Below are 57671 nucleotides of genomic sequence, written 5' to 3' on the forward strand. Positions count from 1 at the left end.
ATCGCGGGCAGCCAGTTTAACGTTTTCTCTTCCGGATCGTCTTCCAGCATATCAATTTCTAAACGATCGGTTATTTGAGTTCCACCTAATTCCTGTAAGCGTTTATCACAATGTCGACCGGCTTCACAGAAGGTGTCATAGCAGGATTCACCAACAGCCACCACGGCATAGTTCAGTCCGGCTAAATCAGGACTTTGGGGATCATTTATTTCGTCGTAGAAATCGAGCATGGAGTCGGCATAATCACCTGCACCATGGCTGGCAAGAAAAATTAACCAGGGTTGATCGCTGGGCAGCTTCTCAAACTCCGGTTCGTAATGGAGTTCGGTTTCAATGCCCTGCTGATTTAACTTTTCGCTGACAGTATCGGCTAAAAACTCGGTATTTCCGGAGGTTGTACCCACTAAAAGATGTAAAACGGTCATAAAATTTCTAACTCATTTGCTACTATTAAAAACACGAGAATCATACAGGAGAACCCAAATGGTAAAAGCTCTGGTTAATGTATTAGTCGCTTTTAGTGTAGCAATAGTTTCAACGAATGTTTTTGCAGGCATTGAGTCACCGAAACAGGTGTCGGATAAGTTATGGGTGATGGGCACACCATCAAACGAGCAATTGACTGACTTTGCTGATGAAGGTGGTGATGTGGTGATTAATCTGCTGTCGCAGAAAGAAATGACCGACAGTGAGGAAGCCGCAGTGGTTACCCTTAATGGTATGGCGTATTACCATGTTCCGGTAAATGGAGCTGATGGAGTAACGCTTGCTAACGCACGCCTGGTTGATCGTATTTTATTAGAGAACAGCGATAAAACCGTGCTGGTTCATTGTGCTTCCAGTAACCGCGTTGGGGCGTTAATGGCATTGCGTGCCGGCTGGTTAGATGGCATGTCAGTAGAAAACGCGTTGGAAGTTGGACGCGAGCATGGAATGACGTCTCTGGAAGATAGAGTGAAGTCGATGCTTTCAGAACAGTAAAATGAATTGCAAAGGTACTACAGAAGAGAAAAAGGCCAGCTCATGCGGATGAACTGGCCTTTTTTCACGGTACCATCGTTATTTTAAGTGCTCTTTCAGCAATTCCGGTTGGCGATCCGGTGTGAATATTTCAATCCAGTAGCCATCCGGGTCTTTAATAAAGGCAATGCCTTTCATTTTACCGTCGTTCGGGCGTTTTTGAAATTCTACGCCCATTTTTTCGAAGCGCTCACAAGCGGCATCAATATCTGGTACGGCGAAACCTATGTGACCAAAGCCTTTAGGCTCTTCATTACCACTGTGATAAGACACTGAGTCGTCGTTCTCGTCACCCCAGTTGTGAGTCAGTTCCAGCATGGCCGGTCGACCAAAGGTCTGTTCAATGCGCTTGTCGTGGTCGGTTGACCAGCCTTTACGTTGTTCAGGCGACATGGCAGCCATGAAATACAGCGTAAACTCCATTTCCGGGAAGTCGAAGCGCTTAACTAATGTCATGCCCAGAACTTCACTGTAGAATTTTAAGGTGCGCTCGGGGTCTTTAATACGGAACATAGTCTGGTTAAACACAAAGTCGTGTGTTGCGGGGTCATGTTGTTCAGACAGACCCTTGGCTTCATCAAAATGTCTGCTCATAATGTCATCCTTAGTCGGTTCATTGAGTAACTGTTGTTACACTATGTATTGGGTTTAGCTGGAGAGAGTTCAAGTCGTGAGCTGGGCGGTTTATCTAATTAAATGTGCAGACAATACGTTTTATACCGGTGTCACAACTGACATTGAACGGCGTGTGAATGAGCATAATACGGACGATAAAAAAGGAGCTAAGTACACCAGGGCGCGTCGTCCGGTGGCACTTGTCTGGAGTGAAGAGCACCCGAACCGAACTAAAGCATGCCAGCGTGAATATGAAATTAAACGTTGGCCGCGCGCTAAAAAGGTTGAGTTAACCGGTGGAATTTAACCGCTTTTGGCCGGTTAAAAGGTGCCCGAGAATGGCGTTTTTGTCTTTCATTCCCAGTTTGTCGCTAATTTGGGTGAGCTTGATTACGCGATGGTAGAAACGTGCTTTACGTCGATTGTACTGGCTTTCGGTGAGTTTTGTTTTATTCAGCTGGTCAATTTCTTCGGTCAGAGTTTGCAGTAAGCTTTGATAACGCGCTTTTAAATTGGTTGGATAAATAAGCCGATAAGCAATTAACGAAAGTAGGGGGGCGGCAACGACTGCCAGAGCAATACTCGCTGAATGACCAAGATGGAACGAATAACCTATAGAGGGCTGCATTAACAGTAGAAAGACCAGGTTGAAATCCATACTGCCGTTCGCCGTTTTTTGATGAGCCATAGGGAAACCCGCCAGCAAAATAACCGGCATTAAAGCAACCAGCATCCATAAAATGGAATCCTGATATTGCCAGACCGTTGCCTGAATAAGTACTGCTGTTAGCGCGCCGGCACACTGCCCGAAAAACACATATCTCATGGTTAATGCCGGATTGTCTGCGGTGGAGAATAGCGTCAACATAACTGAAGCACCCAGCATTAAATAAGCGAATTGAAATAATTCGGTATACCACCAGCTTGCGCCAATGAGCCCCATAATAACTAAAGTGCGTATGGCGGCCTGGCGTGCACCCAACCAGTCGCGATGCAAAATGGTTTTGCTGAGTAAGGTGGAAGTGGCTGTTTTGCCTGAATCACGAAAAGATAACCGGTCGTTGGTTGCTTCAACAAATTCATGAAAGCGTTTTTTCAATGCGGCGTTTTTAATGGATTCTAGAGCATTTTTTAGAGGTTCTACAATTTCGGAACGTTTAGCGGAAGCATTTAATTTATTTGACGCTTCGAGTAAGTAATCGCTTACTTTTTGGTTTTTTTCTGGCTCCTGAATATTCAGTTCAGCCAGAAACCCCAATTGGCTGTTAATAACTACGCGTAACGTTTTGGCCGATTCATGAGCACTAACAGAGCCGGTACCGTGATCGAGTAACTGGGCTTCCAGGGTCGCCAGTTTTGATAACTTATCGGCAAGGTTTAAATCGTTATTGTCCGGTTCGGCGAAGTAGCGGCTAATATCGTGTAAATTAACTGCAGTTTGGCGACGAAGCTGGTTAATTAAGCTTTGTTCGGCTCGTTTATAAGTAAAAGCCCAGCCAATAACGAGCGATGTCATAATGCCGACAAAAACCGTAAGTAAACGGTCAACCCCCAGAGGCATGAGTGCGTCTGAGCTTTGTGTTAATAACACCACCATGGACGCTGAATACCCCGCAAGTATGGTGCCGTAAGAAATAAGACCATGCAGCAAATTACCTGTGTAGACACAAAGCGATACCCACAGAGTTAAGCCTGCCACCAGCCAAATGATCTCGCCACCGGCAGAAACCACCAGCACCATACCGAACATAGTCCCTAAAAGAGTGCCTAACGCCCGGTATGCGGCTTTTTCTATAAGAAGACCACGAGTTGGCTGGGAAACAGCCCAAACCGTCATAGCAGACCATTGAGGATGCTCTAGGCCCATAGCCCAGGCAATAATAAGAGATAAGCAGGCAGCAACGCCGGTTCGAAAGCCAAACCGCAGGCGAACGTAGTCAAACCCCCATTGCGCTAACTTGTCTTTCACTGGTGCTCCTTAGTTGTATGACTAAGAAAAAGCTTTATTTACCGATACAAAACGAACCAAAAATTTGGCCAAGGAGATCATCAGAAGTGAACTCGCCGGTAATTTCATTGAGGTGCTGCTGAGTTAGGCGCAGTTCTTCGGCCAGTATTTCACCTGCCATATTGGCTTCTAGTTGTTCCTGACCTTGCAGTAGATGTACTTTCGCTTTCGCCAGAGCCTCTAAATGGCGGCGTCTTGCCATGAAACTGCCTTCGGAGGTTGCACTGTAACCAACACAATGTTTTAAGTGTTCACGCAGTAGCTCTATGCCATGTCCGGTTTTGGCGGAGAGATGAATAACCGGAATGTTGTTGTGTTCATCTATACCCGTGGGCTCTTCCGATAAATCGACTTTATTGCGAATAACGGTGTAGGGCATGTCCTCGGGTAGTTGTGCGAAAAATTCTGGCCAAATATCGTCGGGATGAATGGCAGAGGTTTCCTGACTATCAACCATAAACAGCACGCGATCAGCCTGGCGTATTTCATCCCAGGCGCGCTCAATACCTATTTTTTCAACGTGATCGGGGCTTTCGCGTAAACCTGCGGTGTCGATAATATGCAGCGGCATGCCGTCTATTTGAATGTGCTCACGCAGAACATCGCGGGTGGTTCCGGCTATTTCCGTCACAATAGCTGACTCACGACCCGCCAGCGCATTAAGCAAGCTGGACTTACCCGCATTAGGGCGTCCGGCAATAACAATGCGCATGCCCTCGCGCATAAGCGTGCCTTGTTTGGCTTTCTGTTCTATGTGGAACAGCTGGTCGATAATCTCAGCTAAATCGCCGGATACTTTGCCATCGGAAAGAAAATCGATTTCTTCGTCAGGAAAGTCGATAGCCGCCTCAACGTATATTCTCAGGTGAATAACGGCGTCTACCAACTGATCAATTTTGTGAGAAAACTCACCTTTTAGGCTTTGTAAGGCGGCTTTTGCGGCCTGCTCTGAATTAGTATCAATTAAGTCGGCAATGGCTTCCGCCTGGGTGAGATCGAGTTTGTCGTTTAAGAATGCACGTTCGCTAAATTCACCGGGACGAGCAGGGCGAATGCCTGGAATTTCCAGAATGGCCTTAATGATCATATCGATAATAATCGGCCCGCCGTGGCCTTGCAGTTCTAAGACATCTTCTCCGGTAAAGGAGTTTGGACCCGGGAAAAAGAGCGCTATGCCTTCGTCCAACAGTTGTTCCTGTAAGTCATAAAAAGGCAAGTACTCTGCTTTACGAGGCTTGGGGCAGTGACCTAACAGCTTTTCTGCAACCTCTTTACAGGCTTTTCCGCTCACACGAACAATACCAACACCGCCGCGTCCGGGAGGTGTTGCCTGAGCTACTATGGTGTCGTCAAAATCTGTTTCAGTTTGCATTTTTGCTGCTCCCAAAAGGACTAAAGCCCGGCATTAGCCGGGCCTTAATGCTGGATTACTTCTTGTTTCGAACGTTAATCCCTTTCTTTTCTAACCCACGGTAAATGATCAGCATTTGCGCAATGGTAATCAAGTTACTGACCAGCCAGTACAGTACCAGACCCGATGGGAACCATAGGAAGAATACGGTAAAGATAACCGGCATATACTGGAACAGTTTCTGCTGCATCGGGTCAGCTGTCGGTGTCGGCTGCAGTCGTTGCATCAGGAACATACTAGCACCCATTAAAATAGGCAGGATGTAGTATGGGTCTTTGGTTGATAGATCCTGTATCCAGAACACAAAAGCGGAATGACGCAGTTCAACACTTTCCAGCAGAACCCAGTACAGAGCCAGGAATATTGGAAGCTGTAAAAGCATAGGCAGACAGCCGCCCAGAGGATTCACTTTTTCCTCTTTGTAGAGCTTCATCATGGCGCCTGACATCTTCTGTCGGTCGTCACCATAACGCTCACGCAGAGCCGTCATTTTTGGCTGTAACATGCGCATCTTAGCCATTGAAACGTATTGTGCCTTAGTTAGCGGGAACAATAGCGCTTTAACAATAACGGTGGTCAGAATAATAGCCAGACCCCAGTTAATAACAATGCTTTGTAAAAACTGCAGCAGTTTGAATATCGGTTGGGCTAACCACCAAAGAAAACCATAATCGACGGTTAAGTCCAAATGCTCAACAATTTTGGCCATGGCGTCCTGATCTTTTGGACCTAAGTAAAGCTGTGACTCAATAGTCTCTGAACTGCCAGCCTGAACTTCTGTTATTGGATAAATAACGCCAATAATAGCCTGGCTGTTATTCGCGACGCGGGAAAATAGACGATTCTGTTGACCCTGCTTCGGAATCCATGCAGAAGCAAAATAATGTTCAAGCATACTGACCCAACCGGCCTGCGAGGTGATGTTGAGATTTCTATCCTGCATTTTTTCAAAATTGTATTTCTCGAACTTATCGTCTTCGTAGGAATAAGCTGCACCGAAGTAGGTGGGCATCATCATATTGCCGCTTTCACCAGAACCTACGGAGCGTTTTAGCTGTCCGTAAAACTGAGTGCTCAGTGTTTTATCAGTATTGTTCTCTACTTCAAAACGGACGTCGACATTGTATTTGCCCGGAGTGAAAGTGAATATTTTACGATAAACAGCGCCGTTCTCAGCCGTATAGGTTAAAGGAACTTCAATAACCTCGGTTGTAGACTCGTAACTTTCTTGTTCGTAGTTATATGAAGCGCGACCTTCTTTTCCGTCGATTCCGTCTGGGCCAATTAGGCCTGACTGAGCGACGTAAACGTTGTTTGAACTGTTTTGCAGAAGCTGGAAGCGTTCTTCAGAACCCTGAGTTTTCGCAAACTTGAGTAAGTGAGTCGAAACAACATCACCACCGCGGGTATCTATCTCAACATCTAGCACGTCGGTGCGAACGCGAATTGTGGTTTCAGACCGCTGGTTTACAACCGGTTGATCACTTTCCGGAACGTCTGCCGAAACGGCTGAATTGCCTGAGGGCACATCGCTGTTTTCAGCGTTATTGCTCGATTGTGTTGAGGTAACGTTTTCGGGTGCTTTTGTTCCGGGTGCGGTTTCCACCATCCAATTCTGGTATAGGAAGAAAGACACCACTAAAAAGGCAATAAATAATATCGTGCGTGGCGAATTCATAGTGATTTCGTCTCTGTTGGCTGATTTAGTAAAGATTCGGATTCGCTGTTATTTTCTGGCTTGGCGTCTTGCTTAGCAAGTGGAACCGGGTCGTAGCCGCCCTCATGAGCAGGGTGACATTTACTGATTCGAACAGCAGCAAGGCCAATGCCACGGATTGTACCGTGTTTTTGTATGGCCTCACAGGCATAATGTGAGCAAGATGGATAAAAACGACAACGCGGGCCCAGCAGTGGACTAATAAACCACTGATAAACCTTTATGAACGCGATTGGTATTGTTCGCAACGCTTTGCTAATTTTCGCCATAAATAATTCAACGTATCCCGTAATGCGGCGTTATCCTGCTCGACAATACCCTGCTTAGCAATAATTACAATGTCAAAAGCGGGAATTTTATGTTGCCTTAAACGGAAGGTTTCACGTATTTGTCGTTTTATGCGGTTTCGGTCAACTGCGCGCTTAGCTCTCTTTTTGCTGACGGTAACACCAATACGTGGATGGCCTAACTCATTGGGGGTTGCCAACATAGTGACATGAGCAGTAACGGCTTTTACAGGAGGGTTTGAGAATACAGTCTGGAAATGAGAGGGAGTTAACAGACGTAACTCCCTTCCGTATGAGATACTTTTATGCACTCAGTACTTTACGACCACGTGCACGGCGACGAGCCAGTACTTTGCGGCCATTTTTTGTTGCCATGCGAGCACGGAAACCGTGTGAACGCTTGCGCTTTAATACGCTTGGTTGAAATGTTCTTTTCATAACTAATATTCCATCGGTCAGTTTGCTATTTCCCACGCTGGCCGAATAAGTTGAAACCAAACGTGAACGGAATTTTTTAGAGCGCGGATCTTACCGATCTTTTCTCGTTGAGTCAATGACCAGAGGCTTTTTTAGGCAATAAATCCTAAAATAATATCATCCACAATCTGTTGAGATTATAACATTAATAATGTGGATAAAATAACAGTTATTCACTATTTGCTTTGTTTTCCTGTTTTAGGGGAATATGGGCTTTTAAGCAATTTATGCGCCAGTTTTGGTTTGAATGGCTATTTTTTAACTCCTTTATTGACGCTGTTTTCAGGCAGTTTATGCTAGCGAATATTAGCTGAGTGAAGTACAATATTTGGTTATGTTTATAAAGAAACGATCCAGGAGAAGAGTGTGAATAATTCGCTTTGGCAACAATGTGCAGAGCGACTGCAATCGGAGTTACCGTTACAGCAGTTCAACACGTGGATCAGACCCCTACAAGCCAAACTAAATGGCGAAACATTAACCTTGTTTGCTCCGAATATTTATTCGGTAGACTGGGTGCGTGATAAATACCTTAAAACCATTAATACCTATTTAGAAGCTTTGTGTGACGACAAAGTACCTAACGTGGTTTTAAAAGTTGGGGAAGCTTCGCCAACACAACGTGATAGCGGCTCACCGCAACGCGCGGCTGCAACCCGCAGAAAAACACCTAACTTCTCATCAGGTAACACCGATGTGGAAGTGCCTTTTGAAAGCAATATTCATCCGGAATACACCTTCGATAACTTTGTTGAGGGTAAATCAAACCAGTTGGCGCGTGCGGCGGCTATTCAGGTCGCAGAGAATCCGGGCGGCGTTTATAACCCACTGTTTGTTTATGGTGGTACCGGTTTAGGTAAAACTCACCTTTTGCATGCGGTTGGTAATGGCATTATGGCGCACAAAAAGGACGCTAAGGTGTTTTACATTCGGGCCGAACGCTTTGTGCAGGACATGGTGAACTCCATACGTAACAGTTCAACCAATGAATTTAAGCGCTACTATCGTTCGGTCGATGCGTTATTGATTGATGATATTCACTTCTTTGCGAATAAAAAGGGCTCGCAGGAAGAGTTTTTCCATACCTTTAATGCGTTGTTGGAAGGTAACCAGCAAATTATTATGACCAGCGATCTCTACCCCAAGGAAATAGACGGAGTAGAAGATCGGTTGAAGTCACGTTTTGGCTGGGGCCTTACCATTGCCATTGAACCCCCGGAATTAGAAACCCGGGTGGCTATTTTAATGCGCAAAGCTGATGAACGTGGTTTGAATATGCCTCACGAAGTGGCTTTTTTCATTGCCAAACGTTTACGTTCAAACGTTCGTGAGCTAGAAGGGGCATTGAACCGGGTTGTCGCAAACGTGCAACTCACAGGCCGGCCTATAACTATTGATTTTGTACGTGAAGCTTTGCGTGACTTAATTGCCGCCCAGGAAAAATTAGTTACTATTGATAATATTCAGAAGACGGTAGCGGAATATTACAATATTAAACTAGCCGATATTTTATCGAAACGCCGTAGCCGCTCTGTAGCGCGCCCGCGCCAGTTAGCAATGGCGTTAGCTAAGGAATTGACCAATCATAGCTTACCGGAAATAGGCGACGCATTCGGCGGTCGTGATCACACAACGGTTTTGCATGCTTGTCGGAAGATACAAGAATTAAAAGATGCGCAGCACGACATTAAAGAAGATTATCGAAATCTTATTCGCACATTGTCGTCATAAAAGTATGTCGTTATAAACAGGGGACTCAGTCATGAAATTTTCAATTAACCGCGATGCTTTTTTAAAGCCGCTGCAGGTTGTAAGTGGCGCTGTTGAACGGCGGCATACCTTACCAATTTTGTCGAATTTGTTGCTTCAGGTCGATAATGGCCAGCTAAAACTAACCGGAACAGACCTTGAGGTTGAACTGGTTTCGGCTGTACCGCTTGAGTCAGCCGATATGGATGCGGCCGTTACTGTACCAGCGAAGAAGTTGCTGGATATTGTGCGCAGTTTACCTGAGGGCTCGACTATTGAGTTTACCTCTCAGGAAGACAGTGCCACGGTCAAGTCTGGTCGCAGTAAATTTAAATTGAGTACCTTGTCTTCAGATGACTTTCCAAATATCGACGACTGGAAAAGCGACATCCATCTGGTAACAGAGCAGGCGGTGTTAAAAGATTTAATGTTGAAAACGCATTTCTCCATGGCGAATCAGGACGTGCGTTATTATCTAAACGGCATGTTGTTCGAAACCGATAACGGCATGTTGCGTTCCGTAGCGACCGATGGCCACCGTTTAGCCATGAGCACTTGTGCTATTGATCAGCCAGGTTTGGCTCAACGCCAGGTTATTGTTCCGCGTAAAGGTGTGGTCGAGTTACTTCGGTTGTTAGGTGACGACGATCAGGAAGTGTCAGTTTCGATAGGAAACAACCATATTCGTGTGGAAACACCAGAGCTAGTTTTTACAAGTAAGCTGGTAGATGGTCGTTTCCCTGATTATCGTCGTGTCTTACCGAGCGGTGGAGACAAAGTTATTGTTGCCCATCGCGATGCGTTGCGGCAGTCCTTTGGGCGAGCATCCATTCTCTCTAATGAAAAGTTTCGCGGTGTGCGTTTGAACTTGAGTAGTGGTGAACTTTGCATTACGGCAACGAACCCCGAGCAGGAACAAGCGGAAGAAGTAATAGAAGTGGATTATCAAGGTGATGATCTGGAAATTGGCTTCAACGTTAGCTATTTGCTAGATGTCTTAAATAACATTGATGACGAACAAGTTTCTTTTACTCTGTCTGACTCAAATAGTAGTGCATTAATTGAACCTCAGCATGACGAGTCTTGCTGTTACGTTATTATGCCAATGCGCCTGTAACTCTGCCTCATAAATGTTCATTGAGACGTTGAATTTAAGCCACTTTCGAAACTTCTCGGAAGTGGCTCTATCTCCCAGCCCCAAAATTAATATCATAACCGGCGATAATGGTTCCGGAAAAACCAGTCTGCTTGAAGCTATCTATTTACTCGGTTTTGGTCGTTCTTTTCGGCCGGGTGGTTTTCGTCAGTTGATTAAGGAAGGGAAACCGGGCTTTACTGTATTTTGCCGTTCCCAAGATTACGCTATAGGTGTAAGACGCAGTACCGATGGTGAACAGTCGCTTAGGTTGAATGGCGCGAATGTTCAGCGCATGTCTGATGTTGCGCGTTTGGTGCCGGTACAACTATTAACGCCTGAATCCGTCGATATATTGTTGGAAGGTCCAGGACAGAGAAGACAGTTTATAGATTGGGGAGTGTTCCACGTGGAACACTCCTTTTATTCTGACTGGGTTGCGTACACTCAGCTCCTAAAACAAAGAAACAGTTTACTCAAGCAGCGCTCGCTTCCTGTAAGAGAAGATCGATATTGGAAAGAGCAGTTAGCCTATTATGGCGAGCGCATTAGTAAAAGTCGCGAAAAATACCTAGAAGAACTGAATGATTATATACAAGAACTAGCGAAATCTTTTCTCTCCGATGTTACAATGGAGGTTCGATTAAAATCGGGCTGGGATACTAGCCAAAGCTTATTTGACGCCTTAGAAAGCCATACAGAGAAAGATAAGAAATACGGCTTTACCTCAGTTGGGGCACATAAGGCAGATATAAAAGTGATAGCGGATGGGGTGGAAGTAAAACATCGCCTGTCTCGCGGACAATTAAAGACCGCGATAACCGCTTTAAAGTTAGCGCAAGGGAAGCATTACCAAAAAATAAAAAGGCAACCCTGCATTTATTTAGTCGATGATTTAACGTCAGAGCTTGATTCAAGAAACCAAGCGTTACTCTGTCGTGAGTTAGAAAATCTAGACGCACAAGTGTTTATCACCGCAATTACTGGAAAGCAGTTGTCGGATAAATTTCAAAAATCACCCCGAATGTTCCACGTGGAACATGGGGTAATAAACGAATGATATCGAGATAATACTATGGAAGAAAATAATTACGGTTCATCGAGTATCAAGGTTCTGAAAGGGTTGGATGCGGTTCGTAAACGCCCAGGCATGTACATTGGTGACACGGATGATGGAACTGGTCTGCACCACATGGTTTTTGAAGTTGTCGATAACTCTATTGACGAGGCCTTAGCGGGTCACTGTTCAGAAATTATGGTTATCATTCACTCTGACGGTTCTGTTAGTGTGAAAGATGATGGTCGTGGAATTCCAGTTGATATACATGAAGAAGAAGGTGTTTCAGCTGCTCAGGTTATTATGACCGTACTGCACGCCGGCGGTAAATTCGACGACAACTCTTATAAAGTATCCGGTGGTTTGCACGGGGTTGGTATCTCTGTTGTAAATGCGCTATCTGAAAAGCTGCAGTTGACCATTCGTCGACAAGGTCAGGTTTATGAGCAGACTTATCATATGGGTGAGCCTGACAGCGATGTAAAACCTGTTGGCGATACCGAAACAACAGGTACAGAACTGCGTTTTTGGCCAAGCCACGAAACTTTTACCAATACTGAATTCCACTACGATATTCTGGCTAAGCGCCTGCGCGAACTCTCGTTCCTGAATTCAGGTGTTGGTATACGGTTGCGCGATGAGCGTGACGACCGCGAAGATTTATTTAAATACGAGGGCGGTATTGCTGCCTTTGTTAATTACTTGAATAAGAATAAAACGCCAATTCACCAGAAAGCTTTTTACTTCACAGTACAAAGAGAAGACGGTATTGGTGTTGAAGTCAGCATGCAGTGGAACGATTCATTCCAGGAAAACATCTATTGTTTTACCAATAATATTCCACAGCGTGACGGTGGTACACACTTAGCCGGCTTCCGTGCCGCTTTAACACGTACATTGAACACCTATATGGAAAAAGGGGGTTATAATAAAAAATCAAAAACCTCTGCAACGGGTGACGACGCGCGTGAAGGTCTAACCGCCATTATTTCTGTTAAAGTTCCTGATCCTAAGTTTTCCTCTCAAACAAAAGACAAGCTGGTTTCTTCAGAAGTGAAATCTGCTGTTGAGCAGACAATGAACGAGCAGTTAGCGGACTATTTATTAGAAAATCCGGGCGAAGCGAAACTTATCATCAATAAAATTATTGATGCAGCAAGAGCTCGTGAAGCCGCTCGTAAAGCGCGTGAAATGACACGCCGTAAAGGTGCTCTGGATATTGCCGGTTTACCCGGTAAATTGGCAGATTGTCAGGAAAAAGACCCGGCACTGTCTGAACTTTATATTGTGGAGGGTGACTCTGCAGGCGGCTCCGCTAAACAGGGTCGTAACCGTAAAAACCAGGCGATTTTGCCACTTAAAGGTAAAATTCTTAACGTAGAGAAGGCGCGGTTTGACAAAATGCTGTCTTCCGTCGAGGTTGGTACATTAATTACTGCTATGGGCTGTGGTATTGGCCGTGATGAGTACAACCCGGATAAAACACGTTATCACCGTATTATTATTATGACGGATGCGGACGTTGATGGATCACACATTCGTACTTTGTTGTTGACGTTCTTCTATCGTCAAATGCCTGAAATTATCGAGCGCGGATACATTTATATTGCTCAGCCACCTTTGTATAAGGTGAAGAAAGGTAAGCAGGAAGTTTACATTAAAGATGACCCTGCATTGATCCGCTATCTAACCAGTCTGGCTCTGGATAATGCGTCTTTACATGTTAATGAAACCGCACCGGGCATTGCGGGCGATAAGCTCGAAACTTTGGTTAATGGCTATCAGATGGCTCAGGAAAATATTAAACGTTTGAGCCGTCGTATGCCTGAGCGTTTCTTACAGCGTTTGTTTTATGCGCCTCGTTTAACTGACGACCGTTTAAAAGACAAAGACTACATGGATAATTGGGTTAAAACATTAAACGATGATTTAACCGCCCGTGAAATTAACTCGGCAACTTATACCGTTTCTTTGCATGAAGATACTGAGCGTAAAATGTGGCTGCCGACAACGACCATTCGCCAACATGGTGTCGATACAGATTACCCATTGAACTATGAGTTCTTAATGTCTAAAGACTACGAGCAAATAGTGACTCTTGGTGAAGAGATTGACTCTCTGGTTGAACCGGGTGGCTACGTGCTTCGCGGTGAGAAGAAGCAGCCAGTAGCACACTTCGTTGAAGCGGTGGAGTGGCTTATCAGTGAGTCTAAACGTGGTTTATATGTACAGCGATACAAAGGTCTGGGCGAAATGAACCCTGACCAGCTGTGGGAAACTACGATGGATCCTGACTCTCGTCGTATGCTTCAGGTAACGGTTGAAGACGCTATTGGCGCTGATCAACTGTTCACCACGTTAATGGGTGACGAAGTTGAACCGCGTAGAGCCTTTATTGAATCAAACGCTCTTAAGGTTGCTAATTTGGACGTCTAGGCTTAACAGCGACATTAGCAAGCAACAGGCAACAAAAAAGCCGGCTCATGAAAATGAAGCCGGCTTTTTATTTATTAAAAATCAAAGCGTTAGTTACTGAAGCAAAGAAATATCCGCTATTTCTAAGAACAGCTGACGCAAGCGGAACAGCAAGTTGAGGCGGTTAATACGGACTTTATCGTCATCGGCATTGACCATGACATGCTCAAAAAACGCATCCACAGGCTCTTTAAGCTCTGATAAATGCGTGAGAGCGTCGTTGTATTTACCATCAGCAATAAGTGGCTTAATGGCGCCTTCTGTCTGTTTAACCAAACGATAAAGTGTTGTTTCAGACTCTTCCTGTAGAAGAGTCTCATCCACGTTACCGGATATCTCTTCGTTTGATTTTGCCAGGATATTACCAACCCGCTTATTGGCTGCGGCAAGGCTGGCAGCAGAATCCATAGACTTAAATGACTGAACAGCCTTTACCCTTTGGTCGAAGTCCGTTGGCTTAGAGGGTGAACGGGCAAGTACCGACTGAATAACATCGACGGAAATGCCTTGATCCTGATACCAGGGACGAAAACGACCAAGTAGAAAATCGAAAACATCAGTAGCGACGGTGTTATTCGATAGCTTGTCACCAAAGCCTTTGACGGATGCCGCTAACAGTTCATGTAAGTCTAATGAAAGCTCTCGTTCTACCAGAGTACGCAACAAACCTAGAGCTGCACGGCGCAGAGCAAATGGGTCACGGTCACCTTTAGGTACCTGACCAATACCGAATATACCAACCAGCGTATCTAGCTTGTCAGCTAAAGCGACGGCACAAGCCTCTCGTGTCAAAGGCAACTCGTCGCCAGAAAAACGAGGCCAGTAGTGCTGTTCTATTGCTTCGGCTACTACCGGGCTTTCGCCGTCGTTCAACGCATAGTGTTTACCCATAACGCCCTGGGTTTCAGGGAACTCAGAAACCATATCGGAAACCAGGTCAGCCTTGCATAGCAGACCGGCTCGTTCAGATGCTTTTACGTCGGCAGTTAACTGGTTTGCAATTTTACCGGCTAACACCGATATGCGGCGAGCTTTGTCACCAATACTGCCCAGTTGTTTTTGGAACAGAACAGAGTCCAGCGCAGCAACTCGCGATTCTAAAGCCGTTTTCTTATCGGACTCAAAGAAAAACTGTGCATCCGCCAAGCGAGGGCGAACGACTTTTTCGTTACCCTTAATGATCTGCTGAGGGTCACGGCTTTCAATATTGGTAATGAAAATAAACTGTGGCAGTAAGTTACCTTTGCCATCTTCTACCGGAAAGTAACGTTGGTCGTCTTTCATGGTAACGATAAGCGGCTCTTTTGGTACAGCGAGGAAACCTTGATCGAAACTGGCTGTTAAAGCAACGGGCCATTCCACCAGGGCTGCAACTTCCTCAACTAACTCGTCATCCTGAATAACCTGGCCGCCGAGTTCTGAGGCAAGACGTGATACTTCCGACTGAATGGTTTCAATACGCTCTTCGAAGTTAGCGATCACTTTCGCTTCACGCAGCTTAGATAAGTAGTTGTCGACATGATCGAGCTCAAAACCTTGGGGCGAATGGAAGCGATGACCTTGAATAAAACGGGCACTCTTAGTTTCCAGGATTTCAGCTTCAATAAGTTCGCTGCCCAGCATGACTGTTAGCGTGTGCACAGGGCGAATAAATTGCGCGGTGCTGTCGCCCCAACGCATCGGTTTCGGAATAGGGAGGGCTTTAATTGCTGCCTCCAAAATACCCTGAACTAAGTTAACCAGCGCCTGACCCTTTACTGTCGCCTTATGCAGTAACCATTCGCCTTTGTCTGTTTTAAGGCGGTCAGCCTGCTCTACAGTAATGCCGTTTGAACGGGCCCAGCCTTCAGCAGCCTTAGTCGGTTTACCAGAGTCGTCAAAAGCCACATTCACTGCTGGCCCGCGCTTTTCGACTTCCTTGTCCTGCTGTTCGGTTTCAACTTGTTTCACCAGCACGGCAAGTCGGCGAGGGGTTGCATACGCCTCAATGCTATCAAAACTCAGCTCTGCACTTTTTAAACCTGACTCAATACCCGACTTTAAGCTGTCACGCAGCGACTTTAAGGCTTTTGGAGGAAGCTCTTCAGTACCTAACTCAATTAATAAGTTTTCTTTTTGCACGGCTCGCTCTCCTTAGTTCGCTGCTGGTTTGTTTTTATTGTCGGCTAAAGGGAAGCCAAGAGCTTCGCGCGCCTGATAATAGACTTCGGCAACGGCTTTTGCCATGGTTCTGACTCGAAGTATGTAGCGCTGTCTTTCGGTTACAGAGATAGCGTGTCGGGCATCAAGCAAGTTAAAGGCGTGAGATGCGCGCATAACCTGCTCGTACGCGGGTAAAGCCAGAGACTTTTCAATTAACAGTTCGCATTCTTTTTCGCAGTCGTCAAAGCGACGGAAAAGCACATCAACATCGGCGTACTCAAAGTTGTAAGTCGACTGTTCAACTTCGTTCTGATGGAAAACATCGCGGTACAAGATCTTACCGCGTGGGCCGTCAGTCCAGACCAGGTCGTAGATGCTGTCCACACCCTGAATGTACATAGCCAAACGCTCCAGGCCGTAGGTGATTTCTCCGGCCACAGGACGACACTCTAAACCACCGACTTGTTGGAAGTAGGTAAACTGAGTGACTTCCATACCGTTAAGCCAGACTTCCCAGCCCAGACCCCAGGCGCCCAGAGTAGGTGATTCCCAGTTGTCTTCTACAAAGCGTATGTCGTGAGTTAGTGTATCAAAGCCCAGCATTTCTAAAGATCCCAGATAAAGTTCCTGAATGTCTTTAGGCGATGGTTTCATAATGACCTGAAACTGATAATAGTGCTGCAGGCGGTTCGGGTTTTCACCATACCGGCCATCGGTCGGGCGGCGGCAGGGTTGCACATAGGCAAAACTGGCTGGCTCCGGACCTAATGAGCGCAGAAAGGTCATTGGATGAAAGGTACCCGCACCAACCTCCATATCCAGTGGTTGAACCACGGCACAGCCTTGCTGAGCCCAGTAATCCTGAAGAGCAAGAATAAGCCCCTGAAAGGTTTTCACATCGTACGTCGACATACGCATTCTCTGCTTTGTTATTTGTGGTTGACCGAAGGTCGAAAAATATGCGTAGATTATACCCTCTGAATCGCCTTGGTTATAGGGGAAGGCATGACAAATAATCAGCCAGAACGGTGTTCCTGGTGTGAATCTGCTGACGACTACCGCGCTTATCATGACAATGTTTGGGGGCGTCCGGTAAGCGACCCGATAGAACTTTTTGCTAAATTGTGTCTGGACGGGCAGCAGGCGGGACTCAGTTGGTTAACTATTCTGCGCAAACAGAGAGGTTACGAGAAAGCCTTTTTAGGTTTTGATCCACAAGCTATTGTGGCTATGAGTGACGCTGATCGTGAATTGTTGTACAGCAACCGTGATATTATCCGTAGCAAGGCCAAAATTGATGCCATTTTTACTAACGCTGAAGCGTATATAAGGTTAGAAGAAAAGGGCGTTAAGTTTGAGCAGTGGCTGTGGGAGTTTGTAGGTGGCTCACCGATTATTAATGCGTACTCGACGCAAAGTGAGATCCCAACAGAAACAGAAGCTTCCCAAAGCATGGCAAAAGCGTTAAAAAAGGAAGGCTTTAAGTTTGTCGGACCGACCATTTGCTATGCTTTTATGGAAGCAGTTGGTATGGTGAACGACCATGTTACTAGCTGTCATTGCTATCAGCCTGTTGCTGACCAAATGAAACAGTTTACGTTGTAAAATGAGCGAAGGAAGAATGATAGAAATTACTCTTGCGGACTATAGCAACCCCAAACACCGTAATGCCGTTATTGCTATGTTAGACGCTTATGCCAAAGACCCAATGGGTGGCGGTGAGGGCATATCTGATGACGTTAAGGAAAGCTTGATAGACGAAATGGCAAAACGAGACCATGTGTTTTCTTTGCTGGCCTACGATGGCGACACTCCGATTGGCGTTGCAAACTGTGTAGAAGGCTTTTCAACCTTCGCAGCAAAACCGTTAATGAATATTCATGACATAGCCGTCATTCCAGAGTACCGGGGACAGGGTGTTGCGCGTAAACTTCTTGAAGAAGTGAAAACGCTGGCGGAATTTCGCGGTTGCGTGAAGCTGACACTGGAAGTGCTTGAGAACAATGACCGGGCGAAAAAAGCCTATGAGAACTTCGGCTTTGCACCTTATGAATTAGGTGACGTAGGTCAGGCCGAGTTTTGGGAAATGTACTTGAATAAAGACAAAGCCTGACATCTAAGCATCAGGCTATTAATGAGATTTTCTAACCCAGTAGCGGTAGGGGATTTCTTCGGTTTCAGAACCAACCAATTCATGCTCCATAAACTCGCAAAAGCCCGGAATATCCCGGGTTGTTGCGGGGTCATCCGCAATAATCATTAAAACCTGACCAACATCCATTTTACGAATAGCCGCACGCACCAGCATAACGGGCTCCGGGCATTTAAGGCCTAAGGTATCGAGTTCTTTGTCGCAGGTAATTTGAGTCATTATGTTCAAGTAGAGATTAATGGGGCAGCTGGGTAGTTTAACACTTTGCTCGCGGAAGAGTGAGGAGCGGCAGGACGGCTCGCCCCTTTTATTTGACGCCGGATGCTCAGAAACACGCCGTAAACCCATCCCTGGGGGCTTGGCTGCAGCCATCCATGGCTGCAGACAGTTTCTGAGCATCCGGCGCCAATTAACAGCGGGTCAATCCACCCAACCGCTCTTCACTTGCTGATCCGGCCAGTAAAATTACTCAGCTGCCTCAGTTTCTCCTTATGCGCGCTCGAACACAGTCGCAATACCCTGACCTAAACCGATACACATAGTGGCTAGGCCAAGCTTCGCATCTTTCTCTTCCATTAAGTTGATTAGCGTCGTTGAGATACGAGCGCCAGAACAGCCTAATGGGTGACCTAAAGCGATAGCACCTCCGTTCAGGTTCACTTTCTCTTCCATCTTGTCGAACAGTTTTAAACCTTTAAGTACAGGCAGTGACTGTGCGGCAAAGGCTTCGTTCAGTTCAACAACGTCGATGTCGTCAATAGACACACCAGCACGCTTCAGCGCTTTTTCTGTTGCCGGAACCGGACCGTAACCCATAATGGACGGATCGCAACCTGCAACGGCCATTGAACGGATTTTAACACGTGGCGTCAGACCCAGCTCTTTGGCTTTGTCAGCAGACATAACCAACATGGCAGCGGCGCCGTCAGACAAGGCTGACGAAGTACCTGCGGTTACCGTACCGTTGGCCGGGTCAAACACTGGGCGAAGCTGTGAGAGGCCTTCTGAAGTTGTTTCCGGACGTATTGTTTCGTCTTCTGTGACACGAACCAGTTCGCCGTCGGCATTGTGGCCGTTAATTGGATAAATTTCTTTAGCAAAGCGGCCTTCAACGGTCGCTTCATGCGCCTTCTTATGCGAGCGTGCGCCAAAGGCATCTTGTTGCTCACGAGTAATACCGAACTTACGAGACAATAGTTCAGCGGTCATGCCCATACTGCCTGAGGCTTTTGCAACAGACTTGTTCATGCCCGGGTGAAAGTCGATTCCGTGAGTCATTGGTACGTGACCCATGTGCTCAACACCTCCGGCCATAAAGATATCGCCGTCGCCATTCATAATAGCGCGCGTAGCGTCGTGCAATGCCTGCATTGAAGAGCCACACAAACGGTTAACCGTTACACCGGCCACTTTATGCGGAATACCAGCAATAAGCGCCGAGTTACGCGCAATGTTAAAGCCTTGCTCTAAGGTTTGCTGTACGCAACCCCAGTAAATGTCTTCCAGTTCTTCCGGGTCAACTTCCGGGTTACGCTCAAGTAAGCCCTTCATCAGCGCAGCTGAGAGGTCTTCGGCACGAGTATGGCGGAAAACACCATTTTTTGAACGCCCCATTGGCGTACGAATACAATCTACTATGACGATGTCTTTCATTTTAATAACCTCCTCAAGCCTTACTTCGCGCTGGTTGTGTCAAAGTAAGATTTACCGGCTTTAGCCATTTCGCGCATGCCGTCGGTAACCTGATAAATTTCACCCAGGTGCGCGTACTTGTCTGCCAGTTGAATAAAGTTGTCCATGCCAAGCGTTTCCAAATAACGGAAAGGACCGCCACGGAATGGAGGGAAGCCTAAGCCATAAAGCAGCGCTATGTCTGCCTCGGCAGCAGAGCCAACAATGTCTTCTTCCAGACAGCGAACTACTTCGTTCACCATAGGGATCATACAACGTGCGATGACTTCATCAGCATCCAGTTTCTTGCCTTGCTCACAGCCTAATAGCTCGTAAGTGGCTGGATCTGCCTCTTTGGTTGGCTTACCTTTTTTGTCGGTGCCGTAAACATAGAAGCCTTTGCCGTTTTTCTGACCGTAACGCTCAGCAGCTGCCAGTTTAGCAATGGCGCTGGACTCGTCGCGCTTCATGCGGGTCGGGAAGCCCGCTTCCATAACAACGGTACAATGATCAGCTGTGTCGATACCGACCACATCGCTCAAATAAGCAGGGCCCATTGGCCAACCGAATTGCTTCTCCATAACCTTGTCGATCCCGACGAAATCAACGCCTTCATCAACCATGCCGGCAAAGCCTGCCAGGTAAGGGAACAATACGCGGTTAACTAAGAAGCCAGGGCAGTCGTTAACAACGATAGGGGTTTTGCCAAGTTTAAGCGCATAGGCGACTACCGCATTAACGGTGTCATCTGAGGTTTTCTCGCCACGGATAATTTCAACCAATGGCATTTTGTGTACCGGGTTGAAAAAGTGCATACCGCAAAATTTTTCAGGGCGCTTCAGGTTCTTAGCGAGTTCAGTAATAGATATCGTCGAAGTATTTGAAGTCAAAATGGCGTCATCGCCAATTACGCCTTCAATTTCAGCCAGCACCGAGCCTTTAACTTTCGGGTTTTCAACAACGGCTTCTACGACAATATCGACGTCTTTGACTGCGTCATTCAGCAATGTAGGCGTAATAGAAGACAAGATTTTAATCATCTTCTCGCTGTTAACTTTACCGCGCTCGACACCTTTCTTCAGGATCTTGCCGGCTTCTTTCATGCCTAAGTCTAAAGCGTCTTGCTTAATGTCTTTCATAACAGCCGGTACGCCTTTAAGCGCTGACTGGTAAGCGATACCGCCGCCCATAATGCCGGCACCTAAAACACCTGCTGTCTTAATTTCTTTGGTTGCTGCTTTAGCGTATTTTTTCGACTTACTTTTAACTGCCTGATCCGCCAGGAAGATACCGACCTGTGCCTGGCATGCCTCGGTTTGGGTAAGGTCGAAAAACGCGTTGTTTTCAGCTGTTAGTGCGCCTTCACGATGCTCGCGGGCACCGTTTTCAATGGCTTCTAACGCTTTGTGCGGTGCCGGATAGTGCTTGCCTGCTTTCGCTGCAATTAAGCCTTTAGCGGTCACCAGAGTCATCATCAACTCAGTGTCGTTAGCTTTTAATGGTTCAAGTTTTGGCTGACGCTTCGCTTTCCAGTCTTGTTGACCGGCGGCTGCATCTTTTGCCAAGTTAAGAGCGGCTTTAGTCAGGTTTTCTGGTTCAACAACTGCATCTACAGCGCCGACTTTTAGTGCATCAAGGGCTTTGTTGTTTTTACCTGTGGTTATCCACTCAAGCGCGTTGTCCGGACCAATCACGCGAGGTAAACGCATGGTGCCGCCAAAGCCCGGGATAAGGCCCAGTTTAACTTCTGGCAGGCCGATAGTTGCTGTGGTGTCCGCAACACGGTAGTCACAGGCTAACAATGCTTCACAACCGCCGCCTAATGCGAAACCTTTTACCGCACCAACCGTTGGTACAGGCAGGTCTTCCAATTGGTCAAATACGCGAGATGCTTTTGCCACCCAGCTGCGGGTTTTTTCCTGATCAGAGAACAGTGTCAGGAACTCGGTAATATCAGCGCCGACAATAAAGGTCGACTTGCTGCTGGTAACAATGACGCCGCGCAGGTCGTTAGTGTTTTGTAATTTTGTCAGTGCTTCACTGAATTCTTCTAATGTAGCCTGGTCGAATTTATTAACCGAGCCTTTCGCATCAAATTGTAATTCTGCGAAACCAGGTTCGATAAAATCGACCCGAATGCTTTCACCTTGATAGATCATCTTGGGTCTCCCACGACTTCCATTAATTTGTTGCTATAAAGAAACTGATTCTGATATAGCTTTGGGTTAAGGTAGACAGAGTTTGGCGCGAATACGCCAATTTTTCAACGGTTATTTAAACATGCGTTTGAATTAATGAAAAAGCAGTCGTTTATCATACGTTACAGTGCGCCATTGTTTTTCGTGTTGTCCCTGTTAAGCATTGGTGCGGTTCAGTCTGAACCTGTTGATACAAAACAACGGGAGCAGCAGCGTGAGCTATTCAAAAAAGCAGAGTACGCGGCTAAACGTGGTCGCCTGGGTGAGTACCGGCTATTACTTAAAAAGCTGAAAGATTACCCTTTGGTGCCATATTTGGAACTGGCTCGACTTGAGCAAATTGGATACCTGGCCAATGAAGACCGCGTTCTGGCTTTTCTCGAAAAGTATGAAAAGACCCCCCTCGACTGGCAGCTAAGACAACCCTGGCTTACTTATTTGGCAGGGCAGAAAGAATATTCACGCTTTATCCGGGACTTCCGGCATCCGGGAACCTTAACTCATCGCTGTCAATTTATAGAGTCGCAGCGTGAAAAAGGTCTGGAAGACGGGCCTTTTCGACGCCAAGTGGACGCTATCTGGAAGCATGGGTTTTCGCTTCCGTCTGCCTGTGACCCAATTCTGGACGAATGGCAAGAGTTGGGTGGGCGCACTGAAGACAAAGTGTGGGAAAGACTGGAATTGGCTGCTGAGCACGGTAACCCGACTCTGCTTCCGTATTTAACCGGTTTATTGCCTGAGTTACAGCAGTATCTGGGTGAGTTTTATCACAAGGTGAGGTATTCACCCGCTGCTATAGAAGACGACACATGGTACAAGGGACGCTATCCTGGAAAAGAGGCACAAATAGTCACCTATGCTTTAACTAAGCTGGTTTGGCGTGATGAAAACATTGCTTTGCGAAGCTATAAAAAGCTGAATTCAAAACTGTCCTTTACCGAACAGCAAGAGGGCCGCATTGCTGAAGAATTTGCTGTTGCATTAAGCTTAAACTCTCATCCTGAAGCTCGTGTCTGGCATGACCGCGTTCCGGTCAACGCGTTAAATGAACGAGTTTTACAGTGGCGCCTGGCGAGTTATCTTAAAGATAAGGATTACGAAGGCCTGAGAGACGCAATTCAAAGCCTGCCCGTTGCCATTCGGCAGGGTAATCAATGGCGTTACTGGCTGGCTCGCTCACAGGAGGTAACCGGCAATGCCTTGGCCGCACAAGCGCTGTATGAAGATTTATCAGATGAGCGACATTACTACGGTTTTCTAGCGGCTGCGCGGTTGCAAAAGCCTGTGAGTCTCGAGCAGGAAAAACTCGAAGTCAGTGTTGTTCAGCTTGAGCAAATTCGTAATCATCCTAGCGTGCAACGTGCATACGAACTGATTCAATTGGAGCGGTGGGTCGACGCCCGGCGTGAATGGAACCATCTATTAACACAGCTTGATGGCGAAGAGCAGAAAGTTGCGGCATATCTCGCCAGCGAATGGGGATGGCACGATCAGGCGATATGGACATTAGCGCAAATAGGGCACTTTGACGCTGTAGGCATTCGTTTCCCTTTAGCCTACAAAGATATACTAGGGCGGGCGTCACAAGCCGCCGGAATTGATGAAAACTGGGCTTTAGCTATTACGCGCCGGGAAAGTAATTTTCGACACGATGCGTATTCAAGTGCCGGTGCAAGGGGACTAATGCAGATTCTGCCTGGTACCGCAAAGCAACTGGACACTAAAAATAATAGTTGGCGGCGGTTGAACGACCCCGCTGTTAATGTGCGCCTGGGCACTGACTACTTAAGTCGACTGAAACACCGCTTTGAGAATAATTGGTTATTAGCTACGGCAAGCTATAATGCAGGCTATTATCGGGTTAAAGAGTGGTTACCTGGCGAGCCTGTTGCTGCCGATGTGTGGGTCGAAACCATTCCATACCATGAAACCAGAGATTATGTAAAAGCAGTATTGAGTTATCAGCAAATTTATAGGATGTTGGGTGGTAACGAGGATAATTTGTTTGAGCAAGTTGTTGATATGACAATTGTTGATACTGAATAAGGCGATCCAATATGACTGCGATAGCAGATTTGTGGCCGTTGTTTCCTGACCATATAAAGCAGCTTCAGACTCGTGCTGAGCGACTTTTTAAACGAGAAAACTTAGATTTAGTTGCCATTCATTCGGGCCAGCAAAAGCGCTGGTTTTTGGATGATATGAATTATCCTTTTCGAGCTAATCCTCACTTTAAAGCCTGGTGCCCGGAAACTCAGCTGCCTAATGCCTGGGTTATTCTAAAACCGAACACTCGACCGACATTAGTTTTATTAAGTTCTCCGGACTTTTGGCATACGACAGCAAGCCTCGAGGGTGCTCCCTGGTTAGAAGAGTTCCACGTGGAACACATCAATTCGCCAGAGGCCATTGAAAAACTGCTTCCTTACGATAAGAAAAATGCAGCTTACCTTGGTGAACATATTGAGGTTGCCAAGGCTTTGGGCTTTGAAAATATAAACCCAGACCCCGTGCTCCACTTCTTTCATTATCATCGTTTGTTTAAAACCGACTATGAAATTGCCTGTTTGACCCAGGCAAACCATATTGCGGCTAAAGGCCATATTGCGGCCGCTGACGCCTTTTTTAACGGTGAGTCGGAGTTTGATTGTCTGCTGAAATATATGGCGGCTACTCGGCAAGGGCAGAACGAAGTGCCTTATAATCACATTATTGGACAAAATGAAAACGCCAGTGTTTTGCATCACTGGATGCCTGATAAGAAAGTTTCTGGTTCACTCAAGTCGATGCTGGTTGATGCTGGCGCCGAAGTTTGCGGTTATGCCGCCGACATTAGTCGCACCTGGTCTAAGCAACACAATGAGTACGAAGAGCTGATAGCTGCACTTGACCAAATTACATTGGCTTTAATTGATAAAATGAAGCCGGGCGTTGAATTCCCTGCGCTGCACCAGTTGGCTCATGAACAAATTGCTAATGTGCTTTTTGCTTTTGGTTTTGTCAGTTGCAGTCCTGAACAAATGATTGAAGACGGTATAACCACGGTATTTCTTCCGCATGGCTTAGGGCACCCCTTGGGCTTGCAGGTGCACGACGTTGGTGCTGCGCAGGCTGATGAAAGGGGCACGCCAATAGCACCACCTAGTGGTCACCTTACGTTAAAAACCACTCGTACCGTAGAGCCTCGACAGGTTTATACCATTGAACCCGGAGTTTACTTTATTGAACCTTTGCTGCAGAAACTCGCGAATTCACGCAATAAGCATTTAATTAACTGGCGCCGAGTGGATGAGTTTAAACCCTTTGGTGGCGTGCGAGTTGAGGATAATATTGTGGTTTACCGGGAGCGAAATGATAACCTTACACGCCAAACTGCTTTAGATGCTTACGTGAAAAAGGTTACCCGTCTTGCATGATCAGGATTACGACATTCCGGCTTCGGAAAAGGAAGTCGAAATAGAAGTTAAAGGCAGTCGCTTTATTGCGTGCCTGGCACATACGCCAAACGCCGATAGCGCCGCTGAGTTTCTGGCGGTCATAAGAAAGCGCTGGCCCAAAGCCTCTCACTACTGTTCTGCGTCGCTTTTTTCTGCGCCTAACAACAGTCAAAGTATGGCTTACAGCGACGACGGCGAACCTTCCGGAACGGCAGGGCGACCTATGCTTATGGCGCTACAAAATCGTGGTGTAGGTGAGGTTACCGCTATAGTTGTGCGATATTTTGGTGGAGTGAAGCTGGGAACGGGCGGACTTCAACGAGCCTATACCGACGCGACAGTCGCCGCATTAGCTGAACTTGAAAAAGAGCAAAGGGTTTTTAAACAACGCTTTCAGTTAAATTTTGCTTATACCGATCAGGGTGATGTTGAGCCGCTTTTGCTTGAGGCCAATGCTGAAATGGAATCTTCGGAGTATGAAGAGAGTGTGCGGCTTAAGGTGTTGCTACGCCCCGTAAATGTTGGGGCGTTACAGAAGAAGCTACAGGCTGCCACCCGTGGCCGAGTGCAGTTAAAAGAAATGGACTAAAAGAACATAGCACTTGGCTGGAAGACTTTTTCAACCTGATCAATGTACTTTTTGTCCAGCAAGAAAAGAATCACGTGGTCGTCTGAGTGAATAATGGTTTCACTGTGCGCCATAAGTACTTCTTGTCCGCGGACAACCGCACCAATGGTGGTTCCCGGCGGAAGCTTGATATCTTTAATGGCTTTACCCACCACTCGGGAAGTGTCTTCATCACCATGTGCAATTGCCTCAATAGCTTCGGCTGCACCTTTTCGCAGTGAATAAACGTTAACAATATCGCCACGGCGTACGTGAGTTAGTAGAGCTGAAACTGTGGCGCGTTGCGGTGAAATGGCAATATCAATTTCGCCTCCCTGCACCAAGTCAACATAGGCGCTACGCTGAATAAGCACCATGGTTTTACGGGCGCCCATACGTTTAGCCAGCATGGCGGACATAATATTCGCTTCGTCGTCGTTGGTAACCGCAATAAATACGTCGATGTCTTCAACGTGCTCTTCTTCCAGCAACTTTTGGTCGGACGCGTCACCGCGGAATATTAAGGTATGCTCAAGGCGTTGCGAAAGCTCTTCCGCGCGGGTTTCTGAGCGCTCTATTAGCTTAACCCGGTGATCAACTTCCAGTTGTTTGGCCAGACCGGCACCAATGTTCCCGCCACCAACAATCATTATTCTGCGATACTTGTCTTCCAGCTTTTGCAGTTCCTGCATTACGGTACTAATGTGGCGAGTATCAGCGATGAAGAAGACTTCATCATCGGCTTCGATGATTGTGGTTCCGGTAGGGCGTATAGGCTTGCCCTGACGATAAATAGCCGCAACCCGGGTGTCGATATTGGGAATATGTTCCCGCAGTGTTGAGATAGCATGGCCAACGAGCTTTCCGCCGTAGTAGGCCTTTACCGCGACCAGGCTGGCTCGTCCGTTGGCAAATTCCATAACTTGCAGTGCGCCGGGGTAGTCAATAAGCCGACGAATATAGCTGGTTACCAGTTGTTCCGGTGAAATGATGTGGTCAACTGGCGCATCCTGATTGTGAAAAAGCTGGTCTTTATAGCGGATGTACTCTTCGGAGCGAATTCTGGCTATTTTCTTTGGCGTATTAAATATGGAATAAGCAACCTGACAGGCAATCATATTAGTTTCGTCGCTGTTGGTTACTGCAATAAGCAAGTCGGCATCGTCGGCACCCGCGCGGCGTAAAACATCAGGGTGCGCTCCGTTACCAACGACGACCCGCAGGTCATACTTATCCTGCAAATCGTCCAGTAAATCGTTGTTGGTATCAACTATGGTGATATCGTTGCGTTCGCCAACCAGATTTTCTGCTAATGTGCCGCCAACCTGGCCAACACCGAGTATGATAATTTTCATTCGACTTTTTTCAATCTCGCGTAAAAGAAACCATCCCCGTTATGTTCACCCGGGAGCAGTTGCAGAGTTTTCTGCTTTTCATTAATAGGTATCAGACTAGCACCCGATTGCTGTTTTAGAAAAGACTCAATTTGAGTTTGGTTTTCCTGGCTTAGAATAGAGCAGGTTGCGTAAAGCAGCTGTCCGCCGGGTTTAAGTAGAGGCCAAAGCGAATTTAGTATCTGGCTTTGCAATTGCGCGAGTTCATTAATGTCCTCGGCGCGACGCAGCCATTTAATATCAGGATGGCGGCGTATCACGCCTGTAGCGGAGCAGGGGGCATCCAAAAGTATGCGATCAAATTGCTCGCCGTCCCACCAGTCATCAGTTGCAGCAACATCGGCGCAATGAACTACGGCACTTAAGCCGGCGCGTTCCAGATTCTCGTATACTCGCTCAAGACGTTTAGCATCGATATCAATAGCCTGAACTGGTTGTTCAAAGTCGTTTCGCTCAAGCAAGTGCAACAGTTTGCCTCCCGGAGCGGCGCAACAATCGAGTACGCGGTGGGAAGCTTCTGCATTCAGGTAGTCGGCAGCAAGCTGCGCCGAGCGGTCCTGAACCGATGCGTGTCCCCGGTCAAACCCCGGAAGCCTTTCAACCGGAACAGGTGAATGCAGCCGAATAGCATCGTCAGCCAGAGTGTCGCCTTCGGCAGCAATACCACTGTCTTCCAGTTGTCTTAAATAGTCATCGCGATTGAAAAAACGACGGTTCACGCGTAACCACATGGGTGGGTGTGAATTGTTCTCTAAAAGAATGTCGCTGGCTTGTTGTGGGTGGTCTGCCTGAATCGCATCAAACAACCAGCGCGGATGATTTTGCATCGCGTCAACAGGTAACTCGCGCTGCTGTGACTCATCTGCGATTGGTGCTTCGCGCAGTAATTGGCGCAGTATACCGTTTACCAGGCCTTTGTGGTTACGTTTGCCCAGAATACGCGCCGCTTCTACTGTGGCGCTAACGGCAGCGTGGTCTTTAATGCGAAGACAATAAAGCTGATAGGCACCTACCAGTAGTAAGTAGTGCAATACTTTAAGCTTACCTTTAAGTGGCTTATCCAGTTTAGCCCCAACCATTTTGTTAAGGCTGGGCAGAACTCTTAAAACACCGTAGCTAATTGCACTGGCAAGACGTTTGTCTGCATCGGATAGTTTATCGGTGGCGTGGGGTAAGGCCGCGGAAAGCGACTCGCCTTTTTCTAGCACATGAAAGAGGGCGGTTGCAGCGGCGGCTCGGCTAGTTGCTCCCTGGCCACCGTTTTCTGAATTTTTCTGCCGGCTCATTGTAATTCCAGTCCCGGGCTAAAGACATTACTGTAGCCGTTTACTAAGGTACTGGCTGGCTGAGCTTTTTTGCCCGGCATCTGCGCTTGAGTTATACGTAAAATACCGTCCCCGGTTACCACGTCGATGCCTTCGTGCGTGCTATTCATAATAGTTCCCGGACCTTTATTACTTGCGCCCTGAATAAGTTCGGCCGCGTGAATTTTTAGTGTGTTCTGTCCGGCTTTTAAATTTTCTGACTGGCACCAGCTCATTGGCCAGGGGTTAAAAGCTCGTACGCAGCGTTCGATAAAGGCAGCCGGTTGGGTCCAGTCTATTTTACCTTCCTGCTTGGTCAGTTTTTTCGCATAGGTGGCATTGTCGTCACTTTGCGGTTTAGCCTGACTCTGATAGCCGCCAAGATCCTTTAGTACTTTCACTAACGCCTTAGGCCCCAGGCTTTCAAGCTTGTGATAAAGCGAAGCCGAGGTTTCGTCCGGACTGATAGCGCAGCGCTCTTCGTGCAGCACCGGACCGGTATCCAGGCCGGCTTCCATTTGCATAATGCAGACACCGGATTCTAAATCGCCAGCCCATATCGCGCGTTGAATTGGAGCGGCACCTCGCCAGCGGGGCAACAAAGAACCGTGTACGTTCAGGCATCCTTTTGCGGGAATATCCAATACCGCCTGCGGAAGCAGTAAGCCATAAGCCACCACAACCATAACGTCAGGTTTTAGCTCGGCTAGTGCAGCCTGATCCTCATCCGACTTTAAAGACTCGGGCTGATAAACAGGAAGCTGGTGCTCAAGAGCGAGCTTTTTAACTGCACTGGGTTGTGGCTTTTTACCTCGTCCTGCAGGCCTGTCGGGCTGCGTATAAACACCCACTACCTGATGAGATTCATCAAGTAGTTGCTGTAAGTGTTGTGCTGCAAAGTCCGGAGTACCGGCAAAGACAATTCGCATTATTGTGCTTCCGCCGCTTGCTTCTCGGCTAAACGTTGCTCTTTCTCAAGCTTTTTGCGAATGCGCTCGCGTTTTAGTGGCGACAAATAGTCGACGAAGAGTTTACCGTCTAAGTGATCCATTTCATGCTGAATACAAATAGCCAGTAGCCCTTCAGCCGAACGGCTGAAACGCTCACCGTTTTTATCCAGTGCAGTCACTGTAATTTTCTCAGCGCGTTCAACTTTTGCGTAAACGCCGGGAAACGACAGACAGCCTTCATCGTTCTTAAAGTGGCCTTCCGCTTCGGTAATTTCCGGGTTAATGAACACCAGCGGTTCGTTTTGATCTTCGCTGCAATCAGAAACAAACAGCCGTCTGTGCACGTCAACCTGGGTTGCCGCAAGGCCTACGCCTTGTTCTTCGTACATGGTTTCAAACATATCGTCGATAACCGAGCGGATATTGTCATCTACCTTTTCAATCTTCTGTGCGACTTTGCGCAAACGTTCGTCCGGATATTGCAGAACCGTCATTTTTGCCATTAGAACCTCCAATTCTTCATCTACCCTTAGTTTACCTTAAATTGGTAGGTCAAGGACAGTCTGTGAACACACAGGAATTATGTGTATTAATGGGGATGACACGCGCATCAAACAAGGTACAGAAAGCTGCTCGGGAATGTGAGAACTGGGAAGCCATTTTTGAGCGATGGGGACAATCGCTAAAACCGGTAGAGCCGCGTTGGTTAAACGCCGCTGAAAGCTGGTGTCGTAGTGACTATCAGGGCGTTATTTCTTACTTTAGTGAAGATTACCCAACTGCGTTAAAAGCCATAGCTAATCCGCCCTGGTTACTTTATTACCGGGGCCGTAAAGAGCTGCTGCAGGGGGTGAGTGTGGCTATTGTTGGCAGCCGCAAAGCCACTCACAGTGGGTTACAAATTGCTGACTGGTTTAGCGAGCGCTTAGTGGCGGCGGGTGTTGTGGTGGTTAGTGGTTTGGCTATGGGCATTGACGCTCAAGCACATAAAACTGCAGCCGAAAAAGGAAAAACCATAGCGGTTTTAGGTACTGGTATCGATCAGTATTACCCAAGAAGAAACAAAGCCTTACAGGATTTTATTGCGCATCAGGGGCTGCTGATTTCCGAATTTCCGCCCGGGCAGACCGCGCGAATCGATCATTTTCCCCGCCGTAACCGTATTATTAGTGGTATCAGTCAGGCCGTTGTAGTGGTTGAAGCAGCACGCAAAAGCGGTTCGCTTTCAACAGCAATACACGCGTTGAATGAAGGGCGTGAAGTTGGAGCGGTGCCGGGGTCTGTGTTGCTGCCGGAGCATCAGGGCTGCCACTGGTTAATCCAACAGGGCGCTAAGTTAATTAATACGCCGCAGGACATTCTCGACTGGTTCTCGGTTGACGATACTGAGGTTGCCATAGAAGGTGATACAGAATGTCGCGATGAAAGCTTGGCAAACAATCGATTGTTCGCTAGTCTGAGTTCAGAGCCACGAACAATTGATGACATGGTACAATTGTCCGGACTCGAGGTTGCTGAAGTCATGGAGAAAGTAGTGTTACTCGAATTAGAAGGGCTAGTGGCAGCCGTACCAGGCGGTTATATCAAAGTGGGGAGGCGCTAAAGTATGTTTGATATCCTCATGTACTTGTTTGAAAACTACATTCATTCGGAAATGGAAGTTGTAGTTGATCACGATGAGTTAACCAATGAACTTACCCGGGCTGGTTTCCGTCATCAGGAAATCCAGAAGGCTTTGGCGTGGTTAGAACGCCTGGCCGATTTGCAGCAAATGGAAACCAAGTCTTATCTGGATGTTGCTCCGCAGCAGTCTACCCGTATTTATACCGCGGCAGAGATGACTCGTTTGGACAGCCAAAGCCGGGGTTTTCTGATGTACCTGGAAAATCTGGGTGTGCTTGATTTTGCTACACGAGAAGTAGTCATTGACCGTGTGATGGAACTGGAAACGCCGAACTTTACTCTGGATGACCTGAAATGGGTTGTACTTATGGTGCTGTTTAATGTTCCGGGCCAGGAAGCCGCGTACGACCAAATGGAAGGTTTGCTGTTTGAGGAAGCTGAAGGACCCCTGCATTAATGTCATCAGATGAGCGCTGCCCCCGTTGTGAGCGACCACTGGTTATTAAACATGTTGGGCATAACAGCTTTTTAGGCTGTACCGGTTACCCGGACTGCGATTATAAACGAGGCCTTCGGGAGCAATCTGAAATTGAGCCCGAAGATCTCGGCGTTCCCTGTCCTGAGTGCGGTAAAGAATTGCAGTTAAAGAGCGGCCGTTATGGCTTATTTGTTGGCTGCAGTGGCTTTCCTGAATGTGAGTTCGTTACTGAACCGAACGTTGAGGAAGAAGAGACGATTCGCTGCCCTGAATGCGGCAAAGGCCAGTTACACCAAAAAACATCGCGGCGCGGTACCGTATTCTATGCTTGCGACCAATACCCGAAATGTGAATTTACCGTGAATCAGCCTCCGGTCGATGAAACCTGTCCCAAATGCCAGTACCCGCTGCTGGTGAAAAAGAAAACCGCTGCCGGAATTCGCAAAGTCTGCCCGCAAAAGCAATGCGACTATAAGTCGGACGCGTTATAATCCGACTCATTGAGTTGAGGAGTGATTATGGCAGATACATGGGAAGCAGCGCACAGCGCTATAAAAACGGGCATTATTGCCTATCCGACCGAGGCGGTATTTGGACTGGGATGCGACCCCCGCAATGAAGTCGCTGTGCAGAGGCTATTAAGCCTGAAACAGCGACCTGCCGAGAAAGGTCTTATATTAATTGCCGCCGATTACAGTCAGTTACTTCCCTATGTTGAAGACTCCGCTATTGCGCAGGACAAACGTTTCAGCGTTTTGTCACATTGGCCGGGGCCGGTTACATTAATTCTGCCGGTAAGAAAAGGCGTATCAACCTTATTGACGGGCGGTCGCGATACCATCGCTGTACGCGTGACCGCGCATGAACCTGCCAGAGCGCTGTGCCGCGAACTGGGCCATGCATTAGTCTCTACCAGCGCCAATTTAACCGGGCAGGAACCCGCCCGAACCGCGGCAGAAGTTCGTCAGCAATTTGGTGACAGCGTGGACTGGATAATGGATGAAAGCACCGGTGGAGCTGCGAACCCTACTCGCATTATAAACCCACTAAATAATCAGGTTGTCAGAGACGATGCATAATGATTACTTGAAGCAGGTAAAAAGTTACCTGATGTCGTTGCAGGATGCTATTTGTCAGCAGTTGGCGCAGGCGGACGGTGAGCAGAGCTTTCAGGAAGACAGCTGGGACCGGCCAGGAGGCGGCGGCGGTCGCTCGAGGATCATAAAAAACGGTGCGGTTTTTGAACAGGGTGGTGTGGGTTTTTCGCACGTGTACGGCGAGAAGATGCCTGCCTCGGCAACGGCACATCGACCAGAGCTGGAAGGTCGCGACTTCAATGCCTGTGGTGTTTCTCTGGTAATGCATCCGGAAAACCCTATGGTGCCGACGGTCCATATGAATGTGCGTTTTTTTATTGCGCAAAAAGAAGGTGAAGAACCTGTCTGGTGGTTTGGCGGCGGCTTTGATTTAACGCCGTTTTATCCTTTTGACGAAGACATTATTGAATGGCATCAACAGGCGAAAAACGCGCTCGATAGCGTCGATGAAAAGCTCTATCCGGAGTATAAAGCCTGGTGCGATGATTACTTTTTCCTTAAGCATCGCGACGAAGCGCGCGGTGTGGGTGGTATATTCTTTGACGACCTTAACGACCGTTCATTTGACGAGTGCTTTTCGGTTATAAAAGCAGTGGGAGATGCTTTCACCAAAGCTTATCTGCCTATTGTCGAGCGCCGCAAAAATCTAGCTTATACTCAGCAACAAAGAGACTTCCAGCTATATCGCCGCGGGCGTTATGTGGAGTTTAACCTGGTCTGGGATAGGGGAACTTTGTTTGGTCTGCAAACCGGGGGCAGAACGGAGTCTATTTTAATGTCGATGCCACCGCTGGCGCGTTGGGAATACGACTGGCAAGCTCAGCCGGGCTCTGCGGAAGAACAGCTTACCGAGTATTATTTAAAACCCAGAGACTGGCTGTCAGTATGAAATCAGTGACCAGCCTGGGCGTATTCGGGAACCCTATAGCGCATAGCCTGTCCCCGCGTATTCATGCGTTATTTGCGCAGACTCGGCAGGACTCAATTAACTATCAACGCTATTTATCTACGCCTGCGCATTTTCCCCGCCGGATTGCTGAATTTTTCCGCCATGGCGGGCAGGGTGCCAATGTCACCTTACCATTTAAACAGCAGGCTGCATCCTTGGTTACTAAACTGTCCGATCGTGCGCGGTTAGCGGGGGCGGTGAACACCTTAATTCCTTACGGCAATGGTCAATTGTTAGGTGATAATACTGACGGAGAAGGTTTGATCATTGACCTTAAAAATAAAGGTTTTAAGGTAAGTGAGCGCTCACTTGTTGTCTTTGGTGCCGGAGGTTCAGCACGTGGCATAATACCTCTTCTACTGGAGCAAAAGCCGCGGTGTCTGTATTTGGTTAATCGAACGGCAGAGAAAGCCGAAATGCTTAAATCTCAGCTAGAGACACTGGGGCTTGTTGCAGCGAACCGAATTCAGGTACTCTCGTCTGCGTCTGAAATTGACGAGCCTATAGACCTGCTAATTAACGCCACCAGCAGCAGTTTGAATGGACAGCGTTTAATACTACCCCCGCTGCTATCCGAAAATGCCTCTGGCTATGACTTAATGTATGCAGACCAACCAACGGTATTTATGGATCAACTGACGCAGGCCGGTTGCAAAAATGTCAGCGATGGATTTGGCATGTTGATTGAGCAGGCTGCGTCATCTTACCAACTTTGGATGGGAGGCGAACGCCCCGATACTGCATTTGTTATGGCCGAAATGCGGACTTCTAGTTGATTGATTGAAAAGGGGTTTTCTTTGCTTTTTATAAGTAAAGAAAAATGAGGAACAAAAGGTTATAAAAAAACTGAATTTGTCAGTAGATCATTGCTGATTTTATGGTAATCTGTCTGACCTGCTTTTGAGGCATTTCCTTCCATTTCAGGACAAGAGCAGAATAGTTTCCACAGTGAAACATAATAATAAAAAGTACTAGGTATTTCGGGAAACCTGCCGTTTTAAATCCCATACTATCAATAACTTAAGTAAATTTTGGACACGGGGAAATTCAAACTTCCGGCTGTGGCATGACTCGTTGTTAACAGAGTTATTAACAGGTTATGCACACTCTGTTCAGTGGCCTGAATTGCCGTTCTGTGGCATCCTATAGGTAACGCTTAATTTAGGTTCTTAACTATGGCCACATCTGTTCCAGAAAACCCTTTTATCCTTGTCGATGGTTCTTCTTATTTGTTCCGCGCTTTTCATGCGCCGCCGCATTTAACCAACTCTAAAGGTGAACCGACCGGAGCTATTTACGGCGTCGTTAATATGCTTCGAAGCCTGTTAAAGCGCTATAAACCCAGCCATATGGCCGTAGTTTTTGATGCCAAAGGCAAAACCTTTCGTAGCGACATTTACCAGGACTACAAAGCAAACCGTCCGCCTATGCCAGACGATCTGCGAAGCCAGATTAAACCTTTGCATGACATTGTCCAGGCTATGGGTTTACCACTGCTTTGCATTGACGATGTTGAAGCCGATGATGTTATTGGCACGCTGGCGCGCCAGGCCGGCGACAAGGGTCGTTTTACGTTGATTAGTACCGGCGATAAAGACATGGCTCAGCTGGTCAATGAACATGTCATGCTCATTAACACCATGACCGATACTTTAATGGACCCTGAAGGGGTTGAGAAAAAGTTTGGGGTTAAGCCAAACCAAATTATCGATTATTTAGCGCTTATGGGTGACAGTTCGGACAATATTCCAGGCTTGCCCAAAGTGGGCGAAAAGACAGCACAGGCACTGCTGCAAAGTATTCCCAGCATTGACGCTATTTACGAAAATGTGGATGCAGTAACTGAGCTCTCTTTTCGTGGTGCGAAATCTATGCCGGCTAAGCTTAATGAATATAAAGGACAGCTGCTGATGTCGCGCGAGCTGGCGACCATTAAGCTCGATGTGGCAATGGACTTACAACCGGAAGAGTTGAAAATACAGACGGCAGACAGCGAAAAACTGCAGGAGCTTTACAGTCGTTGTGAATTCCGCCGGTGGCTTGGCGAATTAATGGAAACTGGTGCGGCAACGGATCAGGCGCTGGGTGAAACCGATGGCGAAAAACCGACCAGCGATATAAACAGAGACGCGTACCGTGTATTGATGACTGAAAAAGACGTCAGCGATTATATAACGCAACTGAAAAAATGCGATTACTTTGCTTTTGATACCGAGACAACCAGCCTTAATTATATGGAAGCTGAATTGGTTGGTGTGTCGTTAGCCATGGCACCTGGCGAAGCTGTGTATATACCTGTCGGGCATGATTATATGGAAGCGCCGGATCAGGTTGGCCGGGACTGGTTACTAGAGCAGTTAAAGCCTTTACTTGAAGCTGAAAAGCCGCAAAAAGTGGGGCAAAACCTGAAATACGACTCGCATATTCTGCGTCGCTATAAAATCCGCTTAGCGGGAATTTTAAATGACACCATGCTTGCCTCCTACGTGTTTAACAGTGTTGGTTCGCGGCACGATATGGATACCTTAAGCCTTCATTACCTGAATCACAAAACCATTAGTTTTGAAGAAATTGCAGGTAAGGGTGCTAAGCAACTGACGTTTAATCAGATTGCTTTAGAGCAGGCTGGGCCCTACGCTGCTGAAGATGCCGACATTACCTACCGATTGCATGATGTGCTCTGGAATAAAGTAAAAGAAACCGGCAGCGAGCTGCAAAGTGTTCTTACCGACATTGAAGTGCCGTTAGTGCCTGTTTTGTGCGATATGGAACAATACGGTGTGCGTATTGACGCAAACTTGCTGGGTAAGCAAAGTCAGGAAATTGCGGAAAAGCTTGATGCCCTGGAGAAAAAGGCTTTTGAAATTGCCGGTGAAGAATTCAACCTGGGCTCACCGAAACAACTGCAACGCATATTCTTCGAAAAGCTTGAGTTGCCAATTGTGAAGAAAACGCCAAAAGGCGCGCCGTCAACGGCTGAAGAAGTTTTGCACGAGCTGGCACATGACTACCCTTTGCCGGATGTGATCCTGCAGCACCGCGGCCTGTCTAAGCTTAAATCAACCTATACCGACAAGTTGCCGAAGATGATTAACCCAGATACAGGAAGAGTACACACCTCGTATCAGCAGGCGGTTACCGCAACCGGCCGTTTGTCTTCAACAGATCCTAACCTGCAGAATATCCCTATCCGCACCGCTGAAGGACGCAGAGTGCGTCAGGCCTTTATTCCTGAGCAAGGCTACAAGATTGTCGCTATCGACTACAGCCAGATTGAACTGCGCATTATGGCTCACTTGTCGCAAGATGAGTCTTTGCTTAAAGCCTTTGCCGAAGGCCTGGACATTCACCGTGCGACAGCGGCTGAAGTGTTTGGCTGTAAGGCTGATGAAGTCACTAATGACCAGCGGCGTCAGGCAAAAGCGGTGAACTTCGGGCTAATTTACGGTATGTCAGCCTTTGGGCTTGCGCGGCAACTGGGTATTGCCCGTCATGAAGCTCAGCACTATATGGACAAGTATTTTGAACGCTTCCCTGGAGTTTTGCGTTACATGGAAGACACTCGCCAGCAGGCAAAAGAGCAGGGCTACGTTAAAACCTTGTTTGGACGTCGTTTACCCTTGCCGGATATCAAAGCCAGTAATGGAGCCCGTAGAAAAGGGGCGGAACGTGCGGCTATCAATGCACCAATGCAGGGCACTGCAGCCGACATCATTAAGAAAGCCATGCTGCAGGTTGCCGACTGGATTGACCGTAATAACTGTCAGGATGATGTGCGTATGCTAATGCAAGTTCACGATGAACTGGTGTTTGAAATAAAAGAGTCGAAATTAACAGATTACATTGAACAATTAACTGAAGTAATGGAAAAGGCTGCAAGCCTTGATGTGCCTTTAATAGCGGAAGCTGGTAAAGGTAATAATTGGGACGAAGCTCATTAATTTTAAGAATTGTCTGAACTTTTTATAAAGGGTCTAGTCACAACAAGTGAGGGCATTAATCCTCCCTCAAAAAATTGTTCTCCCTGGATTACTTTTCGCCCGGCTTTTTAGTCGGGCTTTTTTCTGTCTATTTCTGTGGTATGCCAGCCATACCGGAGCGGCCTCTTCGGTTAGCGAACCAAACCCCAACTAAAATGGCGAGCATTCCAAACCCTTGTTGCAACCAAAAGTCTTCGCCATCAAGTATCCCCAATATAAGAGCGACAATGGGAATTAGGTAGGTGACCGAGCTGGTAAAAACGGTATTGGTAAGCTGCACAACATGATTAAAAATTACCAAAGCGCCTGCTGTTCCGGCAATGCCCAGAGCCAGAACAGAAAACAGTGACAACATTGCGCCCGGCTGCTGAACCTGAGTCATAAAATCTGTTCCTGCAAACAAGTAGATTGTTGCCGGAACGGCAGCCATAAGCAAAGATATGCCAGTTATGGTTAACGGCGATAAGTCACTGATCTTGTGCTTGATGAGGTTCAAATTGAGGCCATAACAAATTGTTGCGGCCAGGACTAATAAGGCGTACAGGTTAAAGTCCCAGCTGCCATTAGCCGAGGCGGTAACCAGAAGCAAAGTACCAAACAAGCCAATGGCTACACCTATAACCTGCGCTAAGCGCGCTTTCTGATGGAAGAACAGTGCACCGATAACCAGTGTTGCGATAGGGGTTAAAGCATTAAGAACTCCGGTAACGCCGCTTGCCAGCTGTGTTTGGGCAATGGCAAACATAAAAGCCGGAATAAGACTGCCAACCAGCCCCACACTAGCCAGCTTTAACCAATGTTTGCGGGTAATTTTATTCAGTCGGCGGGCAATGAAAGGGGCAAGCACAAGTCCTGCTGAGCTGATGCGCAGTGCGCCAACTTCCATTGGACCAAAGGCCAGTAAGCCTTTTTTTATCAGTAAAAAAGAGCTACCCCAAATTAATGCGAGTAACCCTAATAATAACCAGGCACTAAGCGGTGGCGTATTATTCGTCGTCATACTCTTTGCTATACCACTGGTTGAGTTTCTCTTCGACTTGCTCGACACCTATGCGCTTCAATGAGGAAAAGGCTTCAACCTGGACGTCGCCGTTGAATGCAATTGCCGCTTGCTTGGCTTTTAAAACGGTTGATTTGCGTGCGCCTTGTTTGAGCTTGTCAGCCTTAGTTAATAAAGCCAGTACTGGCAGGTCGCAGTCTACAGCCCAGTAAATTAATTCCTGATCGGTTTCGCGGAAAGGGTGACGAATATCCATTAATACCACGATGCCTTTTAAACTGTCCCTTTGCTGAAGGTACTCGCTTAAAGAGCGTTGCCACTTTTCTTTGACAGCTAATGGAACCTTAGCGAATCCGTAGCCGGGTAAATCTATCAGTCGCTGACCTGTGGTAAGTTCAAAAACGTTAATTAACTGAGTCCGTCCAGGTGTTTTACTGGTGCGGGCCAAAGCTTTTTGACGAGTCAGAGTGTTTAGCGCGCTGGATTTTCCCGCGTTAGAACGGCCGGCGAAAGCAACTTCAATGCCTGAGTCCGGCGGCAGTTTGCTGATATCTGGTGCACTGGTCACAAATTTTGCCGATGCGTAATCTAATTGCTGATCTGCCACTATTAAGGTCACTTTTATTGAAAAAACGGAACATCTACGCGCATTATGAAGTATCCGGACAGTATCTCCAATGATCATTTAGCAATTGATTCGGTTTTAATCATTTAATCCACACAAGTTTTGTGTAAAATAGCAACCTGCTTAAGGTGATTTATTGGGGCGCGTGGCGCCATCCAGAACAGAAGAGAAGCAAACATGAAAAAATTCGCAATCTTTTTGGGACTTTTCTTCGGTACCGCCGGTATCGCAGTAGCACAAAGCGGCGACGCTGAAGCCGGAAAAGAGAAATCGCAAGTTTGTGCGGCTTGCCATGGACCCAATGGTGAATCTCCGACCGATATGTACCCACATTTGGCCGGTCAGCACGAAAAATATTTGTTGAAGCAGCTGAAAGATTTCAAACGGGCCTCCGAAACTGGCGGCGAAGAAGGCCGTAATAACCCGATTATGATGGGACAGGTTGCTTCATTGTCGGAACAAGACATGGCCGACCTTGCTGCATTTTATGCAGCGAAGGATGCACCGAAAGGCGAAACTCCTGAAGACATCATTGCTAAAGGCGAAGATTTATTCCGCCGCGGGAACCCTGAGACCAACATGCCTTCATGTGCCGGTTGTCACGGTCCTCGTGGTAACGGCATGGGGTTAGCTGCTTTTCCTGATATTTCAGGTCAGCATGCCGCATACACCAAGTCTCAGTTAGAAATGTTCCGTAGCGGTGAGCGTGCAAACGACCCGAATGAAATGATGCAAGGCGTTACAGAGAAAATGACAGATGAGGAAATTGAGTTGCTGTCTAAGTTCTTGAGTGGTCTGTATTAAATTCGTATTTGCGGATAGAAAAGCGACTTCGGTCGCTTTTTTTATGGCTATGAAAAATGTTATGAGCAATGTGCTTTTTTGTGCCTTGTTAACAAAAAGTAATAAAAAAGTGGTTTTTTAGATCAATAAAATCATTGAATTAATATTTGGTTCAAGTAGTCTTAACAACGCTCGGGGAGCTTCCAGACAGAAAAAAACAAAAAAAAGATGTTAAAAGCCCTTGAGAAAATAATAAAAAGACTGTAAAAATACAGCTGACTCGACACAAAAAAATAACAAGAGGTCGAGAGGTTATCGAAAAGTCAGATGTTATCTTATTTCTCGATAATCCAGGGAGTAAAGCCAACAGGCTCGCGGTTGCTCCACTTAATAATAACAATAATAAAAAGCAGACAGGTTACGGAAAACCGCAATAAAAACTCGGAAACAGTGACAACCATTCTCATAGTTGCAGTGCGCTGCCAATTTTATGAGAGAATCAGGCGATGTGAAAGCATCGCCTTTTTTCTTGCCTAAAAATCATCTCAGACTTGTAATTCGTTGCTCCCCACTGACGTAATCCACGTTATTGCGTTACAATAGACCACATTAGTTGTTATTCAGGAGCGACCATGACTCGCCAGAAAAAGACACGTAAGGCCGGACCATTGGCACAGCCTAAAACTCCGAGAGATGCACGCGCAACAGATGCGGCATCCAAGGGCAAGAAAAAAGGAAAGGGACAAGCGCCTGGTCAGCGACATTCATCGGCTAAAGTTCTGCAGCAAAGCAAAACAAAAGGGGATGAGAAAGATCCCCGGCACGGAAGTCGTCGTAAAATAGCTTTGGTGATGACACCTGAACAGGAGCTGAAGCAGTTGCAGGAAGATACCAAACTGCAGCTACTAGCTGAACGCTTTGAAAACGATGAGTCTCTGACAGCAGAAGAGCAAAGCTACCTGGACGAGAAATCTGAGCGTTACGAGCAGCTGATTGCCAAACTGGGTTATGAACTCGATGAAGAATGGGACGACGAGGAGAGCTAATGTCCAGCGAACTCTATTGGATTATCGCCATTGTAGGCATAGCGATTATTGTCGCTCTGGGTTGGTACGCAGCCACTTTGGTGCTGCGTTTACGCACTCAGACTCAAGTTCGCGAAGCCGCGGTGCAAAAACGCGTTGACCGTATTGATGAAAGCATTATTACCATAGCCAAAGCCATGCAGCAGGAGCAATGCCCGCTGTCTGAAGGATGCCTGAGAATTGTGGTACTGCTTGATCATCGACCTGAAGCGGTCGATTACGATTACTCTAATGACTACCCTGCAATGCACGATATGTACGAGAAAATTAAGCATATGCCAACGCATGAATCGCGTAAGAAGTTTCCTAAGAAGAAAGTGAAGGAAATGGACGACGAGCGGGAAGGCTATGAGAAGTCCATGCGCGATATTATTCTTGCTGACGTTGATAAGCTATTAAAGCAATTTCCGGCGGCCTGAGGAGGCGGCATGGCGTTTTTTAAAGGTGTAAAAGAAGATATAGCTAGCGTTTTTGCAAGAGACCCCGCTGCGCGCAATACCATGGAAGTGTTATTTCACTATCCGGGGCTTCATGCCACCTGGTTTCATCGCATAAGCCACAAACTTTGGGGCTGGAAACTGTATTGGCTTGCCCGTTTTGTGTCTAATATTTCACGCTGGCTTACCGGTATCGAGATCCATCCCGGGGCTAAAATTGGCCGTCGCTTCTTTATCGACCACGGCATGGGTGTGGTTATTGGAGAAACGGCTGAAATTGGTGATGATGTCACTCTTTACCATGGTGTTACTCTTGGTGGTACAAGCTGGAATAAAGGTAAGCGGCACCCGACCCTGAAGGACGGAGTAGTTATTGGAGCCGGCGCTAAAGTACTGGGTCCAATTACGGTGGGAAAGTCTGCTCGCATTGGTTCTAATGCCGTCGTTGTCCGCGATGTACCCGAGTTAACAACGGTCGTAGGCATTCCGGCTCGCGTGGCTCAGTCTGGTGTTGATAAAGAAACGACTGAGCGGCGCAAGAAAATGGCTCAGGAATACGGTTTTGATGCTTACGCTATCTCGGCAGATAATCCTGATCCGGTGGCAACAGCAATAGGCCGGATGTTGGATCATGTGCAGGTGCTGGATAACAAAGTGTCTGACCTATGCCAGGCGGTTAATAAGCTAGGTGGCGATGTCTGCGGAGAGATCCCTGAAGTTGATATGGATGACGTCGAGTTTCTGGAAGAAAGCGAACGCGCCGCTAAACGACGCGCCCACAAAGATGATGCTTCTGCATCAGATGAGCAGAACCATTAACTTTTTAAGTTAAAGCGCTCAATCAATGAATACAGCTCTTTGCTGGTATTTTGCAGTTCGTTGCTTGAGTGCTGAGTTTGATCTGCCGTTTTTTGAGTCTCGCGAGCAGTATCGGCAATCTGAGTGATTTGTTCGCTGATATGGTCGGCAACCCCACTTTGCTCTTCGACAGCAGACGCCATTTGCGCTGACATGTCAGAAATCTCCCGAATTGCCACTGAAATTTCACCCAGCGCGCTGTCCGCTAAACGAACTTTTTCCACCCCTTCCGATGCTGCCTGCTCGCCTTGTTTCGATACTTCTACGGCATTACGGGCACGATCGCGCAGTTGCTGAATAACTTTGTGAATACCTTCGGTGGACTGAGTGGTTCTTGAGGCCAGAGAGCGAACCTCGTCAGCGACCACGGAAAATCCGCGGCCGTGTTCACCGGCACGAGCGGCTTCAATTGCGGCGTTCAATGCCAATAAGTTGGTCTGGTCAGCAATAGATGAGATTAAATCAGCGGCTTCGCCGATAGCCCCGGTAGATTGATCAAGCTCTTCCACCGTTTTGGCTATTTCTTTTACTGCGTCATGCAGCCTGATAATAACTTCACTGGCTTCTCTCGCCAGCCCGACACTTTCGTCAATGTTGGTTTTGGCTGATTCGGCCTGCTCCGCATTACGCTCTATTGTGTCGGCCACTTCCTGAATAGCGGTCGCCATCTGGTTCATTGCGGTTGCAGTCTGCTGGGTAGCAGCGGTCTGTTTATCGACGTGCTGACTGCTTAACTGTGCCTGATTGTATGTATCTTCGGTAACTTTCAGAAGACCGCCGACCGCGTCTTTCATGCGACTTAAAGCGGTTCGGTTACGAGCGCCTTCGCTAATGAGCTGCATAGCAAGCCTGGCTTCCCGGCCCTGCTTGTCGAAGTAAGTCATACCGACCAGCTCAGAGTCGAAAGCATCTATGCGCAAAGTTAATAGCCCTTGCAGCATACGGCCAACATAGGCGCCATAAGCAAGCGTTGATACCGCCGTACCTGCTAAAGTGATAAGTGCCGCTACGGGGTCACCTAGTAAGGCTATAATGGCACTGGCTATCACACCGGGAACTATCACGGGTATTAAATCTTTACAGCCTAGCCATATACGTTTGCCAAGTGGAACGGCATGTTTACCGGCGTTAAGCCTGTCATAAACGCCTTGTGCGCGTCTTTTGAGTTCATCTGAGGTGGCAACCCGCACCGATTCGAAACCCACCGGCTTATCGTTCTCCATTATTGGCGTAACATAAGCACTGACCCAATAGTGGTCGCCATTTTTACAGCGGTTTTTAACTAAGCCCATCCAGGGTTTGCCGCGTTTAATGGTTTTCCACATATGCTCGAAAACGCTGGCCGGCATATCGGGGTGACGCAAAAGGTTGTGCGGTGAACCAATTAGTTCGTCGCGAGTATAGCCACTAATATTAACGAAGTCTTCGTTACAGTGTCTGATGACCCCTTTTAGATCGGTTGAAGATATCAACCGATAGTGGTCTGGAAAGCGGCTTTCCTTTCCTGTTACCGGACCATTATTTTTCATAAGCGCCTTAAAGTTGTTTGATTAACATCAATATTAGTAAGGTTATCGTGATTTTCTAGAAAAAGTTTAGCGAAGTAGGCATTTAGCCATAAAAAAACGCCGCTAAAAGCGACGTTTTTGAAATTCTTTGTGTAAACGTTCGATACCCGTAAGGGCAACGAAGGTTCCTTACATAGGAACTACGTTTTCAGCTTGTGGACCTTTAGGGCCTTGAGCTACGGTGAAAGAAACCTGCTGGCCTTCTGCCAGAGTTTTAAAACCGTCAGACTGAATAGCGCTGAAATGTACGAAAACGTCTGCGCCGTTTTCTTGTTCGATGAAACCGAAGCCTTTAGCTTCGTTAAAGAATTTTACTTTACCAGTAGTAGTAGACATGCTGATATTCCTCGTAGTGCATGTTGAAATCAATGTATTGCTCAAAAAACTTAGGTATTACTTGGACTTACAAAACGAGGTACAGCAAAAAGGACTTCGTAAAAAATCTCAAATCAATAGCCGAAATTTTCTCAGCGGTTTCGAGTATACGCTTAATATAACCCGAGTCAACAATACCTTGCGTTATTTTAACCAGTTACGGCTGATATGGCGAAAAGTATCGGTGCCGGACTTCTCTAACCATTCAAATGCCGCCATCTCTGAAGTAATAATTTCAACGCCGGCGTTTCGCATGCGCTCAATGGCACTGTCCTTGTCTGTAGGGCGGCGCGAGCCTACTGTGTCAGCGGGTAAGAAGACCTGATAACCCGAAGCCTGAAGCTCTATTGCTGTTTGCAAGACACAGACGTGGGTTTCCATGCCCATAATAACCACATGCTTTTTATTGTACTCGGATAGCACATCGCGAAAAGTGTCGTCACGCAGCGCACTAAAGTGGGTCTTTTCAACCACTCGCGCCGCTTCAATAATATCTTGCAGGCTATCAACGGTGTAACCTAAACCTTTCGGATACTGTTCAGTAATAAGAATAGGCAAATCCAGCTGCATGGCAATTTCACCCAGCCAGCGCATACGAGAAGTAACCACATCGCGTTGGTGGATGGCTGGCAGCAACTTCTCCTGAGCATCAACAATCAGTAGTAAAGAGTCTTTCGCAGAAAGTAGCATGATGTATTCCTGTTGGTACTAAGTGATAACAGATACTAACTCTAGCTGATTAACACTACCATCAGCAAAAAGTCTAAACTTGGTTAATAATTATGCGTGAAATTTGCAGTTAAGGCGGTCAATGGCTACAATCCCCGCCTTTCCAAATGCAGATGCACATCCAAACAGTAAATAAAAGGTGACACCATGGCTCCGGTATTGATTCTAATGGGTTCCCAGTCCGATTGGCCGGTAATGCAAAAAGCGGCAGAAATGCTCGAGTCTCTGGGCATTAAATGGCAGGCGAAAGTGGTCTCTGCACACCGCACGCCGGACTTACTTAAATCCACCATGGAACAAGCGGAACAAGATGGTGTGCCTGTGGTTATCGCCGGTGCCGGTGGTGCTGCTCATTTACCGGGTATGCTGGCGGCTTATACTGCTATTCCAGTGTTTGGTGTGCCGGTTCCGAGCAAGCAGTTAAAAGGTTTAGACAGCTTATTGTCTATTGTGCAAATGCCTAAGGGTGTCGCTGTTGGTACTCTGGCTATTGGCGATGCCGGCGCGGCAAACGCAGGCTTACTGGCGGCACAGGTTATTGGCAGCTTTGACAGTGACGTGCGCAAACGGGTACACGAATTCCGCACTGCACAAAAAGAAAAAGTGATGGCTAACTCAGACTTGGAATTACCAAAATGAAAATCCTGATCCTTGGTAACGGCCAGTTAGGGCAAATGCTGGGTAAAGCTGTTATTCAGCAGGGCCATGAATGTGTTTTATACAGCGACCGGCAAGATCAGGTCATGGCATTGGGTAGCCAGCAGCCGTTATCGATGACGTTAGCGGAAGCGAATGAATGGGCTGATGTCACTACCTGGGAGCACGAGCACTTAGGTGAAGAGCTGGTGGCTAAAGCTGCCGACAAGTTTCTGTTGCAACCTGAACGCTTTAATCAACTGGTTGACCGTCGTTCTCAAAAAGCCTTGTGCGATGAGTTGGATATACCTACATCGGCCTGGAAGGCATACGAAAACGCAGCTGAGTTAAGCGCTATTTTAAACGCCTGCGACCATGCGGTTGTCATTAAATCGGCAAAAGGCGGTTACGATGGCAAAGGTCAGTGGCGCTGGCGTCCGGGTGACGACATTGCAGCCGTTGCGGAAGACGCCGGGCAACGTCCGGGTATTGTTGAAGATATGATCGATTTTACCGATGAAGTGTCGGTTGTCGGTGCGCGTTCACATAAAGGTGAACAGCGTTGTTTCCCGCTGACGTTGAACGTGCATACCCAGGGTATTTTGTCGTATAGCCTGGCGGGTGCAGAGCATTTTTCAAAAGAACTGGAAGCCTTAGCCAAAGAACATCATCAGAAACTGACCAATGCACTGGATTACGTCGGTGTATTAGCCATTGAGTTCTTCGTTGTCGATGAAGGTGACAACCAACACTTGCTGGTGAACGAAGTGGCACCGCGGGTTCATAATTCCGGTCACTGGACGATGAGCGGTGCTAACTGCGATCAGTTTAATTTGCATATACGTGCTATTACCGGCTTGCCATTGCCGGACTTGCTGATCGCGCCGACATTAATGGTGAACGTAATTGGTGTTGCCGGTATTCCGGAAGCTTTGTGGGAAGCCGCCGCTGCCGACTGTCACTGGTACGGTAAAGAGGCACGTCCCGGGCGTAAAGTGGGTCACGTTAATATCATGATTGATTCGTTTGAACGCGGCGAGAACCTGGCCAGCAGTTGGGCTGAAAAGCTGCAACTACTGGTTGGCTAAACTTTTTAGGGCGTTAATAATTCTGCGAATGAGCGGCTAAAACCGCTCATTCAGCCATTTCTGCATATCCTGAACCTGCTCCATACACAGTGAATGTGGCATTGGGTAGGTCTGATACGTCACTGTAAAACCTTTCTCTTTTAATACCGCACAGGCTTTTTGTCCCAGAACTTCCGGCACGACCGGGTCCTGCGTACCGTGCTGAACCAAAATAGGCAGTTGCGCGTTGGCTTCATTTACCTCAATGTCACCGGCGGTAGCAAAATAAGTGGAATGCGCCATTAAACCGGCCAGTGGTTTAGGGTAAGTTAAAGCCGCTTCATAACCCACCGCGCCACCTTGTGAAAACCCGGCAATAATAATGCGCTTACTGTCTATGCCCTGAGCAACTTGTTCGTCGATCATGGCGTGCACTTTAGCTGCTGACTCGCGCAGTTGCTGGCTGTCAATTTGGCGATCAATGCTCATGTCCGTAATGTCATACCAGGCTGGCATGACCATGCCCTGATTTATGGTGACCGGCATTTGCGGAGCATGCGGAAATAAAAAGCGAATCTGCGCATTAGCGATTTTTATATGCTCTGTCATGGGTACAAAGTCGTTACCGGACGCACCTAAACCGTGAAGCCAAATTATGACTGCATCGGCGTTACCCGCCGGCTCATGTTTAATAACTTCCAGAGACATTACTGATTCCCTATAGCTGCGGCCGGGTACGAACCCAGCCAGTGAATGTTGTTCATTTTAGCCAGTTCCTGCAAAGCGGCTGCTACACCTGGCTCGCTGAGGTGCCCGTCAAAATCGATAAAGAAATGATAGTCACCAAACTGACTGCCCGCCGGTCTTGAAACAATGGAGGTTAAGTTGATTTGCTGTTTCGCAAAAACTTGTAAGCTGTCGACCAATAAACCCGGATGGTCGTTGTCGTCAATGAGCAGTAAACTGCTTTTCCAATGCGTACTTTTATCAAATTCCGGCGTTTCAGACGTTGCAGATAATACCACGAAGCGCGTTTCGTTACGTGGGTTGTCAGCAATTTTGCTGTTCAGAATCTGTAATGAAGCGGGGCAGTTTACGTGCTTGGGAACCACTGCCGCAGATGGCTTTTCAGTGGCCAGCAACGCATCGAGCGACAACGCATTACTTGCGGTGTGTATAACCGGAAGCCCCAATCCATTCAGATACTGATTGCATTGACCGGCGGCGACGAACTGTGCCCATATTTGCTGCGGCTGAGCACTATTGGCCAGGCACTGAAAACCAACCGGAATGCGAATTTCCGCCTGAATATGTAACGGACGCTGAACCAGGTAGTCCACAACAGGAGAGACAAAGCCCTCGGTTAAATTTTCAATAGGCACAACCGCAGCGTCGCAGTCATTACCAATAGCGTCCAGACAACTTACCAGACTGTCCAGTAACTGAATTTGGTGCTGTTTTTCGGGTTGATAAAGCCCTGCCGCAACCTCTGAAAAGGTGCCGGCAGGGCCCAGTGTCGCTATTCTCATTTCTTATACTGCTCAAACCACGCCAGAGCGTGTTCAATTTTGGCTATCATATTAGAAGGGCGAGCCGTAACACCGTGAAAAGCACCGGGCACGCGCACCATAGCGGTATCAACTTTTTGCAGCTTCAACGCCTGGTAGAACTGTTCTGTTTCCGATATTGGCGTACGGCGGTCCTTCTCTCCTGTAAACAGCAGTACAGGTGTTTCAACGTCACCCACCATAGACAGCGGTGAACGTTGCCAGTAATGCTCCAGTTCTTCCCATGGCATACCCGGGAACTGGTTAGTAATTTGACCAATTGAGCTGTCAGCCGTCAGTACTTTACTGACCCAGTTAATCACCGGGTTAGTGGCTGCCGCGGCATTAAAACGGTTAGTTAGGCCGACAGCATAGGCTGTAGCAATTCCACCGGCTGAACCACCAGCAATAAATAGGTTGTTGGAGTCAGCAATACCTTTATCAATGAGTAAATCAATGCCGCTCATGTGGTCGGCAAAGTCATAAGGTGATGAGTAGTTACCGTCCAGCAGCATGGCAAAATCTTTACCGTAAGAGGTACTGCCGCGATGGTTTACATAAAGCACTACATAGCCTTCCGCTGCGTAGCGCTGGTGCTCTGCAGCAAAGTGCGGGCCGTAAGACAGGTGAGGGCCACCATGCACTTCTAACAACAATGGATACTCTTTGCTGTCATCGTAATTCGGCGGCGTAATATACCAGCCATGAATTTCCTGGCCGTCATAGCGCGACTCGTAGCGAATTTCGTGAACTTCCCCCAGTTTACGGTGACCAAGCAGGTCTTCATTTAGCTGAGTAAACTGAACCGCCTCGCCCCCTTGCGGCTGATAACCGACATCGGCGGGGCGATATTCGGAGCCTTTGGTGTAGGCAATTGCACCGGTCTGAGAGGCAGTGAATGAGCCCATGGTATAAGGGCGGCTAACGTAAACACCGGAAACATCATCCACCCGATTCGTCAGCTCATTGCTCAAGGTGACATCAGCAACCACGGTTTTGCCCTGATCGGCGTAAGAAACCGCAAGTGAATCATTGCCTGTCCACTGTGGTGAGCTGAAAGAACGGTCGAAGTCAGCCTGTAGCTCGGCTTCCGAGCGCTCACTCCAGTCCATGATCCACAATTGTGATTTATGGTAAGGCACCGGCTCGTTAGAGCTGTGTAAGTAAGCTAAATGTTCGCCGTTTGGTGAGAACTGTGGTGATGACTCGCGACCGGGTTTATCGGTCACCTGAGTCACTTCTTTTGAATCTAAGTTAACGCTGTACAAGTCACTTTCATTTACCTGATAGGCCCAGTCTTCAGAACGGTTGCCCGAAAAAATCAAATGTTTGTCGTCGGCAGTCCAGGCCAGAGAGCCAGCGTGCCGGTATGGGCCATCGGTTAGCTGACGAGCGCTGCCACCTTCTGCAGGTACCACAAAAATTTGGGTATGCGCGGGTTCTAACACGCCACGACCATCACGCTGATAATAGGCTTCCTGAACAATAATGGGAGAGTCAGACCACTTAGCGCCTTTAGGCTTTGTTGGCTTTTTCACACTTTTAGCAAAAGGCGTAGCTTCGGCTTTAACCGACATAGTAAAAGCCAGTTGGGTGTCGTCGTTAGACCAGCTAATACTGCCCGGGCTTTCGCTTACGTGAGTGACTTTGGCGGTGCGTTGCTCTTTAATCCAGTGCACATGAATTTGGTTCTTTTCAGAACGGTTAGAGGCAAAGGCAAGGCGAGTACCGTCATTCGACCAGGCGAGGCTGCCGTAGTTAAACTGATCGTCAAAAATCGGTAAATGTTGACCGGTTTCGGTATCAATTAGCCATAATGAGCGCCGGGTACTGTCTTTCATGTCATCAAAGCTGTTGCGGATATACGCAATGTATTTGCCGTCGGGTGAAATACTGACCTGATTAGCGTATTCAAGCTGGAAAATATCGTCCGCCTGAAATGTTTCTTGTGATAAGGCTGGAACGGAAGTAAAAAGTAGCGCTAAGCTACCGGCAATGACAGATTGCTTTAACCACATTGTTATTCTCCTTTTGGGTTATGGCTTTACGTTACTCAAGCTTGCGGAGCGATGCAAAGAGTTCCGTTCAAGTTGTTGGAAAATACGGTAAACTGAAGGCCTTTTCGAAAAGCCGGACGAAAATTAAAAAGGAAACCCCATGCACTACCGCCAAACTCGCGCTGAGATTTCTTCCTCCGCTATACAGCACAACGCTAAGTGGGTACGTCGTAAAATGGCTGGTGGAAAACTTCTGGGCGTAGTGAAAGCTGACGGTTACGGACACGGCGTCGCTCCCGCGGTTAAGGCATTGGCAGAGCTGGTTGATGGCATGGCTGCGGGTTTTATGGAAGAAGCGTTAGCGGTCCGTGAAACCGGTTACAAAGGGCCCTTGGTAATATTGGAAGGGTGCTTCTCAGCGACTGAACTGAACCTGTGTTGTGAACATCAGTTGAGCCCGGTGGTGCATTGTGAACAGCAACTTGAGTACATTGAGCAGGCGCAGTTGACTAGCCCTTTGTGGGTCTGGTTAAAAGTGGACACCGGTATGCACCGGCTTGGCTGGTCTGAAGAGCAGGCACCGCAAGCATTAAAGCGCCTGCGTGCAAGCAAGAATGTCGCCGGTGTAACCTTAATGTCGCACTTAGCCAACGCCGATGCAGAGCATCGTTTAAATGCCCGTCAAAAACAGCAATTCTGCCAGTTGTCGGAAACCCTTAACGACTATCAGGCACGGAGCTTTCACAACTCAGCCGGACTTTTAAACCCAGACACTCAGTGGTCACTTCAGGACAATGACTGGGCCAGAGCCGGTTTACTGCTTTATGGTGTGAATCCGTCTACGGTGACTGAAGTGCAGGCAGAACTGAAGCCTGCAATGCGCTTAGTTGCTCCGGTTATTGCATTGCACCAGCTGGAAAAAGGCGAGTCGGTAGGTTACGGCAGTGGTTGGAGTGCCGATAAACCCAGTGTGATAGCGACAGTTGCTATGGGCTACGCTGACGGTTACCCACGGCAAGCGAAAAATGGCACACCGGCGATGATCCGCGGCAAACGAGTGGGTTTGGCCGGACGAGTCTCTATGGACATGCTGACGATTGATGTTACCGGTATTGAAAACCTGCAGTTAGGTGATGATGTCGAGCTTTGGGGAGCTAATATTGACGTGCGAGAAGTAGCCGCCTGTGCTGATACTATTTCCTGGCACTTGCTGACCGGCGTTAGCGGCCGGGTTCCCAGAGTACTTGTATAGGCTTTTCGTTCATTAGCCATACAAAAAGTATGGCATTTATTAGTATTTATCCTACAAGTTTTACATCGGCACCCCTGATCTTTGTCAACAAAAGCGTATACTTGAGACAAACCTTAATTAAGGGTGCTTGCTATGTTCGAAAGTTTTGACGCACTGTTTTTAGCGCGCTTCCAGTTCGCGTTTACCATCGCGTTTCACATTATTTTTCCTGCCTTTACCATTGGGGTTGCCAGTTACCTGGCGGTTCTCGAAGGCCTGTACCTCAAAACCCGCAACCCGGTGTACCAGCAATTGTTCCGTTACTGGGTGAAGATTTTCGCTGTGGCCTTTGGTATGGGCGTGGTCTCCGGTATTGTCATGAGCTACCAGTTCGGCACTAATTGGTCGGTATTTTCTGATAAAGTCGGTCCGGTTATCGGCCCGCTAATGGGTTACGAAGTACTCACTGCGTTCTTCCTTGAAGCCGGGTTCCTTGGCGTTATGCTGTTCGGTATGAACAAGGTGGGCGAGAAGTTACACTTCTTCGCTACCCTGATGGTCGCGGTGGGCACCGCTATTTCAGCCTTCTGGATTTTATCGGTAAACAGCTGGATGCAGACGCCCGCTGGTTACGCTATGAATGACGTAGGGCAGTTCGTGGTCACCGACTGGTTTGAGGTGGTGTTTAACCCGTCTTTCCCTTATCGGCTGGCGCACATGCTGCTGGCAGCCTATCTGACAGTGGCCTTTGTGGTCGGCGCAGTGGGTGCCTGGCATTTGCTGAAAGACAAAACCAACGCCGCCGCCCGTAAAATGTTCTCCATGGCCATGTGGATGGCACTCATTGTGGCACCCCTGCAGGTTCTTGTCGGAGACTTCCACGGACTGAATACGCAGGAGCATCAACCCTCGAAAGTCGCGGCGATGGAAGGGCACTTCCATACCGAAGCCCGGGCACCGTTGTATTTATTCGGTATGCCGAATGAAGAAACCGCGGAAGTGGACTACGCCCTGAAAGTTCCGGGTCTTGCCAGCATCATTCTGAAACACGATATAGACGCAGAAGTAACCGGTCTTGACCAGTTCCCGCGGGAAGACTGGCCGCCGGTGGCTACCGTATTCTGGGCCTTCCGGATAATGGTCGGCGTGGGCATGCTGATGGTGCTTGCCGGACTCTGGTCAGGCTTCCAGCGCCTGCGCGGCAAACTGTACGACAATAAAACCTTGCTACGTTTCAGTTTATTTATGGGGCCCATGGGCTTTGTGGCGGTCATTGCCGGCTGGATTGTCACCGAAGTGGGGCGTCAGCCCTGGGTGGTCTATGGCCTGTTGCGCACCGCCGATGCGGCATCGCCGATTGATAAAGCCGGAGTGGCAGGCAGCCTGATAGCCTTTATTGTGGTGTATTTCCTCGTTTTTGGTGCGGGCACTTTTTACATTCTGCGCAAAATGGCGGGGAACCCTGAACAGGTTGCTATTCCCGACTACGCGAAGCATAAGCCCACTATGGCCGCTGAGCGCATTTACGATGAGGAGGTGTAAGCTATGGATTACGCACTGATTTGGGCAATATTAATTTCGGTCGCCGTATTTGCTTACGTCGCACTCGATGGCTTTGACTTAGGGATAGCGCTGCTGTTTCCCTGGTTCAAAAAAGAAGAAGACCGTGACGTGATGATGAACACCGTGGCGCCGGTCTGGGACGGTAACGAAACCTGGCTGGTGCTGGGCGGCGGCGGTCTGCTGGCGGTGTTCCCACTGGCTTACTCGGTGCTGATGCCGGCGCTTTATATGCCTGTTATTGCTATGCTGCTGGGGCTTATTTTCCGCGGCGTGGCTTTTGAGTACCGCTTTAAAACCAAACGCGCCAAAGGCATCTGGGACTTATCCTTTATTACCGGCTCGCTGATAGCGGCCATGAGTCAGGGCATTATGCTGGGCGCTATGCTGCAGGGCATTCAGGTAACCGGACGGGAATACTCCGGCGGCTGGTTCGACTGGCTGACACCCTTTACTCTTTTCTGCGGCGTGGCGGTGGTTATCGGCTACATGATGCTGGGCGCGACCTGGCTGGTGATGAAAACCAGCGGTGACCTGCAGCGTCAAAGCTACCGTGCCGGCTGGTACACCACGATATTGCTGGTGGCCTGTATTGCCTTTGTGAGCCTTTACTTACCTTATGTCGATATGTTCATTGCCGAGCGCTGGTTCACTTACCCGGCTTCCGTTGGTCTATGGGCTTTGCCAATACTGCTGGCGGTGATGACCATTGGTTTACTGCGTTCGCTGCATAGAAAACAGGAAGGGCGCCCCTACCTATGGGGTTTGGGCATGTTCCTGCTGGCTTACACCGGCTTCGCGGTCAGCATATTCCCGTATCTGGTACCCCGCAGCATTACCTTGTGGGAAGCCGCTGCACCGGACAACAGCCTGAAGTTCTTACTCGTGGGTGCTGTGTTCCTGTTGCCGATGATCTTCGCTTACACCGGTTATACCTACTGGGTGTTTCGCGGCAAAGTTGACCCTGACAGCGGATACCACGACTGATGAAGCCTGTACTTAAAAAATGGCTGTGGTTTGTGGGGTTATGGTGCCTGGGCGTACTGGCGGTCACCTTAGTGGGTGGCCTGATCCGCTGGGCTTTACTCTAAGCTTGCGCTAGGCTAAAGGCAGACTTGACGCCGGAGGCAACCAAAATGAAATTGACTCACCTTCTGGCCGCATCCGTTGCGGCCTTATTTTTATCTGCTTGTAACAATGCAGAGCCCCAGAGTAATGATACTCGCAGTGCAGATTACGTGATTAAAAACGTGACCCTTGTTGATTGGCTTAAGGGTGAACCCAATGTCAGTGAGCAGCAGACGTTGGTGGTTAATGACGGATACATCAGCGGTGTGTTTGAGAACGCTGAAGCCCCGGCTTTTGACGATAACACGCAGGTCATTGATGCCGAAGGGCAATACGTTTTACCAGGCATGGCAGAAATGCACGGCCATGTGCCGCCGGCAACAGATTTTGGTGACTTCCCCAAACGTTACGCAGACGATATGTTGTTTTTGTACATTGCCAATGGTGTAACAACGGTGCGTGGCATGCTGGGGTATCCGCACCAGTTGCAGCTTAAGTCCGATATTGAATCGGGTAAGCGGCAGGGTCCAACGTTATACTTGGCCGGCCCCAGCTTCAGTGGCAATACCATTGAGTCGGTTGAGCAGGTGACGAAGCGGGTCATTGCACAACGCGATGAAGGGTGGGACTTACTTAAAGTGCACCCGGGGTTAACCCTTGAAGAGTATGAGGCCATGGCTAGTACGGCTCGCCAGGCGGGTATGGATTTTGCCGGACATGTGCCTGCAGATGTCGGATTAAAACGCGCCATGGAAGCAGGCCAGAGAACCATTGACCACCTGAACGGTTACCTCGCTTACGTTGATGCTATGAACAGAGAAATAACGCAGGACGAGCTCGATTTGCTGGTTTCTATGACGCTGGAACAAGACGTTGCGGTTGTGCCCACCCAGGCCTTATGGAAAACCCTGATAGGTGCGGCTGATCCAGACAAGCTGAAAGACTATCCGGAAATTCAGTTGGTACCAGAGGCGGTTCGCGAAGGCTGGCTAAACTATTACGATAACCCCAGCAGTTACTTCAATCAGGAACAGGCACAAGTGCAGCAGGAAAATCGGCAAAAGCTATTGCACGCCCTGCACGAAGGCGGCGCTGAAATCATTTTTGGAACCGATGCGCCACAGTTGTTCAGTGTTCCGGGTTACTCCATACACCACGAAATACAGCTGATGTCAGAAGCCGGTATACCTATGGCTGATATTTTGCGTTCTGCCACAGTAGCGGCCGGCGACTACTTTGCCGAACAGGATACCTTTGGACGCATTGCTCCCGGACACCGGGCTGACTTTATTTTGTTAAAGGATAACCCTCTGAAGAACCCAGATACTCTGCGAGAGAACCAAGGGGTTATGGTGCGCGGGCAGTGGTTAAGCCGTGAAGCTATTGATAAGAAGGTTGAGGAAATTCGGGCGGCTTACGCGCAGTAGACAGAAATAAAGGCACCCATTGGCGGGTGCCTTTTAATGAGAGACCTGGTGTTGCTTATTGTTCTAACTGATGAACCCACTCAGTTAACAAGCGCACACCAAAGCCGGTTGGTCCTGCCGGATGAATACCGGTATCAGAACTGACCATAGCGTCAGCGGCCATATCGATATGGATCCACGGGGTGTCGCCAGCAAAGTGCTTAAGAAACGCTGCGCCCGCCTGTGTGCCCGGAGAACCAATGTTACGAATATCGGCCAGCGGGCTGTCTATAATGCCATCATAGCCTTCTAAAGGCAGCTCCCAGACTTTTTCACCAGTGACATTACCGGCTTCAATGATCGTGCTACGTAAGTCGTCCTCAGATGCAAACAACGCTGCATAACCTGTACCCAGAGCGCCAACTTTCGAACCGGTTAAGGTCGCAATATTGGCAATGGCACGAGGCTTGAATTTGTCGTTGGCATACCAGTTGGCGTCACCAAGAATCAGTCGACCTTCTGCGTCAGTGTTAGCTATTTCTACCAAAGTACCGTCACCGGCTTTAACGACGTCTCCGGGCAGAGTTGCTGTGCCTGAAATTAGGTTGTGCGACAGTGGTGCTACAGCAACCACATTTACCGGTGCTTCTTGTGCCGCTAATGCCATAACAGCCCCAATGACCGCGCCTGCGCCAGCTTTGTCGGTCTGCATGCGTAAAATAGAAGACGAGCTGGTTTTTAAGTTATAACCACCGGTGTCAAAGGTATTACCTTTGCCGACCAATGCGATTGGGTCAGCGTTACTGCCCTTATAGTGTGCGGCCAGCAGGTAAGAGCCGTGTTGGCTGCCTTTACTAACGCCATGAAGCAGGCCCATGTCCATTTCTTCAACTTGTTCTGGCGTGACAATTGTCAGTTCGATATCCATATCGTTCATGGCTTCCTGAGCTAATTTCACAATGGCTTCAGGGTAGCCGTCGCTGCCGGGCAGAGCGGTAATGTCGCGGGCAACAAATACGCCTTCAGCAATTGCGCGAGAGGCCAGATACTTTTTTTCTGCCATATCAGGGCTGTTCACTAACCAGTGGTACGCAGTTTGCGGGCGTTCTTTAGGTTCAGACTGATAACGGTCAAAGCGGTAGTTACGCAAGTCGATACCGTGGGCAATGTGCGAACTCAATTCGGCAGCAATGCCTGGATTACCAATTAGGCGTGTGTCAAAAACCACGTTCTCTAGCTCAGGCTTTAAAGCGGCAGCAATAGAGGCGCCTAGCTTCTCGGCTTCAAAACGGGACAGTTCAGACGGATTACCGACGCCAGCCAGAAGCAGGTGATTGGCTTTGGTGCCTTCAGGCGCAATAACTGTGGTTAACTGCGATGCCTCGCCTTTAAATTCTTCAATTTCCGCAGCGCGGCTAACGGCGTTTACATCAGAGCCTGACCATTCCGGTAGCTCAACTGCAGCACCTTCCGGCACAAAAATAACGCGCGTTTTGGTGTTTTTGTTTTCATCTGAGAAGCTCGTTGACGTATCTAAGTAGTCACTGGCCACTGTGGGCAGCGACAAAACTGAAGAGACGGTCAACGCACTCATAATTTGTTTTAACGACATAGTGTTTTCCTTGAATTAGATTTTCTTGAGTTATCTGCAGTTACTATAAAACCATAACCCACTGACAGGCAAAGCGATTAAGGCCAAACCCGATAAAAGCACGATGAATCAGGTAGTGGCGTTAAGAACACGTTTACCGAAAAGTGAAATTCAA

54 protein-coding genes (1 of these 54 only partly in view) are annotated in these 57671 nt (G+C 47.9%); 28 read left to right on the forward strand and 26 right to left on the reverse strand.

Annotated elements, in window-relative coordinates; genetic code table 11:
- Nucleotides 1–425: the 5' portion of a flavodoxin domain-containing protein gene (locus ACN0TF_RS05795; RefSeq protein WP_011235854.1), read on the reverse strand. Its footprint begins 25 nt before the window's first position; 425 of the gene's 450 nt are visible here — the first part of the coding sequence; the start codon lies at nt 423–425; its stop codon lies off the left edge, out of view.
- 58 nt (nt 426–483) lie between these two features.
- On the opposite strand from ACN0TF_RS05795, the gene ACN0TF_RS05800 reads away from it, so the two are divergent.
- Nucleotides 484–981 carry a beta-lactamase hydrolase domain-containing protein gene (locus ACN0TF_RS05800; RefSeq protein ID WP_011235855.1) on the forward strand — a complete coding sequence of 166 codons (498 nt, stop codon included), beginning with the start codon at nt 484–486 and terminating at the stop codon, nt 979–981.
- 78 nt (nt 982–1059) lie between these two features.
- Here the strand turns inward: ACN0TF_RS05800 and gloA are convergent, their stop codons facing one another.
- Entirely contained in the window at nt 1060–1614 is a 555-nt protein-coding gene (gloA, locus tag ACN0TF_RS05805; RefSeq protein WP_417441153.1) for a lactoylglutathione lyase, read from the reverse strand.
- A 76-nt stretch (nt 1615–1690) separates the two neighbouring features.
- Here gloA and ACN0TF_RS05810 point away from each other — a divergent pair, with 76 nt between their 5' ends.
- Nucleotides 1691–1942: a GIY-YIG nuclease family protein gene (locus ACN0TF_RS05810; RefSeq protein WP_011235857.1), complete on the forward strand. Its 252-nt coding sequence runs from the start codon at nt 1691–1693 to the stop codon at nt 1940–1942.
- On the opposite strand, the gene ACN0TF_RS05815 is transcribed toward ACN0TF_RS05810, so the two are convergent.
- Genes ACN0TF_RS05815 through rpmH form a run of 6 tightly spaced genes read right to left on the reverse strand, consistent with a single transcriptional unit; the run spans nt 1925 to nt 7496 of the window.
- Nucleotides 1925–3604 (reverse strand): FUSC family protein, encoded by a 1680-nt coding sequence (locus ACN0TF_RS05815; protein ID WP_417441154.1) that lies wholly within the window; start codon nt 3602–3604, stop codon nt 1925–1927. The genes ACN0TF_RS05810 and ACN0TF_RS05815 overlap by 18 nt on opposite strands.
- A 34-nt stretch (nt 3605–3638) precedes the next feature.
- Nucleotides 3639–5015 (reverse strand): tRNA uridine-5-carboxymethylaminomethyl(34) synthesis GTPase MnmE, encoded by a 1377-nt coding sequence (gene mnmE / locus ACN0TF_RS05820; protein WP_417441155.1) that lies wholly within the window; start codon nt 5013–5015, stop codon nt 3639–3641.
- 55 nt (nt 5016–5070) lie between these two features.
- A complete protein-coding gene (gene yidC / locus ACN0TF_RS05825) occupies nt 5071–6732 on the reverse strand; it encodes a membrane protein insertase YidC (RefSeq protein WP_417441156.1) in 1662 nt (553 codons plus the stop codon).
- Nucleotides 6729–7040, reverse strand: a complete 312-nt coding sequence (gene yidD / locus ACN0TF_RS05830; RefSeq protein ID WP_011235861.1) for a membrane protein insertion efficiency factor YidD — start codon at nt 7038–7040, stop codon at nt 6729–6731. Before yidD ends, yidC begins: the two co-directional genes overlap by 4 nt.
- On the reverse strand, nt 6992–7369 hold the full coding sequence (rnpA, locus tag ACN0TF_RS05835) for a ribonuclease P protein component (protein WP_011235862.1): 378 nt from the start codon (nt 7367–7369) through the stop codon (nt 6992–6994). The genes yidD and rnpA overlap by 49 nt, the downstream gene beginning before the upstream one ends.
- Complete coding sequence (gene rpmH / locus ACN0TF_RS05840; RefSeq protein ID WP_011235863.1) at nt 7362–7496, reverse strand: 50S ribosomal protein L34; 135 nt, start codon at nt 7494–7496, stop codon at nt 7362–7364. The genes rnpA and rpmH overlap by 8 nt, the downstream gene beginning before the upstream one ends.
- A gap of 405 nt (nt 7497–7901) precedes the next feature.
- Between rpmH and dnaA the strand changes: the two genes are divergently transcribed.
- The 4 genes from dnaA to gyrB are packed head-to-tail and all read left to right on the forward strand — an operon-like array spanning nt 7902 to nt 13912.
- Nucleotides 7902–9266: a chromosomal replication initiator protein DnaA gene (gene dnaA / locus ACN0TF_RS05845; RefSeq protein WP_417441157.1), complete on the forward strand. Its 1365-nt coding sequence runs from the start codon at nt 7902–7904 to the stop codon at nt 9264–9266.
- A 31-nt stretch (nt 9267–9297) separates the two neighbouring features.
- Nucleotides 9298–10401 (forward strand): DNA polymerase III subunit beta, encoded by a 1104-nt coding sequence (gene dnaN / locus ACN0TF_RS05850; RefSeq protein ID WP_011233266.1) that lies wholly within the window; start codon nt 9298–9300, stop codon nt 10399–10401.
- Between the two features lie 13 nt (nt 10402–10414).
- Nucleotides 10415–11479, forward strand: coding sequence for a DNA replication/repair protein RecF (gene recF / locus ACN0TF_RS05855; RefSeq protein WP_153849337.1), 1065 nt, complete (start codon nt 10415–10417; stop codon nt 11477–11479).
- 15 nt (nt 11480–11494) lie between these two features.
- Nucleotides 11495–13912, forward strand: a complete 2418-nt coding sequence (gene gyrB, locus ACN0TF_RS05860; RefSeq protein WP_417441158.1) for a DNA topoisomerase (ATP-hydrolyzing) subunit B — start codon at nt 11495–11497, stop codon at nt 13910–13912.
- 93 nt (nt 13913–14005) lie between these two features.
- On the opposite strand, the gene glyS is transcribed toward gyrB, so the two are convergent.
- Entirely contained in the window at nt 14006–16072 is a 2067-nt protein-coding gene (gene glyS, locus ACN0TF_RS05865) for a glycine--tRNA ligase subunit beta (RefSeq protein WP_417441159.1), read from the reverse strand.
- Nucleotides 16073–16084: 12 nt separating this feature from the next.
- Nucleotides 16085–17005 carry a glycine--tRNA ligase subunit alpha gene (gene glyQ / locus ACN0TF_RS05870; RefSeq protein ID WP_317498365.1) on the reverse strand — a complete coding sequence of 307 codons (921 nt, stop codon included), beginning with the start codon at nt 17003–17005 and terminating at the stop codon, nt 16085–16087.
- Between the two features lie 93 nt (nt 17006–17098).
- Between glyQ and ACN0TF_RS05875 the strand changes: the two genes are divergently transcribed.
- Entirely contained in the window at nt 17099–17698 is a 600-nt protein-coding gene (locus ACN0TF_RS05875) for a DNA-3-methyladenine glycosylase I (protein WP_417441160.1), read from the forward strand.
- Nucleotides 17699–17714: 16 nt separating this feature from the next.
- Nucleotides 17715–18206: a GNAT family N-acetyltransferase gene (locus ACN0TF_RS05880; protein WP_011233272.1), complete on the forward strand. Its 492-nt coding sequence runs from the start codon at nt 17715–17717 to the stop codon at nt 18204–18206.
- Between the two features lie 18 nt (nt 18207–18224).
- On the opposite strand, the gene tusA is transcribed toward ACN0TF_RS05880, so the two are convergent.
- The 3 genes from tusA to fadB all read right to left on the reverse strand — a co-directional run bounded on the left by tusA (nt 18225) and on the right by fadB (nt 22075).
- Complete coding sequence (gene tusA, locus ACN0TF_RS05885) at nt 18225–18464, reverse strand: sulfurtransferase TusA (protein ID WP_417441429.1); 240 nt, start codon at nt 18462–18464, stop codon at nt 18225–18227.
- A 270-nt stretch (nt 18465–18734) separates the two neighbouring features.
- Nucleotides 18735–19898 (reverse strand): acetyl-CoA C-acyltransferase FadA, encoded by a 1164-nt coding sequence (gene fadA / locus ACN0TF_RS05890; RefSeq protein ID WP_417441161.1) that lies wholly within the window; start codon nt 19896–19898, stop codon nt 18735–18737.
- Between the two features lie 20 nt (nt 19899–19918).
- Nucleotides 19919–22075 (reverse strand): fatty acid oxidation complex subunit alpha FadB, encoded by a 2157-nt coding sequence (gene fadB / locus ACN0TF_RS05895; protein WP_417441162.1) that lies wholly within the window; start codon nt 22073–22075, stop codon nt 19919–19921.
- 135 nt (nt 22076–22210) lie between these two features.
- On the opposite strand from fadB, the gene ACN0TF_RS05900 reads away from it, so the two are divergent.
- The 3 genes from ACN0TF_RS05900 to ACN0TF_RS05910 are packed head-to-tail and all read left to right on the forward strand — an operon-like array spanning nt 22211 to nt 26140.
- Nucleotides 22211–24160 carry a transglycosylase SLT domain-containing protein gene (locus tag ACN0TF_RS05900; RefSeq protein ID WP_417441163.1) on the forward strand — a complete coding sequence of 650 codons (1950 nt, stop codon included), beginning with the start codon at nt 22211–22213 and terminating at the stop codon, nt 24158–24160.
- A gap of 11 nt (nt 24161–24171) precedes the next feature.
- Complete coding sequence (pepQ, locus tag ACN0TF_RS05905; protein WP_417441164.1) at nt 24172–25530, forward strand: Xaa-Pro dipeptidase; 1359 nt, start codon at nt 24172–24174, stop codon at nt 25528–25530.
- Nucleotides 25523–26140 (forward strand): YigZ family protein, encoded by a 618-nt coding sequence (locus ACN0TF_RS05910; protein WP_417441165.1) that lies wholly within the window; start codon nt 25523–25525, stop codon nt 26138–26140. Before pepQ ends, ACN0TF_RS05910 begins: the two co-directional genes overlap by 8 nt.
- On the opposite strand, the gene trkA is transcribed toward ACN0TF_RS05910, so the two are convergent.
- From trkA to def, 4 genes are read right to left on the reverse strand one after another with little or no spacing between them, the layout of a single operon-like run.
- Entirely contained in the window at nt 26137–27513 is a 1377-nt protein-coding gene (gene trkA / locus ACN0TF_RS05915) for a Trk system potassium transporter TrkA (protein ID WP_417441166.1), read from the reverse strand. The genes ACN0TF_RS05910 and trkA overlap by 4 nt on opposite strands.
- Nucleotides 27510–28838 carry a 16S rRNA (cytosine(967)-C(5))-methyltransferase RsmB gene (rsmB, locus tag ACN0TF_RS05920; RefSeq protein ID WP_417441167.1) on the reverse strand — a complete coding sequence of 443 codons (1329 nt, stop codon included), beginning with the start codon at nt 28836–28838 and terminating at the stop codon, nt 27510–27512. The genes trkA and rsmB overlap by 4 nt, the downstream gene beginning before the upstream one ends.
- Nucleotides 28835–29785: a methionyl-tRNA formyltransferase gene (gene fmt / locus ACN0TF_RS05925; protein ID WP_417441168.1), complete on the reverse strand. Its 951-nt coding sequence runs from the start codon at nt 29783–29785 to the stop codon at nt 28835–28837. Before fmt ends, rsmB begins: the two co-directional genes overlap by 4 nt.
- The gene (gene def / locus ACN0TF_RS05930) at nt 29785–30309 is read right to left on the reverse strand and encodes a peptide deformylase (RefSeq protein ID WP_322406623.1); all 525 of its coding nucleotides are present in this window, start codon (nt 30307–30309) and stop codon (nt 29785–29787) included. Before def ends, fmt begins: the two co-directional genes overlap by 1 nt.
- Nucleotides 30310–30371: 62 nt before the next feature.
- On the opposite strand from def, the gene dprA reads away from it, so the two are divergent.
- The 7 genes from dprA to polA all read left to right on the forward strand — a co-directional run bounded on the left by dprA (nt 30372) and on the right by polA (nt 37894).
- Complete coding sequence (gene dprA / locus ACN0TF_RS05935; RefSeq protein WP_417441169.1) at nt 30372–31409, forward strand: DNA-processing protein DprA; 1038 nt, start codon at nt 30372–30374, stop codon at nt 31407–31409.
- A 3-nt stretch (nt 31410–31412) separates the two neighbouring features.
- Nucleotides 31413–31886, forward strand: coding sequence for a DUF494 family protein (locus tag ACN0TF_RS05940; protein ID WP_011233284.1), 474 nt, complete (start codon nt 31413–31415; stop codon nt 31884–31886).
- Nucleotides 31886–32398 carry a topoisomerase DNA-binding C4 zinc finger domain-containing protein gene (locus ACN0TF_RS05945; protein ID WP_417441170.1) on the forward strand — a complete coding sequence of 171 codons (513 nt, stop codon included), beginning with the start codon at nt 31886–31888 and terminating at the stop codon, nt 32396–32398. The genes ACN0TF_RS05940 and ACN0TF_RS05945 overlap by 1 nt, the downstream gene beginning before the upstream one ends.
- Before the next feature lie 27 nt (nt 32399–32425).
- Entirely contained in the window at nt 32426–32986 is a 561-nt protein-coding gene (locus ACN0TF_RS05950) for an L-threonylcarbamoyladenylate synthase (protein WP_417441171.1), read from the forward strand.
- Complete coding sequence (hemF, locus tag ACN0TF_RS05955; RefSeq protein ID WP_417441172.1) at nt 32979–33893, forward strand: oxygen-dependent coproporphyrinogen oxidase; 915 nt, start codon at nt 32979–32981, stop codon at nt 33891–33893. The genes ACN0TF_RS05950 and hemF overlap by 8 nt, the downstream gene beginning before the upstream one ends.
- A complete protein-coding gene (aroE, locus tag ACN0TF_RS05960; protein ID WP_417441173.1) occupies nt 33890–34729 on the forward strand; it encodes a shikimate dehydrogenase in 840 nt (279 codons plus the stop codon). Before hemF ends, aroE begins: the two co-directional genes overlap by 4 nt.
- Before the next feature lie 399 nt (nt 34730–35128).
- Nucleotides 35129–37894: a DNA polymerase I gene (gene polA, locus ACN0TF_RS05965; RefSeq protein ID WP_417441174.1), complete on the forward strand. Its 2766-nt coding sequence runs from the start codon at nt 35129–35131 to the stop codon at nt 37892–37894.
- A gap of 127 nt (nt 37895–38021) precedes the next feature.
- Here the strand turns inward: polA and ACN0TF_RS05970 are convergent, their stop codons facing one another.
- Nucleotides 38022–38933, reverse strand: a complete 912-nt coding sequence (locus ACN0TF_RS05970) for a DMT family transporter (RefSeq protein WP_417441175.1) — start codon at nt 38931–38933, stop codon at nt 38022–38024.
- On the reverse strand, nt 38920–39540 hold the full coding sequence (yihA, locus tag ACN0TF_RS05975) for a ribosome biogenesis GTP-binding protein YihA/YsxC (protein WP_011233291.1): 621 nt from the start codon (nt 39538–39540) through the stop codon (nt 38920–38922). The genes ACN0TF_RS05970 and yihA overlap by 14 nt, the downstream gene beginning before the upstream one ends.
- 195 nt (nt 39541–39735) lie before the next feature.
- Here yihA and ACN0TF_RS05980 point away from each other — a divergent pair, with 195 nt between their 5' ends.
- From ACN0TF_RS05980 to cysE, 4 genes are all read left to right on the forward strand, one after another.
- Nucleotides 39736–40362, forward strand: coding sequence for a c-type cytochrome (locus ACN0TF_RS05980; protein ID WP_417441176.1), 627 nt, complete (start codon nt 39736–39738; stop codon nt 40360–40362).
- 611 nt (nt 40363–40973) lie between these two features.
- Complete coding sequence (locus ACN0TF_RS05985; RefSeq protein WP_034819346.1) at nt 40974–41387, forward strand: GTPase-activating protein; 414 nt, start codon at nt 40974–40976, stop codon at nt 41385–41387.
- On the forward strand, nt 41387–41845 hold the full coding sequence (locus ACN0TF_RS05990) for a DUF2489 domain-containing protein (RefSeq protein ID WP_034819343.1): 459 nt from the start codon (nt 41387–41389) through the stop codon (nt 41843–41845). Before ACN0TF_RS05985 ends, ACN0TF_RS05990 begins: the two co-directional genes overlap by 1 nt.
- Before the next feature lie 9 nt (nt 41846–41854).
- On the forward strand, nt 41855–42682 hold the full coding sequence (cysE, locus tag ACN0TF_RS05995) for a serine O-acetyltransferase (protein ID WP_417441177.1): 828 nt from the start codon (nt 41855–41857) through the stop codon (nt 42680–42682).
- Here the strand turns inward: cysE and ACN0TF_RS06000 are convergent.
- From ACN0TF_RS06000 to ACN0TF_RS06010, 3 genes are all read right to left on the reverse strand, one after another.
- Entirely contained in the window at nt 42679–44250 is a 1572-nt protein-coding gene (locus ACN0TF_RS06000; protein ID WP_417441178.1) for a PAS domain-containing methyl-accepting chemotaxis protein, read from the reverse strand. The two genes, cysE and ACN0TF_RS06000, sit on opposite strands and share 4 nt — an antisense overlap.
- 168 nt (nt 44251–44418) lie before the next feature.
- Entirely contained in the window at nt 44419–44625 is a 207-nt protein-coding gene (locus tag ACN0TF_RS06005) for a cold-shock protein (RefSeq protein ID WP_011233297.1), read from the reverse strand.
- Nucleotides 44626–44808: 183 nt separating this feature from the next.
- Nucleotides 44809–45354: a hydrolase gene (locus ACN0TF_RS06010; RefSeq protein WP_034819335.1), complete on the reverse strand. Its 546-nt coding sequence runs from the start codon at nt 45352–45354 to the stop codon at nt 44809–44811.
- 186 nt (nt 45355–45540) lie between these two features.
- Between ACN0TF_RS06010 and purE the strand changes: the two genes are divergently transcribed.
- Together purE and ACN0TF_RS06020 are read left to right on the forward strand one after the other, a co-directional pair.
- Nucleotides 45541–46032 carry a 5-(carboxyamino)imidazole ribonucleotide mutase gene (gene purE / locus ACN0TF_RS06015; protein WP_011233299.1) on the forward strand — a complete coding sequence of 164 codons (492 nt, stop codon included), beginning with the start codon at nt 45541–45543 and terminating at the stop codon, nt 46030–46032.
- Nucleotides 46029–47117, forward strand: coding sequence for an ATP-grasp domain-containing protein (locus ACN0TF_RS06020; protein WP_417441179.1), 1089 nt, complete (start codon nt 46029–46031; stop codon nt 47115–47117). The genes purE and ACN0TF_RS06020 overlap by 4 nt, the downstream gene beginning before the upstream one ends.
- Before the next feature lie 36 nt (nt 47118–47153).
- Here the strand turns inward: ACN0TF_RS06020 and ACN0TF_RS06025 are convergent, their stop codons facing one another.
- The 3 genes from ACN0TF_RS06025 to ACN0TF_RS06035 are packed head-to-tail and all read right to left on the reverse strand — an operon-like array spanning nt 47154 to nt 50661.
- On the reverse strand, nt 47154–47804 hold the full coding sequence (locus ACN0TF_RS06025) for an alpha/beta hydrolase (protein ID WP_034819333.1): 651 nt from the start codon (nt 47802–47804) through the stop codon (nt 47154–47156).
- Nucleotides 47804–48625, reverse strand: coding sequence for a prephenate dehydratase (locus ACN0TF_RS06030; RefSeq protein WP_417441180.1), 822 nt, complete (start codon nt 48623–48625; stop codon nt 47804–47806). The genes ACN0TF_RS06025 and ACN0TF_RS06030 overlap by 1 nt, the downstream gene beginning before the upstream one ends.
- Nucleotides 48622–50661 carry a S9 family peptidase gene (locus ACN0TF_RS06035; RefSeq protein WP_417441181.1) on the reverse strand — a complete coding sequence of 680 codons (2040 nt, stop codon included), beginning with the start codon at nt 50659–50661 and terminating at the stop codon, nt 48622–48624. Before ACN0TF_RS06035 ends, ACN0TF_RS06030 begins: the two co-directional genes overlap by 4 nt.
- 139 nt (nt 50662–50800) lie before the next feature.
- Here ACN0TF_RS06035 and alr point away from each other — a divergent pair, with 139 nt between their 5' ends.
- The 4 genes from alr to ACN0TF_RS06055 all read left to right on the forward strand — a co-directional run bounded on the left by alr (nt 50801) and on the right by ACN0TF_RS06055 (nt 55926).
- Nucleotides 50801–51892, forward strand: coding sequence for an alanine racemase (gene alr, locus ACN0TF_RS06040; protein ID WP_417441182.1), 1092 nt, complete (start codon nt 50801–50803; stop codon nt 51890–51892).
- A gap of 132 nt (nt 51893–52024) precedes the next feature.
- Nucleotides 52025–53413, forward strand: coding sequence for a cytochrome ubiquinol oxidase subunit I (locus ACN0TF_RS06045; protein ID WP_417441183.1), 1389 nt, complete (start codon nt 52025–52027; stop codon nt 53411–53413).
- A gap of 3 nt (nt 53414–53416) precedes the next feature.
- On the forward strand, nt 53417–54418 hold the full coding sequence (gene cydB / locus ACN0TF_RS06050) for a cytochrome d ubiquinol oxidase subunit II (RefSeq protein ID WP_417441184.1): 1002 nt from the start codon (nt 53417–53419) through the stop codon (nt 54416–54418).
- Between the two features lie 149 nt (nt 54419–54567).
- Nucleotides 54568–55926: an amidohydrolase family protein gene (locus ACN0TF_RS06055; protein ID WP_417441185.1), complete on the forward strand. Its 1359-nt coding sequence runs from the start codon at nt 54568–54570 to the stop codon at nt 55924–55926.
- 55 nt (nt 55927–55981) lie between these two features.
- Here ACN0TF_RS06055 and ACN0TF_RS06060 read toward each other — a convergent pair whose 3' ends face one another.
- Complete coding sequence (locus tag ACN0TF_RS06060) at nt 55982–57517, reverse strand: leucyl aminopeptidase family protein (RefSeq protein ID WP_417441186.1); 1536 nt, start codon at nt 57515–57517, stop codon at nt 55982–55984.
- Nucleotides 57518–57671: the final 154 nt, after the last annotated feature.

Source organism: Idiomarina sp. (assembly GCF_048265525.1).
Taxonomy (GTDB): Bacteria; Pseudomonadota; Gammaproteobacteria; order Enterobacterales; family Alteromonadaceae; genus Idiomarina.

What these genes read in the sequence shown, in the direction of transcription:
- ACN0TF_RS05800 (WP_011235855.1), top strand. Translation starts at nt 484, where the DNA reads ATGGTAAAAGCTCTGGTTAATGTATTAGTCGCTTTTAGTGTAGCAATA.
- gloA (WP_417441153.1), bottom strand. Translation starts at nt 1,614, where the DNA reads ATGAGCAGACATTTTGATGAAGCCAAGGGTCTGTCTGAACAACATGAC.
- mnmE (WP_417441155.1), bottom strand. Translation starts at nt 5,015, where the DNA reads ATGCAAACTGAAACAGATTTTGACGACACCATAGTAGCTCAGGCAACA.
- yidC (WP_417441156.1), bottom strand. Translation starts at nt 6,732, where the DNA reads ATGAATTCGCCACGCACGATATTATTTATTGCCTTTTTAGTGGTGTCT.
- yidD (WP_011235861.1), bottom strand. Translation starts at nt 7,040, where the DNA reads ATGGCGAAAATTAGCAAAGCGTTGCGAACAATACCAATCGCGTTCATA.
- rpmH (WP_011235863.1), bottom strand. Translation starts at nt 7,496, where the DNA reads ATGAAAAGAACATTTCAACCAAGCGTATTAAAGCGCAAGCGTTCACAC.
- dnaN (WP_011233266.1), top strand. Translation starts at nt 9,298, where the DNA reads ATGAAATTTTCAATTAACCGCGATGCTTTTTTAAAGCCGCTGCAGGTT.
- recF (WP_153849337.1), top strand. Translation starts at nt 10,415, where the DNA reads ATGTTCATTGAGACGTTGAATTTAAGCCACTTTCGAAACTTCTCGGAA.
- gyrB (WP_417441158.1), top strand. Translation starts at nt 11,495, where the DNA reads ATGGAAGAAAATAATTACGGTTCATCGAGTATCAAGGTTCTGAAAGGG.
- glyQ (WP_317498365.1), bottom strand. Translation starts at nt 17,005, where the DNA reads ATGTCGACGTACGATGTGAAAACCTTTCAGGGGCTTATTCTTGCTCTT.
- ACN0TF_RS05875 (WP_417441160.1), top strand. Translation starts at nt 17,099, where the DNA reads ATGACAAATAATCAGCCAGAACGGTGTTCCTGGTGTGAATCTGCTGAC.
- ACN0TF_RS05880 (WP_011233272.1), top strand. Translation starts at nt 17,715, where the DNA reads ATGATAGAAATTACTCTTGCGGACTATAGCAACCCCAAACACCGTAAT.
- tusA (WP_417441429.1), bottom strand. Translation starts at nt 18,464, where the DNA reads ATGACTCAAATTACCTGCGACAAAGAACTCGATACCTTAGGCCTTAAA.
- fadA (WP_417441161.1), bottom strand. Translation starts at nt 19,898, where the DNA reads ATGAAAGACATCGTCATAGTAGATTGTATTCGTACGCCAATGGGGCGT.
- fadB (WP_417441162.1), bottom strand. Translation starts at nt 22,075, where the DNA reads ATGATCTATCAAGGTGAAAGCATTCGGGTCGATTTTATCGAACCTGGT.
- ACN0TF_RS05900 (WP_417441163.1), top strand. Translation starts at nt 22,211, where the DNA reads ATGAAAAAGCAGTCGTTTATCATACGTTACAGTGCGCCATTGTTTTTC.
- pepQ (WP_417441164.1), top strand. Translation starts at nt 24,172, where the DNA reads ATGACTGCGATAGCAGATTTGTGGCCGTTGTTTCCTGACCATATAAAG.
- trkA (WP_417441166.1), bottom strand. Translation starts at nt 27,513, where the DNA reads ATGAAAATTATCATACTCGGTGTTGGCCAGGTTGGCGGCACATTAGCA.
- rsmB (WP_417441167.1), bottom strand. Translation starts at nt 28,838, where the DNA reads ATGAGCCGGCAGAAAAATTCAGAAAACGGTGGCCAGGGAGCAACTAGC.
- fmt (WP_417441168.1), bottom strand. Translation starts at nt 29,785, where the DNA reads ATGCGAATTGTCTTTGCCGGTACTCCGGACTTTGCAGCACAACACTTA.
- def (WP_322406623.1), bottom strand. Translation starts at nt 30,309, where the DNA reads ATGGCAAAAATGACGGTTCTGCAATATCCGGACGAACGTTTGCGCAAA.
- ACN0TF_RS05940 (WP_011233284.1), top strand. Translation starts at nt 31,413, where the DNA reads ATGTTTGATATCCTCATGTACTTGTTTGAAAACTACATTCATTCGGAA.
- ACN0TF_RS05945 (WP_417441170.1), top strand. Translation starts at nt 31,886, where the DNA reads ATGTCATCAGATGAGCGCTGCCCCCGTTGTGAGCGACCACTGGTTATT.
- ACN0TF_RS05950 (WP_417441171.1), top strand. Translation starts at nt 32,426, where the DNA reads ATGGCAGATACATGGGAAGCAGCGCACAGCGCTATAAAAACGGGCATT.
- hemF (WP_417441172.1), top strand. Translation starts at nt 32,979, where the DNA reads ATGCATAATGATTACTTGAAGCAGGTAAAAAGTTACCTGATGTCGTTG.
- aroE (WP_417441173.1), top strand. Translation starts at nt 33,890, where the DNA reads ATGAAATCAGTGACCAGCCTGGGCGTATTCGGGAACCCTATAGCGCAT.
- polA (WP_417441174.1), top strand. Translation starts at nt 35,129, where the DNA reads ATGGCCACATCTGTTCCAGAAAACCCTTTTATCCTTGTCGATGGTTCT.
- ACN0TF_RS05970 (WP_417441175.1), bottom strand. Translation starts at nt 38,933, where the DNA reads ATGACGACGAATAATACGCCACCGCTTAGTGCCTGGTTATTATTAGGG.
- ACN0TF_RS05980 (WP_417441176.1), top strand. Translation starts at nt 39,736, where the DNA reads ATGAAAAAATTCGCAATCTTTTTGGGACTTTTCTTCGGTACCGCCGGT.
- ACN0TF_RS05985 (WP_034819346.1), top strand. Translation starts at nt 40,974, where the DNA reads ATGACTCGCCAGAAAAAGACACGTAAGGCCGGACCATTGGCACAGCCT.
- ACN0TF_RS05990 (WP_034819343.1), top strand. Translation starts at nt 41,387, where the DNA reads ATGTCCAGCGAACTCTATTGGATTATCGCCATTGTAGGCATAGCGATT.
- cysE (WP_417441177.1), top strand. Translation starts at nt 41,855, where the DNA reads ATGGCGTTTTTTAAAGGTGTAAAAGAAGATATAGCTAGCGTTTTTGCA.
- ACN0TF_RS06000 (WP_417441178.1), bottom strand. Translation starts at nt 44,250, where the DNA reads ATGAAAAATAATGGTCCGGTAACAGGAAAGGAAAGCCGCTTTCCAGAC.
- ACN0TF_RS06005 (WP_011233297.1), bottom strand. Translation starts at nt 44,625, where the DNA reads ATGTCTACTACTACTGGTAAAGTAAAATTCTTTAACGAAGCTAAAGGC.
- ACN0TF_RS06010 (WP_034819335.1), bottom strand. Translation starts at nt 45,354, where the DNA reads ATGCTACTTTCTGCGAAAGACTCTTTACTACTGATTGTTGATGCTCAG.
- purE (WP_011233299.1), top strand. Translation starts at nt 45,541, where the DNA reads ATGGCTCCGGTATTGATTCTAATGGGTTCCCAGTCCGATTGGCCGGTA.
- ACN0TF_RS06020 (WP_417441179.1), top strand. Translation starts at nt 46,029, where the DNA reads ATGAAAATCCTGATCCTTGGTAACGGCCAGTTAGGGCAAATGCTGGGT.
- ACN0TF_RS06025 (WP_034819333.1), bottom strand. Translation starts at nt 47,804, where the DNA reads ATGTCTCTGGAAGTTATTAAACATGAGCCGGCGGGTAACGCCGATGCA.
- ACN0TF_RS06030 (WP_417441180.1), bottom strand. Translation starts at nt 48,625, where the DNA reads ATGAGAATAGCGACACTGGGCCCTGCCGGCACCTTTTCAGAGGTTGCG.
- ACN0TF_RS06035 (WP_417441181.1), bottom strand. Translation starts at nt 50,661, where the DNA reads ATGTGGTTAAAGCAATCTGTCATTGCCGGTAGCTTAGCGCTACTTTTT.
- alr (WP_417441182.1), top strand. Translation starts at nt 50,801, where the DNA reads ATGCACTACCGCCAAACTCGCGCTGAGATTTCTTCCTCCGCTATACAG.
- ACN0TF_RS06045 (WP_417441183.1), top strand. Translation starts at nt 52,025, where the DNA reads ATGTTCGAAAGTTTTGACGCACTGTTTTTAGCGCGCTTCCAGTTCGCG.
- cydB (WP_417441184.1), top strand. Translation starts at nt 53,417, where the DNA reads ATGGATTACGCACTGATTTGGGCAATATTAATTTCGGTCGCCGTATTT.
- ACN0TF_RS06055 (WP_417441185.1), top strand. Translation starts at nt 54,568, where the DNA reads ATGAAATTGACTCACCTTCTGGCCGCATCCGTTGCGGCCTTATTTTTA.
- ACN0TF_RS06060 (WP_417441186.1), bottom strand. Translation starts at nt 57,517, where the DNA reads ATGTCGTTAAAACAAATTATGAGTGCGTTGACCGTCTCTTCAGTTTTG.